Genomic DNA, 57,110 nt, shown 5'->3' with positions numbered 1-57,110 from the left:
GAGGACGACAACGCCCCCTGGCGGGAGACAGCCACGCGCTTCGCGGTCCTGAGTAGGCCACCGGCAACTGTCCGGGAGACGGTATGCGCTCGCCCACCGACCCCGGAGGAAGCGTCTGCCCTTCGGCTCCGCTCCTCGGCGCCAGCCCTCGCCATCACACGCGTCGCAACCGACACTTCCGGGCGGGTCATCGAGGCCGCACTTCTGGCGTTCCCCGGCGACCACGTCGACGCCGTCTTCACCACCCACCACCCGACCGATGAGAGGCAGACTCAAAAATGACGGCACCGAACGAACTACGACTCCTGCCGTGGTCGGGCTCGGACGGCAAGCCCTGCTACCTGAGCACCGACGACAAGACCGGCTACATGTCCCGCCTGGCGGACAACATCGAAGCGATTCAGCTGGGAACGGCAACCGAACTACTGGAACACGCCTCGGATACCCTCAACGACCCTGACGTGGGCCCGGAGGACCTGCGCCTCCTGGCAAAGGAACTGACCGGGGCCCTGCGGGACGTACTCCGCGTCGCGACCAGCCGCGGCCACCTCCTGACCGCGAGCAAACCACACCATCCCTGAAACGGCGGCCGCAAACAGCGCCCACCCGTGACATCCTTCCACCTCGCGTGGGGAGGGGAGCCCGAGCATCAACTGGCTCCCCTCCCCACTGCTTTATGTCGGACGCTGGAACGCAGGGCATCGAGGGAGGAAGACTCTGAGCCATCAACTTGGGAAGCTTGGGTTTCTTGGTGGCGGTTTGCTGGGCCGAACTGCGGCGAAGCAGTGTTGGAGCCTTGGCCCCATCCGGGGCAAGTCCCCGCTGTTCCCCGTGGTTCCCCGCAGGATCTGGCACGCATCTGGCACGTCCGACCAGTCCGGGCTGAGAGGCTGAGCCCGTGACTGATGATGAGGTTGTCGAGGCGTTGCGTATCGCAGCTCGGGCGGGGACTTTGCCTCCGCCCGCAACACCGGAGGCTGTCGCTGCGGCGGAAGAAGTCATCGGGTTCCCGTTGCCTCCTCTCCTGCGGCGCTTGTACGTCGAGGTCGCCAACGGCGGATTCGGCCCGAACGAAGGCATCCTGGGGGTGCGCGGCGGGGCCGCGCAGGGCAACTTTGCGGACATCGCCGAGCTGTACCAGGACGGTCCGGACCCGTCCGGCCGCATCCCGGCCGGCCTGGTGTTGATCTACGACTGGGGCTGCACTATCTGGTCGCTGGTCGACTTCCGCGATCCTGCGGGCGTCATGTGGTGCAACCACGAAGGCGAGTGCTGGTCCCAGGGCGTGAACCTCGCGGAATGGCTGATGGGCGCGCTGGCAAGAACCCTGACGGCGGAAGCACTGCTGGAGAGCCAGCCCACTTCGTAGACCAGCTTCCCCACCGCCCTGAGCCGGTACTTCTCCTTCGCGGTTAAGGGACTTGAACCCAGGACCTCTTCGTCCCGAAGCAACTTGGAAGGAGCCTTGACCTTCAGCTGATCTGCGGCTCACCTGCGCTGATGGTCCGCAACCGTCCGCGCTCATCCGCCGATGTTCGGCGGCGTTGTCACGCAGTTAGACACTCACTCCGCGGGTCCGTCCTACTTCTTGCGGCGCTTGCTCGCCTTCTTCTTCAGCTCGGCCTGGCCGCGCTTCGTCCAGTCACCTTGGTGGCGGTAGCAACGTGACGTGCCTTTCATCGTCTTGTTGCGGCAGCTGCCTCGGTCCGTCGGCCAACCGCACTTCCCCTGCTTCCACTCACCCACGGTCCCTCCCCCTCCTTGGTCCGCATGGGATCCGAGCATCCAGCCTGGGGCACCCTGCCTACACAGGGGCAGGGCGCATAGCCGGGTGCATCGAGTGAACCGGGCGTACGCCGGTGAGTACGTCGAGATCCGTCGTGGGCCTGGACCGATCAGGGCTCCCAGCTTGGGAAACTGCGATCACTTGCGGCCGGTTTGGGCATTGACCTGGGCAAACGGTCAAGTACCTGACTTGAGGGCTGAAGAGCGTCAGGATGCTTCCATGTCTAGTCATCAACTTGTGCGCTTCCAGATCTCTGGCCTCGTCGCCAACGGCCTCGAGGGCCGTCTTCCCGATGCCGACACTACGAGGATCTTGCTTCAGAACGCATCTCGTCGCCAGCACGGAGCAGGCGGGCAAGCGGCGCTTTTTCCAGAGATGACGTTTGAGGCAGCTAACCAACTCCGTGGTCACCTCCTCGACATGGCTGAGGACATCCGTGCAGGACGGTACAGGTGCAGCGGTGTCACAGCTCAGAGCGCGCAACGTTGCGCCAACCAAGTTCGCTCAGCCATGTTCGTCAGCAATGCGTGTCGCGGAGTACCCGGTGTGGAAGGCATCGACGACTACCTGGGTCTTCGCCGTGGTAAGGCGGAACGGCCGTGATTACCTGTCGGCTGTTTTGTGCCGCTGCCGTAGCGGTCGGTGATCCAACCATAGGAGCACCGCGTTAGGAGAGAGGCTGGGTGATCTGCGGGCTGAGCTGTGGCTTCACCGGCCGAGGAAGTGAGCGGCTACTCGACCGCAGGACACCGGTCTTGACCGTGGCTGCCCCCTGCATCTGGCACGGTTATGGCACGAACCTCAGCCGACGACAGTCAGCCACGACGGCGGGTGCGCCGACGAACCTGGCGCGCGTATGCCTCGCTGCACCCCCACCGGCCTCAGCCACGCTGCCCTGCCGTCGACCAGAGCGAGCCGCGCCGGCGGAAACGTGACCGTGAAACCTGGCCTCTTCACCCCGAGGCAACTCGGGTAGGCGTCTGACTCGGGGCAGTGTCTCTCACCTGCTGCGATGGTCTGTAGGTGTGCGCGGTTGGCCGTCGCTGTCCATCAGCTTTGTCACGCAGTTAGACGCTCACCGGTCATGGTCGCCCGGTGGGTTCGCTGCTGTCGGCGGCACAGGCGCTTAGAAGATGCGGGCAGGCATTGGTGGGCTGGGCTGGCGGCCCTACACTCGCACCGTGTTGGGCAGTCGAGTGTCACTGCCGTCCGCCGTTGTTGCCGTCATTACTGCCGTCACTGCCGTCGGCCGCAGCTTCCACGATGTGTGCGTTGCCGGGCGTGTTGACACCCAACATCGCAGACCGTAAGCCCCCAACTCGGGACTGCGGGGTCTGAAGAGAGTGGGCTAGCGCAGGTACCCGTGTCCGAGACAGTTTTCGGTCACGTGCGTGACCGAGACCCAGCGACTGAAGTTGCCATGCGTGCCGTTCACCTGGGACTACGCCGTCTGGCGGAAGTCTGCGCTTCAACACCCCACGTTGCGGCGGCCGGAATGATACACCAGGCGTATGACAGTCACAGGGGTCGCCGCTAGCCTGGTAGATCGCAGGCTTGGGTCGTGACACCTGGGGGAGTCCAATGCTGCATGGGCAGATGCTCTGCTATGGCGCTGCCGGTGGAGCCTTGGTGTCACTGGTGACACTCTATAAGCACCTGCAGATGCGGAATCAGTGGCCCTGGAAAGTCAAAAATGGGCCCACAAAGCCGATGTACTTCACTGGTGAAGTCATACGGATCTTATTAGGCGCTGGCGTTGCATGGGGCCTTGCTGCAACGGATCAACTAGGCGTCTTCGGGGCAATAGTGGTTGGTGCGGGGGCGCCAGCCATCCTTGACAAGTGGCAGCGAGCGGCGCCCGGGCTCGCGATGACTCAGCACGCGGCAATGACGGAACCATCTCAGCAATCAGGAGTGATTGAGCCTGGCGTAACGAGAATGGCCGTCGGTCGTTCACCTGCTGAGGAAGGTGGCGTGTAAGTATGGGAACTCGTTTCTTAGACGCCCTGACCCACAGCGGTCCAGGGTATGAATTAACACAGGATGACGCGTGGGTCGAACCGCGCTCCAGCGTCAGTCATTTCCTGGATGCGGTAACTCACAACGGTCCGGGCTACTCGTTGCCATCTGCGGCAGAGTTGTCTGAAATCGCCGAACTGAAGCGGCGGAAGAGGAAGGATCTGGACGGTGCACTGTTAGAGGGATTCGAGCAATTCTTCTACGCTAAAGGGCACCTGGAGGCTGCTGCGCGGGCAGAAAGTCCAGAGGAAAAGAAACAGCACATCGAAGCGGCCGTGGCATGCCTGCGTGCGTATCTGCAACATGCTGATGGGTCACTGGGCCTGGCGCTGGAGGCAGCGCGGGAGGCTCTCGGCCCGCTTGACCTACGATCGCGGCTGATGCTGCACCGGCTCGATCGCGTGCTGCGCAGGTTGAAGACCGCTGTTCAAGGCCTCCTCGTCGCCTTACAGAGGTCAGGAAAACCCAGAGAACAGATAGCGCATCAATCGCAAGTAGCCGTGAAGCGGGCTACCCGGTCCATGGAGGTTCTCTGTCACGCTGTAGCTCGATAGGTGAGGAACTGCGTATCCGCAGATTCCAGTTGTAGGGGTGACCCAATAAGCAATGGGTCACCCCTGCGAATTTTTACATGTATTTGAGAGGGGTGGGCTCTATGCCGAGGGCGGTGGAGCGGCTTTGGGCTGGAGCTGCTTTGGGGCGAGTGATCACGGCCCCGTAAGCTTCCGGTGAGTCGGGCAGTCTGTGGACCTGCCCGTTACCGCACGACGTTGGGGCCATGATCTTAGAGGCTCGCCCCAAAGTGGCTGTCTAAGAGGTCGTTCGCTTTCCGAATGCCGTGTGCGGATTCCGCTGGTCAGGCATGAGATTGCGGCTGTGGCGGGAGTCTCGACTCGTTGCTGATCGAGTCGGCGTGGGGGTGGCAGATGCCGTCGATGCGGGCGGTCCTGGAGACGCGGCGGAGGGCTGCTGCCGTGCGAGTGGAGGAGCTCGAAGCCGAACTGGGGCGTTTGCGGGCGGACTTGGTGGATGCCGAGGAGGTCCTCAGGCTTCGGACGATCGGCCTCCAACAGTATCTGGAAGCGCTCGCCGAGGAGGAACAGCCGGCCGAGACGGTCGTTGGCGCGTCGCCGAGGAAGCCGGTGGGCCCGCGCCGTGCCGTGCCGCATCGGGAGAATGCGGCCGGGGTCGAAGACCTGTCGGTGGACTACCGGGCGCTGATGGCTGCCGCGGCTGAGGCCGGGGGTGACGGGTTGGGTGCCCGGCGGGCGGCCGTGGTACTCGGCTGGGACAGCGCTTCGGCCTCACGCGTCGAGGGTGCGAGAGCACGGCTGAAGCGGCTGGTGGAACGAGGCTGGCTGGTGGAGGCAAAGCCCGGGAGGTTCACCCTGCCGGCAGAACAGCGCATTGATGACGCTGTGCGGCCAGGCGGCGGTTCATGAGGGCGATCATCGACCAGCGGATGACGGCTTCGCTCGTGTCGGTGCGTCGTTCGTAGTCCCGGACCAGGCGGCGGCTGCGCGGAAACCAGGCGAAGGACCGTTCCACGACCCAGCGGCGGGGCAGTGGCTGGAACCCGCGGGCGTCCTCGCTGCGGCGGACGATGTCGAGGACGAGCCCGAGATGCTGGCTGGTCCAGTCGGTGAGGTGGCCGGTGTAGCCGCCGTCGGCCCAGACCCGCGCCAGCCGCCGGAAGCGGTCGGCCGCCGCCGACAGAAGGGACCGGGCGCCGTCCCGGTCGGTCACGGATGCCGGTGTGACCAGCACGGCCAGGAGGAGTCCGAGCGTGTCGGTGAGCAGATGCCGCTTGCGACCGTTGATTTTCTTGCCCGCGTCGAAGCCCCGTGAGCCGAAGGTGACGGTGGCGTCCGCCTTCACCGACTGCGAGTCCACGACCCCCGCGCTCGGCTCGGTGCTGCGGCCTTCGCCGGCGCGGACGGCTTCCCGCAGCCGGTCGTGCAGCTCGGTGACCAGTCCCGTGTCCCGCCAGCGGGCGAAGAAGGCATAGACGCGCGGCCAGGGCGGGAAGTCCGCGGGCATCGCCCGCCACTTGATGCCGTTGTCGACGAGGTAGCGCACTGCGTCGATCATCTGCCGGTGGCAGTAGCCCTCCGGACGCCCGCCGCGGCCCGACAGCCAGCCCGGAACCGGCAGCAGATCCTTCACCACGGCCCACTCGGCATCGCTCATGTCCGAGCCGTATCGGGGTCGGCGCTGCGGCCGGTCGACCGCGTTCCCGAACCTGTGGGCGAGGCAGTCACACCCACGAGTGGACGAACTGGACTCGGCAACCAGGACCACGCGACACTTCGACAACAGGGCCTCTTGCTTCTCGCTGGACTCGACATCCGCGAGCTACCAAGAGGCCCTTCCTCCATGCACTCACCCCGGACGACTCACCCGAACCAGGCTCCCGTTCGAACCTGTCCGACCGCGCGAGCGGATAGAGAACAGGCAGTAAAAGCCGTGGAGCCGACCGCCCCAGCCATAGCGGGTTTTCCTGCCTCGCCCGCATGCACGCAGCGCGCCGCCGGGCGTGGCCGCCGCTGGCGAAGACAGGGCGGCGGCCCCGCCGACAAGGCGGCGCGCGCCCGAGCCGTGCGCGGGCCTTGATGAAGTAGAGAAAGTCTTATCCCGCTGGGATGAGGTGCTTGCCGTCGTGGCTGCGTACGTGCGGCCCGTTGCCGTCCAAGGCGTCCAGGAGCCTGACCGCGAAGACCTCGGACATGCGCTCGCTGACCTCGTGCGGAGTGAGCCATGAGACGGCCGTGGACTCGCTTGATGTACGCTCGGCGCCCCCGGAGGGCTTGCAGCGGAAGACCAGGGCCACAATGCCGCGGTTCAAGTTCTTGTAGACGCCAGTGAGTTCGTCTACCTCGACGTGGATGCCTGTCTCCTCCAGGACCTCGCGGGCTACGCCGGCCTCGGGGGTCTCGTTGAGTTCGAGGATGCCGCCGGGGAGTTCCCAGGTGCCGTTGTCGGCTCGGCGGATCGCCAGGAGGCGGCCGTCCTCGCGCACCACTACTCCGGCCACGGACACGGAGTGCAGGGGGGACGGTGTCGCTTCCTGTGGTTGACTCATGTAGAGGAGCATAGGAGGCGGGGAAGGACTATGGGAACTGCGGCTGGAGGGGTCGGTTCCGGGCCTCGGTACGTGCAGATCGCGGACGAGATCGTGCAGCAGATCCGGGCGGGGGTCCTGAAGCCTGGCGACATGGTGCCGAGCGAGTCTGAGCTGGTGGACCGCTACGGCGTGTCCGGCGGGACCATCCGTAAGGCCATGGTCGAGGTGCGGGCGAGCGGGCTGGTCGAGACCCGGCACGGCAAGGGCTCGATCGTGAAGGACCGGCCTCCGGTGCGGCACCGTTCCTCCGACCGCTTTCGGCGCTCGCTGCGGCAGGGTGGGCAGGCGGCCTATCTTGCGGAGTCCGCGCAGTCCGGTGCGGCGGCCAAGGTCAGTGTTCTCTACGTCGGCCCCATCGAGGCGCCTGAAGATGCCGCGCAACGACTGGGGGTCCCCGCGGGTGCACAGGTGCTGGCCCGCCGGCGCCTCTACTTCCGCAACGGCACCCCGGTCGAGACGGCGACGTCGTACCTGCCCTGGGACGTCGTGAAGGAGATCCCGGAGCTGTTCGCCGAGAATCCCGGCGGCGGTGGCATCTACGCCCGGCTCGAAGACCACGGGCACGAGTTCGCGGAGTTCGTAGAGACCTTGCAGGCGCGGCCGGCGTCGAAGGCAGAAGCCTCCGAGCTGGCGCTCAGCCCCGGTGCGCCGGTGGTCCACCTCATCCGGGAAGCCCGTACGACTGTGGGGCGAGTGGTCGAGGTGTGCGACACCCTGATGGCCGCTGATCAGTTCGTCTTCGAGTACCGGATCCCTGCCGCCGACTGACGCCCGATCAACTTCCCGCAGCCCGTCACGAGTTCTTCTTCGTGGCGGGTTGACTCATGTACAGGAGTCGGGCACTCTTCTTCATGTCACTCATGTACATGAGTGGTGGAGTTCGACATCTATAGAGGAGTGATCTCTGTGCGTCAGATCCCCGTCGACACCTCCGGAGCGGTCGTGATGGTCGCCAAGTCCCCGCAGGTCAAGGTCCGCGACCGGCGTACCGGCGAGATCGCGACCGATGCCGACAGCGGGGCGAAGCTGATGACGGTCGACGTGATGTTCGCGGCGAACGAGGAGGTAGAGATCCTCTCCATCACCGTTCCGGAGCCCGGCATCTCCGGCGAGCTGGCCATGGGCACGCCGGTCGCGCTCACCGGTCTGATCGCCCGGCCGTGGGAGAACGACTTCAACGGTCAGAAGCGGCACGGCATCGCGTTCCGCGCGGTCGCGGTCACGTCGCTGGCCGATGCCGCCGCAGGGCCCAAGGCGGCCTGATCATGACCGGCTTCGCGGTCGCCCTGGTGCTGGTCGTCGCTGCCGTGGGTCTCCTGCGGTGGCGGCGTCCCGCCTGGTACTGGTTGACCTTCGGGGTCACGCTGGCCGTGGTGCGGGTCCTGGTCCGATACGGCTCCGTCATGGACGCGTGTGGGTTAACCGTCCCGCCGCCGCGGTGGCGGCTCGCCCTCGCCCGTGTCACCAACCGGCCGATACCGGAGTCCCGTTCCCCGCGCATCCTGCGGCTGCGGCCGACACGTACCGGCCTGGTCCTCCGGTTGAAGCTCCGGCCCGGACAGGACGCCTTCGACGTCGCCGCCGCCTCGGACCGGCTCCGGCACTCGTTCTCGATGTACGGCGTGACCTCGCGGGAGCTGCGGTCCGGTGTCGTAGAGGTGCGGATGACCGGCTACGACGTGCTCAAGCGGGTGCAGATGCCGACCGAGAAAGAGACTCGGCCGATGCGGGTGCCGGTCGCGCTGCGGCAGGACGGCTCGGTGCACTACCGCGCCTATCGCGCGATACCTCACGCCCTCACCCTCGGCGCCACGGAGTCCGGCAAGTCCGTCTACCAGCGCAACCTGGTCGCCGGCCTCGCGCCGATGGACGTCGCCCTCGTCGGCATCGACTGCAAACAGGGCGTCGAACTGTTCCCGCTGGCCCGTCGCTTCTCCGCGCTGGCCGACGACCCCGACACCGCTGCCGAAGTACTCGATGCGCTCGTGGAACGGATGAAGCACATCTATCAGGTCATCCGGGCTCAGCAGCGGATCACCGCTGACGTGCCGGACGCGGAGATCGCTGCCGATATCTGGGACCTGCCCGATCACCTGCGCCCGGTCCCGGTCGTGGTCCTGGTCGATGAAGTCGCCGAACTCGCCCTGTACGCCAACAAGGAGGAGGAGAAGCGCCGGGACCGCATCATCACGGACCTGGTCCGCCTCGCCCAGCTCGGCCGCGCGGCCGGCATCTACCTCGAAATCTGTGGGCAACGCTTCGGCTCCGAACTCGGCAAGGGCATCACCATGCTTCGAGCCCAGCTCACCGGCCGCACCGCCCACCGCGTCAACGACGAGACCTCCGCCAACATGGCCTTCGGTGACATCGCCCCTGACGCCGTACTCGCCGCCATCCAGATCCCGGCCGAGACACGAGGGCTCGCCATCGCGGGCGACGCCTCCGGGGGCTGGCACCGCATTCGTGCCCCGCACACCTCGCTCCGACAGGCCGTGAACATCTGCAACCGGCATGCCGACCGGACCCCAGAACTGCCTGAGCTGGCGCCCTTCCGTCCGAGGCTCCCCGGCTCCGACGCCATGCCGGTGTCGCTGGCCAAGGCTTCCTCGGCCACCACCTGATCCCTGCCGAATCCCCACGGCCGGTGCGACCGCCATCGCACCAAGTCCCTACCCCGTCATGCCCAGAGAAGGAGAACCCTCCATGTGCCCGAACTGCGGGGACTTCTACCGGACCGTGTTCCTGCTCGGCCAGCTTGCCCTGTACGCCGACATGGCCGGTGCCGACCTCGACTTCGTGGACGCCGTCACCCCGTCGCTCGTGATCTCGCTGCCCGAGCCGCCGCCCGGCATGCTCGCGGAGGATCGCGACCCCGACGACCCGGGCGACGTCTGATGGGTGCCCGTCACGGCTTCCGCATCGACGCGGTCCTGATTCAGGCTGTCATCGCCGGTGCCCTGTCCTTCGCCCATCTGCACGACCTGGCTGCCGCTGCCGGACAGAACGGCTGGAAGGCGTGGGCCTACCCGGTCAGTGTCGACCTGCTCCTTGTCGCGGCCTGGCGGCGGCTGCGGAGTGAGGGGCCGTCTCGGCTGGCGTGGTGTTGGTTCGTCGTCGCGCTGTGTGCCTCGCTCGGGGCCAACGTCGCAACGGCCGGGTTTCTCGACCTGACCGATCCACCCGCCCCGCTCCGTCTCGGCATCGCCGGATGGCCCGCGCTCGCCTTCCTCGGCGGAACGCTCCTCGCTCATTCGCCGGCTACGGAGTCGAGGCCGGTCCCGTCAGCAGCTGCTGTGGATACGCCGGATGCGGAACCGCAGGACGAGGAGCCAGTACCGGCCGCCGAACTGGGGCCGCCCGCAGAAGCGTTGCCCGAGCCTGCTGCGACGACGGCCCCGGTCGCAGAGGACCCCGTTGCCCCGGCCCCGGCTCCCGCTCCTCCGGTCCCCGCCGTCCTGATCGACCACGCCCGCAAGGTCGCCGACGAGTACCGCACCCGTACCGGATCCCCGATCGACACCGACACCTTGCGCTCCCGCCTCGGCGTCCCGCCCCACCTCGCCGACGCCATCGCCGCCCACCTCACCTGACCAGCGAGGAGACCCGAAATGCCTGCCCGCGACCACTTCCACTCCGTGATGCGGATCGGCCCCGTGCAGATCGGCACGCACCGCGACCGCAACGGCCGGACCAAGCACGCCGCCGTGTGCACCTCCGACGACTGCGGCTGGTCCGCCGACTACTCCAGCCAGTCCGCCGCCCAGCTCGCCGCCCGCACCCACCGCTGCCTCGTCCGTTAGGAGCCCACCGCCATGCAGGTCCCGCTCTGGTGCGCGCTGCTCGCCGTCGGCTACCTCGGCGTCAAGCTGATCCGCCCGCCCGCCTGGCTCATCGCCGTACTCCTGCTCGGCGGATTCCTGCTCGCCGACAGCGTCCTCGGCCCGGCCATCAACGCCTTCGTCAAGTAGCCCGTCCACGAGAGGAGATCACTGATGTTCCGCCCGAAGATCCCCACCATGCCCACGCCGACGGGCTTCAGCGCCCCGCCCGCCGTCATCCAGCCGACCACAGTCATCCAGAACGCAGAGCCCTCGCCGGCTCCGCCGCCGTCCCGGCCCACGATCCAGCTCACCCCGGGCTCCGCGCTCGCCCTCGTCGGCGGCGGCACGGCCGTCGTACTGGTCCTCGGCGCCGTCCTGGTCTCGCTGCTCCTGGCGGTCGCCATCACCGGCGCCTCGGTCGCCGTCTGCGCGGTCGTCCTGCGCTCCCTGCTCGCCTCCGACGCCAAGCGTCGCTGAACCGGCCCCCGGGCGGCCCTGATACCGCCAAGCATCCGCCGCCCGGGAGCCGTCCCTGTCTGATCTCGCAACCGGAAGGAACCCCAAGCATGGCCCACCGCGCCTCATCCGCACCACCGAGGGCGCCCATGCCGGACACACTGCTCGACCCGATCACCCTCGGCGACGTGCTCCGAGTGGCCTCGGCCCCCGACTACGCCCGCTGGGAGGACCAGGTCCGCCGCACCGGCGGCTGCACCGACCCGATCCACCTCACCGGCTGGGTCCTCCACAAGGACAAGACCAGCGGCCAGACCCTGCACCACTACTCCACCGAGAAGGAGCCGGGCGGGCGCCTGCGCCTCGCCTGCGGCAACCGTCGTGCCTCCCGCTGCCCGTCCTGCGCCTGGACCTACGCGGGCGACACCTACCACCTCATCCGCGCCGGCCTTGCCGGAGACGACCGCCGAGACATCCCCGCCACCGTCCGCGACCACCCACGCGTCTTCGCCACCCTCACGGCGCCCTCGTTCGGGCCGGTCCACAACCGCCCCGACCACGGCGCATGCCGCTGCGGCACACAACACGCGCCCGATGCCCCGGAGCTGGGCGCCGCCCTCGACCCGGACACCTACGACTACGCGGGCGCCGTGCTGTTCAACAACCACGCCGGACAGCTCTGGCAGCGCTTCACCACGCGCCTCCGCAGGGAACTCGCCGCTCGTTCCGGGCTGTCTCGCCGTGAACTCGCCGAACACCTTCGCGTCTCGTACGGCAAGGTCGCCGAGTTCCAGAAGCGCGGTGCCCTGCACTTCCATGCCGTCGTACGCCTCGACGGGCCGGAGGGGCCCGGCACGCCACCGCCCGCCTGGGCCACGGTCGACCTCCTGACCGACGCTGTACGTGCCGCCGCAGCGCACACGTACACGTCCGTCTCGGTCCCGGCTGCCGGTGACGAGCCCGCCCGTACCTTCCGCTGGGGCCGACAGCTCGACGTCCGCCCGGTCAAGGCATTCGGCGACGGCTCCGACATCACCGAACAGGCCGTCGCCTCGTACGTGGCCAAGTACGCCACCAAGGCCGCCGAGAACACCGGCACCCTGGACCGCCGCATCGGCGAACTCGCCGAACTCGACCGCCACCAGGTCCCCGACCACACCCGCCGACTCATCACCGCATGCCGTGACCTCGACCCCCTGTACCCAGACCGACGCCTCTGGGCCTGGGCCCACATGCTCGGGTTCCGCGGACACTTCTCGTCCAAGTCGCGCACCTACTCCACCACCCTCGGCGCCCTCCGTCAGGAGCGCGCCGACTACCGGGCCGCGCAAGAGCGAGACGTCCTCGGCCTCGACGACCGTGAGCCGGACACGGTCCTCGTCCTGGCCGACTGGCAGTACGCCGGCCACGGCCACACCCCGGGCGAAGCCACCCTCGCCGCGACCATCGCCCGCAGTCTCCGGACCAACCGTGAGACCGCCCGCGACGCCCTCCTGAACGAAGGGAGCACGGAATGACCACGGCCCTCCGGTCACGACGCACCATGCTCACCCTCGCAGAGGTCTGCGAGGAACTGGCCATCTCCCGCTCGACCTTCTACGACTGGCGGGCCAAGCGCCGCGCGCCGCGCTGCATCAAGCTCCCGAACGGCGACCTCAGGATCCGGCGGAGCGACCTCGACCACTGGCTTGACGACCGTGAGGACGCCGCCTGATGGAGACGACGTACGACGTCAAGATCTACAAGATCCTCACCTACAAGGGCGCCAAAAAGACCACGTACACCGTGCGGTGGACGGTGGCGGACAAGCGCTGGCGTGAGCCTTTCAGCACCGTCGCGCTTGCCGAGGGCTTCCGCTCCGAACTCATCCGCGCCACGGGCAAGGGCGAGGCGTTCGTCATCGCCACCGGTCTCCCGGTGTCCCACCGCTCCAAGTCGGCTGCCATGAGCTGGTACAAGTTCGCGGTCGAGTACGTGGACGCCCGTTGGTCCCAACTCGGCGGGAACAGCCGCAAGAACATCGCCAAGACCCTGACCGCGACCACCATCGCGCTGTTGCGGACCAAGCCCGCCCAGTTCGCACCCGCGGCCGTGCGCACCGCTCTGCGTGAGTGGGCGTTCAACACCAACCGGCGGCCGGACGCGCCGCGAGACGTCGTGGACATCCTCAGATGGGTCGAGCGGAACTCGTTGCCCGTCTCGGCCTGGGAGGACCCGGAGAAGGTCGACCAGGTCCTCCGGTCCATCGACACCCGCCTCGACGGCAAGCAAGCAGCGGCCTGGTCGCGGAAGCGCAATCGCCGGATCCTCAACGTCGTCATGAAGTACGCGATCCGACGGCGCGTCCTGCGAGCCAACCCCCTGCCCAAGGGCAAGGAGTCGACGGCCGTCGTGAAGACCACGAACGCCGTGGACAAACGCTCCTTGCTGAATCCGGAGCAGGCCGCAGCGATCCTCGACTGGATCCGGCGCCGGCCACGCGGCGGCAAGCGGCTCCACGCCTTCTTCGCCACGCTGTACTACTGCGGTCCCCGACCCGAGGAAGCCGTGGCCATGCGGGTGGAGGACGTGATCCTGCCCGCGCCCGACGCCGACGACCAGTGGTGCGAGTTGCTGATCCACACGGCGACTCCGGAGGTCGGGAAACAATGGACCGATACGGGGGAGATCCACGAGCAGCGGGACCTGAAGGGCCGTGCTGAGGGCGAGACGCGCACGGTGCCGGGGCACCCGGCCCTGACGCGCATCCTGAGGCAGCACATCGAGGACGAACAACTCCAGCCGGGTGATCTGCTGTTCCAGGGCGAGTCGGGCGGCATCCTCGCCGGTTCCGTCATCCGCCGTGCGTGGCGAGGTGCGCGTAAGGCTGTACTGCCTCCCCACGTCTTCGAGTCGCCCACCGGGCGGCGCGTGTACGACAACCGGAACACGCGCCTGACCAAGTGGCTCAACGACGGCGTCCCGCCCGCACAGGTGGCGGAGTGGGCCGGGAACAGCGTCGCCGTGCTCCTGGCCACCTACGCCCGCTGTGTCGACGGGCAGCTACCCGATCTGAAGAGGCGGCTCGAAGCGGCTGGAGATCTTCCCTAGGAGTCCCCGGGAGCCGTCCCCTGGCTGATCCGTCGGCCCAGAAACTTCGACACGTATTCGACACGGCCACCCGCGAAAACCCGGTGACAGCCGGACAGCCCCGGAGTCAGTCCTTGATCGTCAGAGGCGCTTCCGGGGCTGACGCGCGCTCGGCCGCACCCACTCTGACCAGCAAAAAGCCCTCCCCGAGGGGAGGGCTTCGGAAGGCGCCCCCGGCAGGACTCGAACCTGCGGCCAAGCGCTTAGAAGGCGCCTGCTCTATCCGCTGAGCTACGGGGGCCTGGTGGCGGGACCAAGGATAAAGCTCCCTGCTTGCCGACCCTGTCGCTTCCCCTCCGTGGCTCAATGTGGAGGTTCGGTGAAGCGGTCCCGATAATCGCAGGCAGGTACGAATCGTGCAGCGCTTTTGGCGTCCGAGGCCGCAGGGTGTTGTGCACTCGTTATGCCTGACCCGCACCCGTGTCCCAGTCGTCCCTTCCGCCCTTTCTGTCCTGTCGGCGCGCAGACATGTCTATATGCTTCAGAATTCCCCTAAAATTGGGCATTCTTCGCATGTGGTGACCTTGGACGTACGGCCCCAGCTGCTCGACACCCTCTCCGCTCTGCGCGACCGTGTCGCCGCCGCACGCTTTCCGCTGCCGCTGGCCGGTGCCCCCCGCGCCCGCGCCAACCGGGACGAGCTCCTCGCCCAGCTGGACGACTACCTCGTGCCCAGACTACGGGCGCCCGAGGCGCCGCTGCTGGCCGTCGTCGGCGGGTCGACCGGCGCCGGGAAGTCGACGCTCGTCAACTCCCTCGTCGGGCGCCGGGTGAGCGAGGCGGGCGTGCTCAGGCCGACGACCCGCACCCCGGTCCTGGTCTGCCATCCAGCGGATCACCACTGGTTCAGCGGCGTGCGCGTGCTGCCCGACCTCGCCCGTATCTGGCTGCCCCACCACGATCCCCGTGACGACGACCTCCTGCCGTCCGCCGACCAGCCCGCGCGCGCCCTGCGCATCGAGACCGCCGAGACCCTTCCGCGCGGTCTCGCCCTCCTCGACGCCCCCGACGTCGACTCCCTGGTCGCCGAGAACCGCGTCCTCGCCGCCGAGCTGCTGTGCGCCGCCGACATCTGGGTGATGGTCACCAGCGCCGCCCGCTACGCCGACGCCGTCCCCTGGCACCTGCTGCGCACCGCCAAGGAGTACGACGCCACCCTCGTCACCGTCCTGGACCGGGTGCCCCACCAGGTCGTCTCCGAAGTCTCCCGGCAGTACGCCGCCCTGCTCACCAAGGCCGGCCTCGGCGACGTACCCCGCTTCACCGTGCCCGAGCTGCCCGAGTCCGTGTGGAGCGCGGGCCTGCTGCCCGCCACCGCCGTCGCGCCGCTGCGCGCCTGGCTCGCCCACCACGCCCAGGACCCCGGCGCCCGGCAGTACGTCATGGCCCGTACCGCCCACGGCCTGCTCGACTCGCTGCGCACCCGGATGCCCGAGCTGGCCGGCGCCGCCGCCGCCCAGTACGCGGCCGCGCTCCGGCTCACCTCCGCAGTGGAAGGCGCGTACGACGGCGAGCACGCCCGGCTCCGGGCCCGCCTCCAGTCGGGTGCCGTGCTCGCCGGGGACGCCCTCAAACGCTGGCGCGCCTTCCCCCTGGACTGCACCGCGGGCGAACTCCTCGACGCCCTGGTGGAGAGCCTGGCCGCGCTGCTGCTGTGCGCCGTCACCGCCGCCGACGAGCGGGTGGCCGAGGCCTGGCAGCGCGAGCCCGCCGCGCAGGCCCCGGGGCTCGCCGGGCGCGATCCCTCCCCGGAGAGCGCCGAGCACCGTATCGGCCTCGCGGTACGGCGCTGGCGGCGCGAGCTGGAGGAGTACGCCGAGGAGGAGGCGGGGGAACTGGAGCGCGCCGTCGCGCCCGACCCCGAGGCCGTGGCCGCCCTCGCCGCCACCGCCCTGCTGGGCGGGCGCCGGGCCCGCAACGCGGGCGAGCGGCTGGCCGACCGGGTCGGCGCCCATGGCGCGCTGCGCCTGCGCGACCGGGCCGAGCGGCTGCTCACCGAGCACGTGGACCGCGTCGTGCACCGCGAACGCGAACGCCGTCTCGCCCCGCTCGACGCCCTCGACATCCACCCCGAGCCCCAGGCCGAACTCATCGCCGCCCTGTCCGTACTGCAGAAGGAGAGGTGACCGGTGACCGCCGTCACTGACCAGGAGCACATCGAGCACATGGAGCACGTCGAGCACACCGGTTCCAGCAGTCACAGCGGAGCCGGGGATGGACTCGTGCGGCAGGACACCGGGCACGCGCGGGCGCGGGTCATCGACCTCGGGAAACAGGCCGAGGGGGACGGCTCGGCCGGCACTCGCCCGGCAACGGAGCAGGGAGCGGACGACGGGAGCGGTGGGGGAGGGGAGGAGGTCGAGAAGAGGGAGGACCCGGGGAGCGGGAAGAACGGCGAGCAGGGAGAGAAGGCGGAAAAACAGAAGGAGAAGGTGGAGGGGTCGCAGGCGGGCGTGGAGGGGGGTGGTGGAGGTTCCGGTGACGCCGCCGGTGGTTCCGTGGCATCCGGCGGCTCCGATGCCGGGGAGGCCGGGGGTGCCGGGGACAAGGGGCAGGCGGCGGATGCGCGGCGCGCGTCCGGATCCGGCTCACGCTCCGGCTCGCGCGCCGGTTCCGGCTCCCCCTCGGGGGCCGGTTCCAGTCCCCGTTCCCCCTCCGGGTCAGGGTCCGGAGCCGAGTCCGCGCCGGTCACTTCCGCGACGTCCGCCACCCCCGCCCCGTCCTCCGCCCCGTCCGGCTCGGAACCGTCCGCCCCCGCCGACTCCACCGGAGCGTGGGACGACGGTCTGATCGCCCGCCGCGTCACCGATGCCGCCGCCCTCGCCGCCGGACGCGCCACCGCCCTGGAACCGGCGCCGAGCCGTGGTCCGGGCGGTGCCGTACCCCCGGTCCCGCTGGCCTACGAGGGCCCCCTGCGCTCCCGGCTGGACGCGCTGCGCGAACTCGTCGGACTCTCCCGGGCCCGGCTGGACGGCCAGACCCTCGCCGAGGCGGGCCGGGTCCTGGACGAGGCGGCGGCGCGCCGCAAGCTGTCCGGCCGGCACACGGTCGTCGCCATCGCGGGGGCCACCGGCAGCGGCAAGTCACAGCTGTTCAACACCCTCGCCGGGGTCGCCATTTCGGAGACCGGGGTGCGACGCCCGACCACCGCCTCGCCGATCGCGTGCAGCTGGAGCGACGGCGCCGCGGGCCTCATCGACCGGCTCGGCATCCCGGGCCGGTTGCGCCGCCGTCCGCTGCACACCCCGGACGGCGAGAAGCAGCTGCGCGGACTGGTCCTGATCGACCTGCCCGACCACGACTCCGCCGCCGTACAGCACCGCGAGCAGGTCGAACGGATCCTGAAGCTGGTCGACGCGGTGATCTGGGTGGTGGACCCGGAGAAGTACGCCGACGCCGTGCTGCACGAGCGCTATCTGCGGCCGATGGCCGGGCACGCCGAGGTCATGTTCATCGTGCTCAACCAGGTGGACCGGCTGCCCGGGGAGGCGGCCGACATGGTCCTGGACGACCTACGGCGGCTGCTGGACGAGGACGGGGTGGCGCTCGGCGAGCACGGCGAACCCGGCGCCACGGTGCTCGCGCTGTCCGCGCTCACCGGCGAGGGCGTCGGGGACCTGCGCGAGGCGCTGGGCGAGTTCGTGACCGAGCGGGGCGCGGCGGCCCGCCGGGTCGCCGCCGATGTGGACGCCGCCGCGGCCGAGCTGCGGCCGGTCTACGCCGCCGGGCGCCGGATCGGCCTCAGCGAGGAGGCGCGCGAGGAGTTCGCCGCGCGGCTCGCGGACGCGGTGGGCGCCACCGCGGCGGGCGACGCCGCCGAGCGGGCCTGGCTGCGCAACGCCAACCGGGCCTGCGGCACACCCTGGCTGCGGCTGTGGCGCTGGTACCAGCGGCGCGGCACGGTCCCGACCGGCCGTCACCAGGTGCGCGTCCAGACGGAGGAGGAGGCGACGGCGCGGCAGCGGGTGGAGCAGGCGGTGCGCACGGTGGCCGACCGGGCGTCGGCGGGGCTGCCGGTGCCGTGGGCGCAGGCGGTGCGCGAGGCCGCCGTGCGCGGTGCACAGGGGTTGCCGGAGGCGCTGGACGAACTGGCGGAACGCGCCGGGGAGCCGTCCGGGCGGCCGCCGCGGCCGGGCTGGTGGCCGGCCGCGGTGCTGGTGCAGGCGGCGATGACGCTGGTGCAGATCGCCGGCGGGCTGTGGCTGGTCGGGCAGATCGCCGGGGTGATGGCGCCCAACCTCGGCGTTCCAGTGCTGTTGATGGCGTGCGGGATCATCGGCGGGCCGCTGGTGGAGTGGGGGTGCCGGATGGCGGCACGGGGGCCCGCGCGGCGCCATGGACACGAGGCCGAACGGCGCTTGCGGGAGGCGGCCGCGAGCTGCGGCCGGGCGCGGGTGCTGGATCCGGTGGCCGCGGAGTTGCTGCGGTACCGGGAGGTGCGGGAGCAGTACGGCAAGGTCGTGCGGGCGGACGCCGCGGTGAGCTGAACCCGGTTTCCCCAACGGGCCGGCACTCGTGTGGGTGACGGGGTTTTCCACAGGTGCGGGGCCGTCCACAGCGCTCGGCGGGCTCGGCCCGACGGAGGCAGTCTGAGGTCGTGGCAGACGCCGCCGTACGGGACGGGCCCGTACGTGTCGCCCCGCCCGGCCGGACCGCATCGGCGGACCGCACCGGGCGGGCGGAGGGGAGCGAGAAGTGAACGAGACCATGGTGTGCGTGGTGGGCAACGTGGCGACCGCGCCGGTGTACCGGGAGCTGGCGGCGGGCCCGTCGCTCCGGTTCCGGCTCGCGGCCACCGCGCGCTACTGGGACCGCGAGAAGAGCGCCTGGACGGACGGGCACACCAACTTCTTCACGGTGTGGGCCAACCGTCAGCTCGCCGCCAACGCGATGGCGTCGGTGGAGGTGGGCCAGCCGCTCGTGGTGCAGGGCCGGCTGAAGGTGCGCACGGACGGGCGCGAGGGGCAGCAGCAGTGGGCGTCGGCGGACATCGACGCCACGGCGATCGGACACGACCTCTCCCGGGGCACGGCGGTCTTCCGCCGCGCGGCGAAACCGGAGCAGCCGACCGCGCAGCCCCGTCCGGAACCCGACTGGGAGACACCAGGACCTGCGGCGACGGGTGACGGCACCCTCGCCCAACAGGGTTCAGAACCAGCCACGGTGACGTGATGTCAGCGATCGGATCAAGTGGATTTGTCGATAAGCCCTGCTCAAGGGCGGTCCGGCGATAACGATTCCGGATCGGATCCGCCGTCGGATCATCCGACCGGCGGGGGAGGCGTCGCCCGGTTCATAGGATGCCGGGCGTGCCCCTCGGGGCCGCCGATTCTGCTGGTGGGGCCTTCCCCGACGTCCGACGGGTCCTGCTCGAAGGGGAATTCTGTGCTTGCTGCGCTGTCTGGGTTCTGCCGGTCCACCGCCGTGGCCCGCCTGGCCGCCACCGCCACGGTGTCCGGGCTCGTGGCGGCCGGGATGCTGTCCGGCGCCGGTACCGCCGCGGCCGATGTGGCACCGCAGACGGAGGGCGGGGCGACGGCCACCATCGACGGCCTGAAGACCTTCGGCGAGGCCGTGGTCCACGACGCGGGCGGCGACCAGCGGGTGTCCGCGGGACTCTTCGAGATGTCCGTGGACGGCGGCGGCACCCTGCAGACGTACTGCGTCGACCTGCACAACCCGGTCCAGCGCGACGCCCACTACCAGGAGACCTCCTGGAGCGGTACGTCGCTCGGCGCCAACCGGGACGCCGGCAAGATCCGCTGGATCCTGCGGAACTCCTACCCGCAGGTCAACGACCTCGCCGCGCTCGCCAGGCGGGCCGGGACGCACGGCCTCACCGAGCAGGACGCGGCGGTCGGCACGCAGGTGGCGATCTGGCGGTACTCGGACCACGCCAAGGTCGACGCCGTGGACCCGCGGGCCGAGAAGCTCGCCGACTATCTGGAGCGCAGCGCGCGGGACAGCGCCGAGCCGCCCGCCTCGCTGTCGCTGGACCCGGCCGCGGTCTCCGGCCGGCCCGGCGCTCTGGTGGGCCCGGTGACCGTGCACACCAACGCGAGTGCCGTCACGGTGATACCGCCCGCGGGCGTGGCCGGCGGCGGCGCCCGGATCACCGACCAGGACGGCAAGCCGCTGACGGTCGCGAAGAACGGCAGCCGGATCTACTTCCACATCCCGCAGGACGCGGCGGACGGCTCCGCCCAGCTGACCGTGCAGGCGTCGACGACCGTCCCGGTGGGCCGCGCGTTCACCTCCGACAGCCGCAGCCAGACCCAGATCCTGGCCGGCTCCAGCGAGTCCGCGGTCTCCGCGACGGCGACGGCCGGCTGGGCGGCGCGGGGCGCGATACCGGCGATCTCCGCGCGCAAGAACTGCGCCAAGGGCACGGTGGACATCCTGGCCGTCAACAAGGGCGACCAGCCCTTCACCTTCCGCCTGATGGACACCGAGCACACCGTCCCGGCCGGCGCCACCCGCACCATCGGGGTCCCCCTCCAGGAGGACCAGGGCTACGACTTCACGATCACCGGCCCCGACGGCTTCGGCCGGCGCTTCACGGGCGTCCTGGACTGCGCGATCCAGGGCACGATCGTCTCGAAGACCACCACCCAGACCATGGGCGAGCCCACCCCGATCACCACCCCCGCCCCCGACGACACCGACCTCGCCGCGACCGGCGGCTCCGCCCTGACCCCCCTGATCGCCGGCGTCGCCATCGGCCTGGTCGTCATCGGCGGCGCCGTCCTGGTCATCCTCCGCAAACGCGAACAGCCGAACGAGTGAGCGGCTGACCCGGCCCCGGGTTCCCTCCGCGAGAACCGCGAACAGCAGGCGATCCCGAAGCCGCCGTTGCCCGCTCCGCGCAGCGCCCGGAGCAGGTCTGGTCGTGGTCCGGTGATCACATGCGCCGGAAACGGACTACAGGCCGACGTGTGGCGATCGAATAGCGATGGACCGCGCGCACAGCGAGCTTCCAGAATGCACGGTGGCGCGGGCCCACTGGGGGACCGCTTGTGCCCCGGGAAGGATCCCGACGTCCATGTCCGTCTTTCGCTTGCTCAGGCATGCATCCAGACGTCCCGGTTCAAAGCCGGTCGTCGCCCTCACCGTCGTGGCCGCGGCCCTGGCTGCCGGGTCGCTGACGACCACGGCGTCGGCCCACGCGGCGTCTGGCACCTCGGCTCAACCACCCCGTACTGCATCGCACAGCACTCGCTCCCCGGCCGCGGCCCAGCTGACCTGCGCGATCGACGACACCAGCGGCTGCCTGAACAACACCGCCACCAGTACCTTCACCACCACGACCAGCCCTGCCGACGCCGACGGCTCCGGTAACAGCTTCGACGCCGCCGACCTGACGAGGACAGCGGGCTGGCGGAGCGGCAAAACCGTGACCATCGACGGCGCCACCATCACGCTGCCGAAGTTCGGCACCGGCTCCTACGACAACATGCTGGCCTCCGGGCAGACCGTCACCCTGCCGGGCAGCGGCGTGGTCAACACCGGCGACGCCGTGGTCATCCTCGCGTTCGCCACCGGCGCCGCGGTCACGGACGCCACCGGCACCCTCACCTACGCCAGGAACAACTGCCTGGACCCCAACGGCGACCCCACCGACCAGGACTATCGCCTGGACACCGTGCCGGACTGGCTCTCCGGCCCGTCCTCCGCAGCCTCGATCACCCTTGTCCACGAGAACCACAGCGACGACACCCAGACCAGCCCGAGTTCCGGCCCGAAGGTCTACGCCATCAGCGTCCCGCTGGCCTGCCCCGGCTCGGTCATCAGCAGCATCTCCCTGCCCCAGCTCACCGACGGCGTCCAGGCGGGCCGACCCGCCCTGCACATCCTCGGGCTAGGCATACGGCCGACGACCGTCACCGGCAGCGGATCCAGCGCTCGGCACTGGGTCGGCACCTGGTCCTCGGTCCAGGACACCGACAAAGTGCAGTCGTCCGACGGCAGCACAGCGGCCGTCGACAGTCAGACCCTGCGCATCCCGGCCCACGTCAGCATCGGCACCGACAGCGGAAACGGAGTACGCGTACACCTGTCCAACGCGATGGGTGCCACCCCGGTGACCTTCGACGCGGCTTCCGTCGCCCTGCAGGACACCACCGCAGCCGACGCCACCGCAGCCGCGGCACCGGCAACGCTGACCTTCGACGGTTCCCCCTCCGTCACCATTCCGGCAGGCGGCGACGCCACCAGCGACCCAGTCACCCTGACCGTCGAACAGCAGGCAACCGTACTGGTCAGTTTGCAGGTGCGCGGCATGGCGCCCGCCATACCCGGCCACTCTGCGGCCCGGACCCCCGTCTGGGTCAGCGACCACGCGGACCGCACAAGGGACACGGCCGCCGCCCACTACACGCAGACCACGTACACCGGTCTGCCGTACCTCTCCGGCATCGACGTCACCACCTCCATCTCACACCCCACCGGCTCGCTGGTCCTCTACGGAGACCAGAGCGTCAACGGGGGGACCGCAAGCGACGACGGCCGGCATCACCTCAGCGATGCGATCACCAACGCACTGGCCGACGATCCCCGCGGGGACACCTCCGTGCACTACGGCGTGCTCAACGCGGGCACCGCAACCAACAGCCTGCTGCCGCAGAGCACCAGCAGCACCAATCCGGTCAACGCGCTCAACCCCCTGGACCGCGACGTGTTGGCCCAAGGCAACGTGCGAACCGTCCTCGTCTCCACCGGCGCCACCGACCTGCTGAACTGCACCGGCAACGCCGACACCTGCGCCACCGACGTGGAGAACGCACTGGCCTCCCTCGACACCCGGCTGAGTTCGTACTCCACCGACGACGGCCAGCTCTACATCGATCAGCAGCCGATCACCCAGAACTCCAACATCACCGTCTATCTCGCCACCATCCCGCCGTTCACCGCCGCCCGCCCCGGCACAGCGGCCCAGGAGGCCGCTCGCGAGCAGGTCAACACCTACCTGCTCGACAACTACCCCGGTCGGCTCATCGACTTCGCCGCAGCGGTCTCCACCGACGCCGACGCCACATCCTCGACCGTCAAGGCCGCCGACCTCTCGGACGGCAACCCGTCCGACGCGTACTACGCCGACCTCGCCGGCCGATACGTCAGCGACACCGACTCCGGCGCCCTCGTCTACCCGCCCGACTAACCACACCAGCGGGCCCAGGCCCCGCCGCTCCCACCAGATGCGGCGGCGCCTGGTCCGTCGGCCGGCCTGCCTGCCGGACCGACGCCAGGGTGCCGGCTCCGACGGGCATCGCGGACCACCAGGTGAAGATCCGGTTGCCTGCGTGATCGTTCCCGGGCCGTCTCTAGGCCGTCTCTGGGCCGTCCGGGGATGCCCAAGAGCACTCGACGGCGACCGACAGCGACGGACGCCTCACCGCCGCCACCAGTGAATGCCCAGGTCACAGCGCCTCCACCCAACGGGTTTCCGCGCAGGGGTGGCGATACGGCAAGATGGGGTGTATCTGCCCACTGCCAGATTTCAAGCTGCCGGACGGTTTCTCTTGGCTGAGTTCATTTACACCATGCGCAAGGCGCGCAAAGCGCACGGCGACAAGGTGATCCTCGACGACGTCACCCTGAACTTCCTGCCGGGTGCCAAGATCGGCGTCGTCGGTCCGAACGGTGCCGGTAAGTCGACCGTGCTGAAGATCATGGCTGGGCTGGAGCAGCCGTCCAACGGCGACGCGTTCCTGTCGCCCGGCTACACCGTCGGCATCCTGCTGCAGGAGCCCCCGCTGAACGAGGAGAAGACCGTCCTGGAGAACGTCCAGGAGGGTGTCTCGGAGATCAAGGGCAAGCTCGACCGGTTCAACGAGATCGCCGAGCTGATGGCGACCGACTACTCCGACGCGCTGCTGGAGGAGATGGGCAAGCTCCAGGAGGAGCTGGACCACGCCGAGGCGTGGGACCTGGACGCCCAGCTGGAGCAGGCCATGGACGCGCTCGGGTGCCCCCCGGGCGACTGGCCGGTCACCAACCTCTCCGGTGGTGAGAAGCGCCGCGTCGCGCTGTGCAAGCTGCTCCTCGAGCAGCCCGACCTGCTGCTCCTCGACGAGCCCACCAACCACCTCGACGCCGAGTCGGTGAACTGGCTGGAGCAGCACCTGGCCAAGTACCCGGGCACTGTCGTCGCCGTCACCCACGACCGGTACTTCCTGGACAACGTGGCCGGCTGGATCTGCGAGGTCGACCGCGGCCGGCTGCACGGCTACGAGGGCAACTATTCCAAGTACCTGGAGACCAAGGCCGCCCGCCTCAAGGTCGAGGGCCAGAAGGACGCCAAGCGCCAGAAGCGCCTCAAGGAGGAGCTGGACTGGGTGCGGTCGAACGCCAAGGGGCGCCAGGCCAAGTCCAAGGCCCGTCTCGCCCGCTACGAGGAGATGGCCGCCGAGGCCGACAAGATGCGGAAGCTGGACTTCGAGGAGATCCAGATCCCGCCGGGCCCGCGTCTGGGCAACGTCGTGGTCGAGGTCAGCGACCTGCACAAGTCCTTCGGCGAGAAGGTCCTCGTCGACGGGCTGTCGTTCACGCTGCCGCGCAACGGCATCGTCGGCGTCATCGGCCCGAACGGCGCCGGCAAGACCACGCTCTTCAAGATGATCCAGGGCCTGGAGACGCCGGACTCGGGTCAGATCAAGGTCGGCGAGACCGTCAAGGTCTCCTACGTCGACCAGGGTCGCGCCAACATCGACCCGAAGAAGACGCTGTGGGAGGTCGTGTCCGACGGGCTCGACTACATCAACGTCGGCCAGGTCGAGATGCCCAGCCGCGCCTACGTGTCCGCCTTCGGGTTCAAGGGTCCGGACCAGCAGAAGCCGGCCGGTGTGCTCTCCGGCGGTGAGCGCAACCGCCTCAACCTCGCGCTCACCCTCAAGCAGGGTGGCAACCTGCTGCTCCTCGACGAGCCCACCAACGACCTCGACGTCGAGACCCTCTCCAGCCTGGAGAACGCGCTGCTGGAGTTCCCCGGCTGCGCCGTGGTCGTCTCCCACGACCGCTGGTTCCTGGACCGCGTCGCCACCCACATCCTCGCCTACGAGGGCGACTCCAAGTGGTTCTGGTTCGAGGGCAACTTCGAGTCGTACGAGAAGAACAAGGTCGAGCGGCTCGGCCCGGACGCGGCCCGTCCGCACCGGGCGACGTACAAGAAGCTGACCCGGGGCTGATCGGTCTTGCGCCACGTCTACGCGTGCCCGATGCGCTGGTCCGACATGGACGCCTACGGCCATGTCAACAACGCGGTCTTCGTCCGCTACCTGGAAGAGGCCCGGATCAACTTCCTGTTCCGCCCGGACAAGGAGTTCCAGCAGGGCTCCGTGGTGGCGCGCCATGAGATCGACTACAAGCGCCAGCTCGTCCACCGGCACCACCCGGTGGACATCGAGCTGTGGGTCGCCGAGATCCGCGCCGCGTCCTTCACCATCGCCTACGAGGTGAAGGACGAGGACGTGGTGTACGTGCGGGCCTCGACCGTCGTCGTGCCGTTCGACTTCGAGGCCCAGCGGCCGCGCCGGATCACCCCCGCGGAGCGCGAGTTCCTCCAGCAGTACACGGAGCCGGCCGAGACCGAAGAGGGCGAGGCCGTCGCCGCATGACGGAGCTGCACCTCGTGGACGAGACGGAGGCGGCGGACCTCGCCGCCTTCCTCTCCCGGCTGCTGCACTACGACCGCGGTGCCGCGGTGCGCCTCCAGGCGGCGGGCACCGCGCTCGCCGTCTTCGGCCGGCCGCCGTCCTTCGAGGTGCTCGCGGTGCGCGCGGTGCGGCTGGCCAAGCCGTACGAGGACGGGCTCGACGCCACCCTCGACGTGACCGTCTCCGCCGGTGAGCTGCTGGAGTCGGTGGACGAGCGGGCGGCCACCGCCGTCGTGCCGGGCGCGGTCACCGGGCCGCCGTGGGCCGGAGTGCTGCCGCCGCGCGGTGGCTGGCGGGCCGAGCCCGGGCTGCCGGCGCCGGACGCGCTGCGGGCGACCGTGGCCGCGGCGGTCGGCGAGTTCCGGTCGCGCACCGAGGAGTTGGCGCCCGAGCGGCGTACCCGGACGGAGCTGGACCGGATCGGCCGGGACATCTGGTCCCGGGAGATAGGGCACACCCGGCTGCCCGTGCGGGCCGTGCACGCGGCCCAGTCGCTGGGCTTCCTGCGACCGGGCACGGAGGCGGCCGACACCGGGCTGCTGTCCTCGGGGGCGTGGCTGCGGCTGCGCACCCCGTACGGGTCGGTCGCGGTGCGGCGGGCGGGGGCGCTCGGCTCGCTCGCGGTCAGCGTCAACGCCACCGGCTGAGGCACCGGCACCGGGGCCGGCGAGCAGTCTCGCCCGAAGGTTCTTTCACGGCCGTCGTCCCGCGGTCCCTTCCACGGCTGCCCGCTGTCGTCCGGCCGTACGGCGATGTGGTCGGGCTCCGGTTCCAGGGCGACCCGGTCGCACATGTCCAGGGCGCGCACGTAGTCGGCGGGCAGATGACGGATCGGCGGCGGCTCCCGGTCGGCGGCGTTCGCCGAGGTGGCGGTCGGCCGGCCGGTCAGCGACGGGGTATGGCGATCCAGCCGGCCAGATGGCTGAGCTGCCCCGGACCGCAGGACGGTTCCCCAGCCAGGCGAGAGTCAGGTACGGCACCCGGGCAGGGTCGGGTACGTCACCTCGTGAGGTGCTCGAGGAACCAGTCGCGGGAGGCTTGCGAGCTGCGGGTGAAGCCGTCACCGGTGTATGCGGCGAAGTGTCCACCGGGGAGGAAGACGATCTTCTTTGGTTCGGCTGCCGTTCCGTACGCCGATGCCGCCAGGTTTCCTCCGGTCAGGCCGTCCTCCCGGCCGACGATCATCAGCAGGGGTGTCGGTGTGATGTCGGGGAGGTACCGTGCGGGCTCGTAGCCGTAGAAGTTGTCGATGCTGCGCAGGGTCACTTCGTTCGGCCAGGTCGGATCGAGTTCTTCGCGTGCGTGGGTGAAAAAAGCGTGGGAGTCGGGCGTGGGCAGGCCCACCAGCTGTCCCGGGTCGGTTCCCACGACGGGCACGGTGGCCGGTGGCTCCCCCTTCGCGCGCGCACGCCGGTCGGCGGCGAAAAGTTCGGGTCCGACCACCCTGTTGTGCACCCGGGCGAGGTTGGCGTACGTGGCGCGGCCGCTGACGAACGGCGCCTGTCCGCTGACGGCTTTCACCCGCCGGTCGATCGCCGCGACGACGAAGGCGTGTCCGGCGGAGAAACTGGTGCCCCATACCCCGATCCGGTCCGGGTCGACGTCCGGGTGGTTCTGCGCGTAGGTGATGGCGTGCTGGTAGTCCCGGATCTGCTCCCATGGGTCGATCTCGTGCCGGGGCTTGCCGGGGGCGGCCTCGGACTCGCCCCAGCCGCGGTTGTCGTGGACGAGCACGGCGAGGCCGGCCGCCGCGAACACCTCGGCGAACCGATCGAGGTGCATGCGCTTGGTGGACGACCAGCCGTGAGCCATCACGACGCACGGGGCAGGTGACGCAGCGGGCTGCGGCTCGTAGAACCAGCCCCGCAGGAGCGCACCCTCGGCGTCGAACTCGATGTTGTGCCGCACCATATCGACCTTTCAGCTTTGAGACTCGCCGACACAGTCCACGGTGATCGCGCGACCCGGAGACGTCCAATACCGAATCCGGGACCTGTGATGCCCGAAAGGCATGGTCACGGGCGACAGGGAGGTCTCCGTGTCCGAGCAGCCCGGTGGTGACCGCAGCCGCACGGCTGATGCCGAAACGGCATGACAGCGACGGGAACAGGTCTTGGACCCCGGTGCCCGGCCGGGCGCAAGCTGACCCACAACGCACAGGTTGTGGACGAAAGGATGAATGTCATGAAGGTCTTCGTCACCGGCGGCTCCGGTTATATCGGCAAGGCGGTCATCGGCGAGCTGCGGGAAAGCGGTCACACCGTTCGGGCTCTGGCCCGCAGCGAGCAGGCCGCACGAACGGTCCAGGCCCTCGGCGCGGAACCGGTGCGCGGCAGCCTGTCGGATGTGGACGTGCTCAACGAAGCCGCCGCGAACGCCGAGGCGGTCGTTCACCTCGCGCAGGCCGAGACGGGCGAGGAGGACCTCGCCGCGGCGGGCGCGATGCAGGACGGCATCGGTGCAGGCACGTATGTGCACACCGGTGGCACCTGGGTCTACGGGAACACGGACGGAGTCGTCGACGAGGACGCCCCCTGGAACCCGCCCGCCGTGGTCGCCTGGCGCCGTCCCGTCGAGGACGCCGTCCTTGCACGAGCCGCTCACGGCAGCCGTCCCGTCATCATCAGGGCCGGACTGCTGTACGGCGGCGACAACCGCCTCATCGATGCCTTCGTCACCCGGCCCGGCAAGGAAGCGGGCGCCATGCCGTACATCGGCGACGGCACACAGCACTGGGCTCTCGTCCACGTCGACGACCTCGCCAGGCTGTACGCCGCCGCCCTGCGCGCACCGGCCGGGTCCGTCTACGTCGGCGTCGGCGGCGTGAACCCAACGGCCAAGGAGGTCGCCGAGGCCCTCAGCCACGGCGCGGGATTCGACGGCAGGACCACCTCCCTCACCATCGACCAGGCGCGTCAGCAGATGGGCCCCCTCGCGGACGCCTTCGCGCTGGACCAGCAGCTCACGCCGGCGCGCGCCCGTGCCGACCTCGGGTGGGTCCCGACCCACACCGACCCGTTGTCCGACCTCGCACACGGCTAGAATGTCCGTTGTTTCCTGGTGGTGGGCGCGTGAGAGTGCAGGGACACATGGCGCCGGAACGCGGGATCGACGTGGACATCGATCTGCGAAAGCTGCGCTACTTCGTAGCGGTCGCCGAGGAGCTTCACTTCGGCCGCGCGGCCGAACGGTTGTTCGTCGCCCAGCCGGCCCTGTCCCGGCAGGTGCGCGCGCTGGAAGAGGACCTGGGTGTTCAGCTGTTCCGCCGCGACCGGCGGGGCACCGTTCTCACCCCCGCCGGTGCTCAGCTTCTCGACGATGCCGTGTCGCTGCTGGCCGCGTCGGCGGCGATGGTGCGCAGGGTCACCGCCGCCGCCGTGGAGAAGCCCGTGTTCACCATAGGCTTCATGCCGGGTATCACCGTCACTCCGGCCGTGCGCATGCTCAAGGCGCGGCATTCCGCGTTGAGCGTCCGGCTGCTGCGGACCGGTTGGAGCGACCAGGTCGAGGTGCTGCGGGACGGACGGGCGGACGTCAGCATCATCCGTCTGCCCGTCGACCAGAGCGGTCTGCACGTACAACCGCTGTTCACCGAGGCTCGCCTGGCCGTCCTCCCCATCGACCATCCGCTCGCCGGAAGGTCCACCGTCACGGTCCTCGACCTGGCGGACGACCACCTCTTGCAGGATCCGGACGCGGTGCCCGAGTGGCGTGACGTGGCACGTGAACTGCGCACCGGTGAACGCGACGACGTCCCTGCCCTGCACAGCGTGGAAGAGAAGCTCGAACTGGTCGCCGCCGGGGCGGGCATCTGCGTCCTCCCGCTCTCCACCGCCGCCTTCTACACGCGTCCCGATGTCGTCGCCGTACCCGTCGACGGCATCGGCCCCAGCCAGGTGTGCCTCGCCTGGGTCGCCACGCGCCGCTCCCGGCTTATCCAGGACTTCGCCGACGTGTCCCCTTCCCTGGCGCCGACCGTGTGACATGAGTGTGTCCCCCCGGAAGGGGGAGACAGGGGCCTGCCCGGACCGGGTGCGGACGGCGAAACGCGCAGCGGAGCGGCAGCCGGAGATCATAGGTCGCGCGGACGCGACGGGACAGTGCGCCGGCCTGTCCTCCGTGCCAGCCGACACGCCCCCTCCCGCACCCGCGGAACACGCCCTGCCCGGCATACTCCACAGCGGGGGCCCGCTGCCCGCCGCCGGGGCTGCGTCCGGGCCGGTTCCCATCTGCCGCCGACCCCGGAGCACCATGCTCGGTCTTGAACTCGTCGTACTGCTGGGCCTGGCGACGCTGCTCGGCGACGTGCTCTCGAAGCACGTGCGCATCACACCGCCCGTCGTGTTGCTCGTCGCCGGTGTGCTGCTCGGTTTCATCCCCGCGCTGCGCGAGGTGCATCTGCGCCCGGACGTCGTACTGCTGCTGTTTCTTCCCTGCTGCTCTACTGGGAGAGCCTGAACACCTCGCTGAATCAGGTGCGGATCCACCTGCGGGGCATCGTTCTGCTGAGCACCGTCCTGGTCATCGTCACGGCCGCGTCGGTCGCTGCCACCGCCCACGCGCTGGGCCTGCCATGGGGACCCGCCTGGGTGCTGGGCGCCGCCGTGGCCCCGACCGACGCGACGGCCCTCGGCATCGTCGGGCGGTTGCTTCCGCGGAGCCAGGTCACCGTGCTGCGCGCCGAAAGCCTGGTCAACGACGGCACCGCGCTGGTCGTGTACGGCGTGGCCGTCGGCATCGCGACCGGCCGGGAACACCTCGTCGCTTCACACGTGGGTTGGCTGTTCGTACGGGCTTACGCCGGCGGCGCGCTGGTCGGTGCGGCCATCGCCTGGATGGCCGTCTGGGCGCGGCGGCGGATCCGGGAGGACCCGCTGCAAGGCCAGTCCCTGATGCTGCTGGTCCCTTTCACCACCTACCTGATCGCCGAGGAGATCGGCGCCTCCGGGGTCGTCGCCGTGGTCGTCTGCGGACTGATCATGAGCCAGGTGGTGCCGCGCGTGGTGCGCGCGGACATGCGCCTGCAGGCGAACGCGTTCTGGACCGTGGCCACCCACCTGCTCAACGGTTCCCTGTTCGTACTGGTCGGACTCGAACTCCACTCCTCAGGCAAGAGGTTGTCTGCCGGCGACCTGTCGTGGACGGTGTTCACCGCCCTCGCCGTGACCGCCGTCGTGATCGGCGTGCGTCTGTGCCACCTGTACGCCAGCGCCTATCTCATCCGCTTGCTCGACCGCCGTCCGAAACAGCGGATGCTGCGCTTCAGCAACCGGTCCCGACTGGTCAGCGGCCTGTGCGGCTTCCGCGGCGCCGTCTCCCTCGCGGCGGTGCTCGCCGTGCCCCTCCACAACGCCTCTGGGGCGCCTTTCCCGGACCGGGACGTGATCGTGTTCGTGACCGGCGGAGTGATCGTGCTGACTCTGCTGCAGGGACTCGTGCTGCCGGCCGCGGTGCGCTGGGCCCGGCTGCCCCGCGACACCACGCCCGAACAGGAGCGTCACCTCGCGGAGACCATCGCCACGCAGGAGGCCCTCGAAGCCCTTCCCCGGCTCGCCGCCGCGCTCGGCGTCGGCGACGACGTGGCCGAGCGGCTGCGCGCGGAGTACGAGAACCACCTCACCTTCCTCCGCGCACGCGTCGACGGCGACGAGGCACATCCTGCCCTGCGCAAGGAGCGGGAGTACCGGGCCCTGCGACTGGCCCTCGTCGCGAGCAGGCGCGCGACGCTCGTACGGCTCCGGGACGAACGCCGGATCGACGACACCGTGCTGCGCGAGTTGGTGACCCGGCTGGACAACGAGGAAGTCGGACTCGCCCCCCATCGGCCGCCCGACTGAACGGACCGGGACGGCGGCCCCTGGTCGCCGCCGCCGAAGCAGGCACGGCACTTCATCGCGCGGCCTTGCGGTACGCAGCGGACCGCGTCAGGTGCGCCGGACACGTCGGACGGTCCCAGGTGCCGGGGGCATCCGCTCCGGCACACCGTCGGCTGCTCGTCAGCGCTGCGTCGCTCCGCTGGGTGACACACTCCGTTCCGATCGTGCCCAGCCGGCCAGGAGGGCGAGGCGTTCGGCAGTGGGCGAGTCCGGCTCGGCGGTGGATATCCCCAGGGTCTGTTCAGGGTCGTCGACGGGAGTGAACGCCTCATAGCCGAGAACGAGGTCGCCGACGACGGGGTGGCGCAGGTGCTTGGTTCCGTGGGTGCGCTGAAAGACGTCGTGCCTGGCCCACCAGCGTCGGAAGTCCTCGTCGTGCGACGAGAGTTCCGCGACCAGCTCGGCGAGGGCGGGGTCGTGCGGATGACGTCCGGCGTACAGGCGCAGGGAGGCGACGATGCCCCGGGCAGCGTTTTCCCAGTCGACGTAGAGTGAGCGGAAGCCCTCGTCGAGGAATGCCAGGCGTGCCATGTTGCGGCCGCGGGGCGGCAACGCCTCGAAATCCGTGTAGAGGGCGCGGGCGAGGTGGTTGCCGGCAAGGATGTCCATGCGTCGGCCCAGCACCAGGGCCGGGACATCGGTGATGCTGTCGAGGAGCAGACGCAGTCCCGGGCGGACGCGTTGCGGTGGCAGAGCGCCTGTGCGGGTACGGGTCGGCTTGGCGACGCGGAACAGATGGGCGCGCTCCAGGTCGTTCAGGCGCAGCGCGCGTGCGATCGACTCCAGCACGGTGGCCGAGACGTTCACATGCCGGCCTCGTTCGAGGCGTACGTAGTAGTCGACGCTGACGCCCGCGAGCTGGGCGACCTCCTCGCGGCGCAGACCCGGCACCCGCCGCGGGCCGGGAGGTGAAGGGAGCCCGGCCGCATCGGGTGTGATCTTGGCGCGGCGGGACCGCAGGAAGTCGCGCAGCTCCGTGTTCGGCTCCTGGACCATGTCCCCACGTTAGTCCGCCGCCCCGGCCGGCGGGGGCGCGAGAGGGGGTCTGCCGGACCCCCGGTGCGGGTGGGCCTGGCGGCGCGGTGCAGGGGGTGTTTGGCTGATCGGCGCATCGTCAGGCACAAGAGGGGCACATCATGAAACGGCGAATTCTCGGCGGCACCGGGCTGTCCGTCAGCGAGTACGCGCTCGGCGCGATGATGTTCGGCGCCATGGGCAACACCGATCACGACGAGTCGGTCCGAATGATCCACACCGCACTCGACGCCGGTGTCAACCTCATCGACACCGCCGACGTGTACTCCGGCGGTGAATCGGAGGTGATCGTCGGGAAGGCGATCAAGGGCCGTCGGGACGATGTCGTGCTGGCCACCAAGTTCGGGCTGCCGATGGGCGACCACCCGGACCGGCGCGGTGGCTCGGCACGCTGGATCCATCGCGCCGTGGAGGACAGCCTCCGCCGCCTGGACACCGATCACATCGATCTGTACCAGATGCACAGACCCGACCCGGACACCGACATCGACGAGACCCTCGCCGCCCTGTCCGACCTGATCCGGGCGGGGAAGGTCCGCGCCATCGGCGGCTCCTTCTTCTCCCCCGAAGAGATCGTGGAAGCACAGTGGGTGGCCGAGCGGCGCGGACACCGCAGGTTCCGCACCGAGCAGCCGCCGTACTCGATCCTCACCCGGGGCGTCGAGAACCGGGTGCTGCCCACCGCCCAGCGCTACGGGATGGGTGTGCTCACGTTCGGCCCGCTCAATTCCGGCTGGCTCTCCGGCCGCGCCGATCCCACGGCAGGCCACCGCAACGCCGGGCTCGGCGCGCAGATGTTCGACCTGTCCCGGTCCGGCGTACGCGCCAAGGCGGAGGCCGTCCGGAAGCTCACCGCACTGGCCGCCGAGGCCGGCCTGCCTCTGCCCCACCTGGCCACCGCCTTTGTCCGCGCGCACCCGGCCGTCACCGCCGTGCTGATCGGACCCCGCCGTCCCGAACACCTCGCCGATCTCCTCGCCGGCGCCGACGTCGTGCTCGGTGACGACATCCTCGACCGCATCGACGACATCGTGCCGCCCGGTGCCGACCTCCACCAGGGGGACTTCTACATCAGCCCCACCCCTGCCATCACGGACAAACGCCTGCGGCGTCGCTGAGAGTGCGGGCCGGTCAGCCCGGGGTGTTGACCATCGAGGCGGCCGCGTACGTCAGGTAGTTCCACAGGGTCCGCTCGTGCTCCTCGGAGAGGCCCAGTTCGTCCACCGCCACCCGCATGTGCCGCAGCCAGGCGTCGTGCGCCGCCCGGTCCACCGCGAACGGGGCGTGCCGCATCCGCAGCCGGGGGTGGCCCCGGCGCTCGCCGTAGGTGGTCGGGCCGCCCCAGTACTGCATGAGGAACAGGGCGAGCCGCTCCTCGGCGGGGCCCAGGTCCTCCTCCGGGTACATCGCCCGCAGCTCCGGGTCCTCGGCGACCCCCTGGTAGAAACGGTGGACGAGCCGGCGGAAGGTGTCCTCCCCGCCGACCTGCTCGTAGAAGGTCTGCTCCTGAAGCGTGCCGCGCCGAATCTCATTCACCCGTCCATGGTCTCAGACGCGGCGGACGAGGACCCGGGGCTCGGGAGCACCGGCCGGGGAGCACCGGACCTAGGGTGGTCGTATGGCAGGTGCCGACGAGATCGAGGGGCTCGCCGTCGCCGCGCGGGCCGCGCTGGTGCGGGAGATCGAGGCCGACGGGGCCTTCGCGCCGGACCCGCGGTGGCGGGAGGCGTTCGCCGCGGTGCCCCGGCATCTGTTCGTGCCGTACTACTACGTGGCCGGGCCGCGCGGCTACGAACGCCGCTGGGGCGAGAGTCCCGACCCGGAGGACCGGGAGCGCTGGGTGCGCGGCGCCTACGCGGACGTACCGCTGGCCACCCGGCTGCGCGACGGCGAGCTGCTGTCCTCCAGCAGCCAGCCCTCCCTGATGGCCCGGATGCTGGTGGCACTGGGGGTGGCGGACGGGGACCGGGTGCTCGAGGTGGGCGCGGGCACCGGGTACAACGCGGCCCTGCTCGCCCACCGGCTCGGCGACGACAACCTCGTCACCACCGTCGACCTGGAGCCGGAGATCACCGAGTCGGCGCGCCGGCACCTGGCCGCCGCCGGCTACCACCCGGCGGTCGTCACCGGGGACGGGGCGCGCGGGGTGCCCGAACGCGCCCCCTTCGACCGGATCATCGCCACCTGCGCGCTGCCCACGGTGCCGCGCGCCTGGCTCGCCCAGTGCCGCCCCGGCGCGCGGATCGTGGTCCCGCTGGCCACCGGGCTGCTCGCGCTGACCGCGCGGGACGCGCGGCACGCGGAGGGACGCTTCCTGCCCACGGCCGCCTACTTCGTGCCGTTGCGCGGGCAGGGCCGGCCCGAGCCGGAGGGCGTCTCGCTCGCGGGGCTGCCGGGCCGGGCCCGGGAACAGGACGCGTTCCACTTCCTGCTGGCGCTGACCCGCGGCGCCCTCGCCCCGCAGGACGCCTGGGCGCTGTGGGAGCGCGCGGGCGAACCGGGGCGCGAGCGGTACGGCGTCACGGTCGCCGGCGAGCAGGGCCGGGCCTGGCTGGACGACCCGGAGGGGCCGTACGCCTGGCCCCTCCCGTGACCGCCCGCCGTGGGCTCAGCCCCGGCGGACGGTGATCGTCGTCCAGGCGCCGACGTGCACCCGGTCGCCGTCCCGCAGCGGGACCGGCACGAACGGCTGGATCGGCTCCTCCGACATGTTGACCGTGGTGCCGTTGGTCGAGTTCTGGTCGACCACCGCCCAGCTGCCGTCCGGCTGCTGCACCAGCATCGCGTGCTGGTGCGAGACGCCCGGATCCTCCGGCGGCACCGCGAGGTCGATGTCCGGGGTGTCGCCGGTGGAGTGCCGGCGGCGGCCGATCGTCACCTGGTCACCGGTGAGGGTGCGCTGCTGCTCGGGGGAGTACGCGGGCAGGTTCAGGCCCGTGGCCTCGGGGCCCGAGCGCTGCATCATCGCCATGAAGTACTCGCGGTCCGGGCCGATGGTCGCCGTCCAGGTGCCCTGGCCCGGCGCGTCGGGGAACGCGGGAGGGGCGGGGGCCTTCTGGAAGCCGGGGCCGGCGGGCGTCTGGGCGCTGCCCGGCTGCGGGTAGCCGTAGCCGCCGCCCTGGCCCGGCGCGGAGGGGCCGGTGGAGGAGGGCGGGGAGATCACCCAGTCGTCCTCGCCGCCGCCGAACGAGGGGCCGGAGCCGGGCCCGCCGGCCGGGGGCCGGCCGGTCTCCTGCGGGAAGGCGGGCGGCGCGGGCGGTCCGGACGGCGAGAACGCCTGCGGGGCACCACCGGGACCGCCGGGACCCCCCTGGCCGCCGGGACCGGCGGGCGGGGTCGGGCCGGGCGGCGGCGGGACGGGACGGGCGGGGTCGGTGCCGAAGGGGGTGGGGACGGCCGGACCGCCCGGTCCCCGGCCGGGACCGTTGCCGAAGCCGCCGGGACCCTGACCCGGGCCGCGGTCGCCGCCGAAACTCGGCGGGTTCTGGGTGCCGCCGGGCTGGGGGTAGCCGTAGCCGCCGCCCTGGCCCTGGTTGCCGGGTCCCTGGCCGGGTACGGAGGGGCCACCGGCCGGGCCGCCCGCGCCCGGACGGTTGAAGGCGGGCGGGGCCTGGGTGTCGCCGGGCTGCGGGTAACCGTAACCACCGCCCTGGCCCTGGTTCTGGCCCTGGTTCTGGCCCGGGCGGTCGAAGGTAGGCGGGTTCTGGGTGCCGCCGGGCTGGGGGTAGCCGTAGCCGCCGCCCTGGTTGCCGGGACCCTGACCGGGGACCGAGGGACCACCGGCCGGGCCGCCGCGGTCGCCGCCGAAGGGGATGGGCCTGGACGGGCCGCCCTGGCCGCCCCCGAACGGGGACGGGCGGCCCTCGTTGCCGAAGGCGGGCGGGGTGGGCGGGCCGGGGTTGGCCGGCGGGGTGCCGCGGTCGAACGGGGTCGGCCCCGACGGCTCGCTGGTGAACGGCGGGATCGGCTCGGCCGGCCGGTTCACCTGCGAGGGCCGCGAGCCCTGGTAGTCGAACCCGTCACCGCTGCCGTACGTCGAACCCGGCGGCTGGAAGCGGGGCGTCGAGGGGGTGGTGGGGCGCGGCGCCGCCGGGGTGTACGAGGTGGCCGTGTTGGTCAGGAAGTTCCACCGGCACTCCTCGCAGAACGGCGCGCCGCCCTCGCGGGGGGTACGGCACTGCGGGCACAGCTCCGGCTCGCCACCGGACGCGGCGGGCGGCCGGGCACCGGCCGAACCGCCCTGCGGGGGCGGGAAGCCGTAGCCGCCGGGCGGCGGGGGCGGGGGCGGAGGTACGGCACCGGCCATGCGGTGACCGCAGACCTCGCACCAGTCGTCGGAACCCGACTGGTGTCCGTTCGGGCAGGTCGGCATGTCGGGGCTTCCCCTTCGTCTCAGGGCTGGGCTGGCTCGACTGGCGTCGCTTCCAGGGTCACTTCTTTACACGAACAGTTTTTGTGGACCGGGTCTCCAGAGTCATCTCGTCCGCCTCCGCGACCCTTGTCTTCAACCGCACAGTACCTGTCGCGGCGTCGACCACGTCCACCACCTTCGCAAGCAGTTTCGCAGTATCCGCGTTCCCGGAGGCGCTCGCCAGCTGAACGGCCCGTCCGAGTTTGGCCGTTGCTCCATCGAAATCTCCCACTTTGCGAAGATCGAGCCCCTGCTTGATGACTTGTGCCAGTTCGGCCTGCCCGGTGTAGTGGGCGACTTGGGGGCTGATCGCGGTGGAGGCCGTCATGTCGTCGGTCCACACGGCCCGTACGAGACCCTGCGCGCCGAGGTTCTGTGCCGTCCCGTCCTGGCCGGGCACCACCAGCGAGACGCGGGCGGCCAGCATCTCGCGGCCGAGGCCGGCCGGCGGGACCTCCACACACAGGTGGTAGTCGCGGGACTCGTCGCCCCAGGAACCGGTGGGGTAGTCCCCGGCGCGCGGCCCGGCCTCGGTGCGTCTGCCGGTCAAGTCCTCGACGGCGGGCGCGACTTGTTTGACGAAGCGGATGGCCGTGCCGACCGGCGTCCACACCCGCAGGGCGACGTCGGCGACCTCCTTGCCCATCGCCGTCTCCATCATCCGCGTGAAGTCCGCGGCCAGGCCCGCCGGATCGGCGACGATGTCGGCGGTGCCGAGGAGCGCCGAGGCGATGGCTGTGACTTCTTTCACTTCCCAGTCGGTGCCCACGCCCCGCGCGTCACAGGTGAACCGTCCTGCGCAGGCGTCCAGGGCGGCCCGCAGATCGTCCGGCGACTCGTGCTCGTTGCGGCCGTCGGTGAGCAGGACGCCGTGCCGCAGGGTGACGTCCGCCGAGGCCAGCAGCCGGTCGGCGAGCCGCAGCCAGGTGCCGATGGCCGTACCGCCGCCCGCGCTCAGCCGGCGCAGCGCCCGCTTGGCCTCCTCCCGGGCGGCCGGACCGGCGACGGCGAGCCGGCCACCGCCCGGGTAGACCTCGGTGGCCACATGGGTGCCGCCGATCACCGCGAAGCGCGTGCCGTCGCGCAGGGTGTCGACGGCGGCGGCCGTGGCGTCCCTGGCGTGGCGCATCTTGGTGGGCGGATAGTCCATGGAGCCCGAGCAGTCGACCATCACCGCCACCGCGGCGGACGGCCGCCGCCCGGCAGCGGCGGCGCCCGGGCCCTTGCCGATCGTGCCCCCTCCGGTCGCCGTCACCGTGACGATGGCGTTGACCTCGCGGCCGCCCTCGGGCAGGTACTCGTTCTGGTACACGTCCACCGAGAACCGCGGCACGTCAGGTTTCGCGAAGTTGGCCATACGGACTCGAATCCCCCTCGACCGCCCCGCTCACGCCGGGCGATGGCTGTGTACGGGCCGGTCCCCTCCGGCCCGTGGCCTCAGGCCGATCCTGCCCCCCGCGGTGGTGCCGGGAACGGCAGGACCGCCACTGTTACGTTGTCGTGGCCCCCGCCGTCCAGGGCGTGGCCGACCAGGACGCGGGCGCTGTGCAGCGGGCGGACGGCGGCGTCCGCCGGGAGCGTCTCGGCCATCTCCCCGGCCGTCTCGGCGTAGTTCCACAGCCCGTCGGTGCACACCACCACGACACCGGGCCGGTCCGGTTTGAACGAGGCGGTGTGCGGGTCCAGTTCGTAGGCGTCCGCGCCGAGCCAGCCGGTGATGGCGTGGGCCCGCTCGTCGGCGTACGCCTCGGCCTCGCTCATCAGCCCGGCGGCGACCATCTGCGCGGCCCAGGAGTCGTCCTCGGTCAGCCGGGCGGGCGGGGCGCCGCGGTCGTCCGGCACCCAGTAGGCGCGGCTGTCGCCGACCCAGCCGACCACCAGCAGCCCGGCGGCGACCACGGCGGAGACGATGGTGCAGGCCGGGGCGTTCTGGTGCGGGTCGTGCTCGCGGGCCGTGTCCGGTTCCCCGGCGAGCGCGTTGACGGCCTGCGCGGCGGCGACGATCGCCTCGTGCATGGCCGCCTGCGGGTGGGTGCCGCGCGGCAGCGCGGCGAGCAGGGTGTCACCGGCCGCCCGGGCGGCGGCGGCCGACGCCTCGTCGGGGCGGGTGGCCGAGGAGACGCCGTCGCAGACGACGGCGAGGGCCGCCGGGGTGCCGTCGGGCAGCGCGGTGTGGCCGACGGTGAAGGCGTCCTCGTTGCGGTGGTGGCGCAGCCCGCGGTCGCTGACGGCGGCCACCGGGCCCGACTCCCGCTCCACGTGGTCGCGTTCGCGGGGCTGGGCGTGCCCGCAGTGCTCGCAGTAGCCGTCGCTGTCCACGCGGCCGGCCCGGCAGGCGACACAGGTCGAGGCGGGCTGCGGGTGCTCCTGCGGCGGACCGGCCTGGGCCGGTCGCGCGTTCGGTGCCTGGGGGTCCGGTGCCTGCAAGGGGTACTCCTCCGGTTCCGCCGGCCGGTCCAGGCGGACGCCTGAGGTGGCCGGTCCGGCGGGCGCGGGTGGCGCGGCCGGTTCCATGGGGTGCAGCGGGTGGCCGCCCGAGTCGGTGCCGGGCAGATCGGTCGGCAGATGCGTCGCGGGCGGGGTGGCGCCGGCGCCGGGCGGCTCGGGGGCGGGCCACCGGACACCCTCCCCGGTGGCGGGGGGCGCGGGCTCCGGGAAGCCGGTCACGGCCGGCGTCGGATGGTCCTGCGGCGGGGCGGGCACCACCGAAAGGTCGTGTCCGCACGCACCACAGAAGAGGTCACCCGGCTCGACGGGCTCCGCGCAGCTCGGGCACGTGGCCGGTGCGGCCTGCTGGGGCTTCTGCGACATCAACTACACCCACGTCCGGGGGCGGTAACGGTTGGCCCGTTCCACCAGTTCGATCCTCTCCTCGCCGCCGGGCGCCAGCCGGGCCAGCGTGCGGTAGGCGCGCTCCAGGCCGAAGCGCAGCCCCCGCTCGTCCAGTCCGCTGCCCAGCAGCACCCGCCCGCCGGCGGCCGGCCGGGCGGTGTCCGTGCCCCCGGAGAGTATCCAGTCCAGGGCACTGCCGAGCACTTCCGCCGACAGCGACTCGCGCCGCGCCGGGTCCAGACCGTACGCCTGGAGGGCCTCGACCTGTCCGGCGGCGGCGGTCAGGTCGTCCAGGAACGGTACGTCACCCGCGCCCGCCGCGCGCTGTCTCAGTCGCGCCCGCACCGCGGCGACCCGGGCGGCCGTGTAGTGGATGGAGGACTCCGGCACCGACTCCAGGGTGCGCACCGCGCCCTGCCGGTCCCCGGTCGCCAGCCGTACCCGGGCGAGCCCGAACGCGGCGCTCACATAGCTGAGGTCGGTGGCCCACACCAGGTGGTAGTACTCGGCCGCGTTGTCCGACTGGCCCAGCACCTCGGCGCACAGGGCGAGCGCCAGCTTGGGCGCGGCCTCGCCGGGGAAGGCGTCGTAGACCGCGTCGAAGGCGAGGGCGGCGCCCTCGAAGTCGCCGGTGACCAGGGCGGCCACCCCCCGGTACCAGACCACCCGCCAGTCCTCGGGCCGCTCCTGGTCCAGCGCGGCCAGGACGGCCTGCGCGCCGCGGTGGTCGCCGGCCTCCAGCCGGGCCCGCACCTGCCGCAGCCGTGTCTCCACGGTCTGCGCGGGCGCCGCCGCCAGCGCCCCGATCAGCTCACCGGGCGCCGAGGTCACCAGACCCGCGAGGAAGCCCGCGTTGGGGTCGCCGGGATCGACCAGCGGCACCGGCAGCGCGAGCGCGGCGGCGGGGACGTCGACCGGCCGCACCAGGGAGGAGACGGGCGGCACGGGCGCCGCCGGCGGGCGCCGCCTGCCCCGCCCGCCGGTCGCCCGCGCCCCCAGCCGCGACACGTCCCCGGCGAGCCGGGGGAACAACTCCGTGTCGGTGACCCGTACTTCGGGGCCGAACAGGGTCGACAGGGCGGGCCGGGCGTGTCCCGACCGGAGGGCCACGACCTCGCGCAGCACCCCCGTCAGCTGCTCGGCCATCTCCTGGGCGGAGCCGAAGCGGCGGGCCGGGTCCGGGTCGGTGGCGCGCACCAGCAGCCGGTAGAAGGACTCGTAGCGGCGGAAGACCTCGATGGTGTCGGGGTCGGGCAGCGAGTCGGCGTAGACGGTGGTGTAGCCCTGGAAGTCGAAGGTGAGCACGGCCAGGGTGCGGCCCACGGTGTACAGGTCGCTGGCGACCGAGGGACCGGCCTCGGCGACCTCGGGCGCCTGGTAGCCGACCGTGCCGTAGATCGCGGACTCGTCGTCGTCCACGCGGCGCACCGCGCCCATGTCGATCAGCTTGAGCTGGTCCTCGGTCTGGATGGCGTTGTCGACCTTGAAGTCGCAGTACAGCAGGTTGCGGCTGTGCAGGTGGCCGAGGGCCTCCAGCGCCTCGATGCCGTACGCGCACGCCTGCTCCACCGGCAGCGGATCGCGCCTGCCCTCCGGTGTGCGGCGGGCGTTGGCGATCTCCTTGAGGGACTTGCCGCCCAGGTACTCCATGACGATGTAGCCGTCGAGGGAGCCGGTGCGCTGGTCCAGGTGCTCCACGAAGTTGTAGATCCGCACGATGTTGGCGTGCTCGATCTCCGCGAGGAAGCGCCGCTCGGAGATGGCGGCGGCCATCGCGTCCTGGTCCCCGGTGTCCAGCAGGCCCTTGAGCACCACCCACCGGTCGGAGACGGCCCGGTCCACCGCGAGGTAGATCCAGCCCAGACCGCCGTGCGCGAGACAGCCGGCGACCTCGTACTGGCCGTGCACGACGTCCCCGGCCTTCAGCTTGGGCACGAAGGAGTACGGGTGCCCGCACTTGGTGCAGAACCCCTCGGTGCGGCCCGGCCGTTCGCCCCGCGCCCGGCCGACCGGCGCCCCGCAGTCCGAGCGCGAGCAGAACCGTTTGCGTTCGGGGACCTCGGGGTTCTCCAGGACCATGGTGTGCGGGTCGGGCCGCGGCACCTGCGGCACGTCCACCAGGCCCGCGCCCAGCCGGCCCCGCCCCGAGGAGGAGCCGGCGGCGGAGCCGGAGCTGCGCACCGACACCGAGCGGCTGGTGGAGCGGCCCGACGGGGAGCGCGACAGCCGCCCGGAGACCGAACGGCGCGACCGGGCGGACTGCGAGGAGGTGCGCGCGCTGGGCGCGCTGCCGGAGCCGTGGCCGCCGGCCGCGCCCCGGGTCACTCCGGTGGGCGGCGAGCCGACCGGCCCCGCCCCCGAGTCCGGCCCCCCGCCGGACACCACGGGCGCCAGGCCGCACAGGCCGCAGTACAGCTCGCCGCCGCCGACGTCCTCGTACACCCCCGCGCAGCCCGGCCGCTGGCAGGCCCGACCGGCCCCGCTCACGGCCGGTCCTCCCCGCGGTCCTCCGGCGCCCCGTCCAGCAGTTCGGCCGCCGCCCGCTGGTAGCGCAGCACCGCCTGCCCGGCCACCCGCAGATCGCAGGGCGCGCTCCACAGCATCCGCCGGGCGGCGTCGTACCGCTCCACCAGGAAGGGGTCCTCGGCGAGGCCGTGCCGGGCCACCTTGGCCTTGTAGGCGTCGAGCCGGCCGCGCAGCTCGGCGCGGACCGCGAGCGGCGCGGTCACCGCGGTCAACTGCTCCCGGGCGCGCAGCAGTTCCTCCTCCGCCTTGCGTTCCAGGGACTCCAGCAGCGGGGACAGCCGGTGCCACTGGCCCTGCCTGCGGTACTCGGCCGCGGTCGCCAGCTGCTCCTGGAGCACGGTCGGCGGACCGCTGACCACCGGCACCTCGGTCGCGGCGATCTTCGCCAGCACCTCGCCGCGCGCGGTGCGGGCCTCGGCGAGGGTGCGGTCGGCGCGCGAGAGCACGTCCCGCAGCCGGATCAGCCGGGCCTCCGCGTCCTGGCGCACGGTCAGCACCGCGTCGATCTCCCGCCGCACGTCCTCCAGGGCACGGGCCTCGCGGTCGTAGACCGTGGTGTCGGGACGGCCGCCGCCGGGCGCCGAACTGCCCTCGGCGGGCACCCAGAAGGCCAGCGGGTCGGAGACCACGTCGGCGCGCAGCCGGGTCAGGGTGCGGGTGATCCGCTCCAGGTCGTCCCCGGCCGGGTGCTCGCCGGGGCGCACCCCGACGGAGTGCGCGAGCTGCCGGGTGCGCTGGAGTTCGGCGGCGAGCAGGTCGATCCGCGCGGGCAGCGCCGACCAGACCGCGTCGGCGGCGACGACCAGGTCCAGGCTGGTGGCGTACAGCTCGTTCATCCGGTCCACCAGCTCGGCCAGCGAGAAGTTCTCGCTGAGCCTGCCGTCGCCCGGCCCCGCGACCGCGACGCAGGTGCCGCGCAGCAGTTCGGTCAGCTCGGCCAGGTCCTCGCGGCTGGACCAGCGGCGCCGGGAACGGATCTCACGGGCGCCGCGCAGCGCGTCGGTGTAGGCGTCGAAGTACGTCCACAGCAGGGTGATCCGCGCCTCGGCGGCCTGCCAGCGCTCCTTGGTGACGCCGGTCAGTTCGGCGCCCTCCAGGAGTCTGCGGCCCGCGTGGTCCTGGAGGGCGAGCAGGGAGGTCTCGATGGCCTCGTGCTCCTGGCCGAGCCGGGCCAGCGCACGGTCCACCTCGTCCCGGTCCATCACCGGCCCGGCGGGGTCCGTGACGCCCATCGATCACCTCTCGCTTGCTGTGTGTTCCGGTCGGCTGCGGTTCAACTGGTGCGCAGGTACTGCGGCGCGGGCGGCCTGGAGGCCGAGGAGTCCCTTCCCAGTGTCGCCGACAGCCATGTGTCGTACGACGCCTGCCAGCCGCTCGCGCGGTAGGCGACCAGTACCCGGTTGACCCGGCGTACCAGATCGGTGGCGTCCTTCTTCATCGCCACTCCGTAGTACTCGGTCGTGAACGGCGCGCCCTTGAGTTCCACGGTCGGGTCCTGGGCGGCCTGGCTCGCGGCGAGGGCGCCGTCGGTGACCACCGCGTCCACCTCGCCGAGCTGGAGCCGCACCAGGCAGTCCAGCTGGTTGGGCACCGTGGTGGAGATGTCCGTGGAGGCGGGCAGCGTCCCGGACTTCTTGTCGGCGGCCAGCTTCGCGTACGCCGTCGAACCGGCCGCCGTGCACACCTTCTTGCCCGCGAGCGTGCCGTTGTAGCCGGTGACGGGCGACGACTTGGGGGCGAGGACCTGCTGCCCGGTCTTGAAGTACGGTGCCGAGAACGCGACCTGGCCGAGCCGGTCGCAGGTGATGGTCATGGTGCGCACCACCATGTCCACCCGGCCGTCCTGGATCGCCGGGATGCGCTGGTTGGTCGGTATCGCCTTGAACTGCACCGCGTCCGGGTCGCCGAGGATGTCCCGGGCGATGCGGTGCACCAGGTCGATGTCGAAGCCCTCCAGCCGGGCGCCCTCGGTGTTCGGGTTGCGGTAGCCCCAGCGGTAGCTGTTCTGGTCGACGCCGACGATCAGTTTGCGCTTGGCGCCCTGGCGGGCCTTGATGGCGTCGACGGCGGGGCCGTCCGCGCCGGACGGGGCGAGCGTCTGGTTCTGCGCCTCGGCGTCCTCGCAGGCGCCGGCGCGGACCTGGCTGCCCTCGGCGAGCTGCCGCCCGGCCCGGTCCGGCGCGTGGCGGTGGTGCGCGGCCAGGGCGCGCGGCAGCAGCAGGACGAATGCCAGCGCCAGCGCGCACAGGACCGCCATCGTGCCGACGCCGCCCCAGCCGCGCAGCCGGCTCGCGCCCATCGTCTCGCCCCTTCTCACCGGTACTCCGAAAGCCTGCGGCCGATCCCGCCGAGCGCGCCCGCCGCGCCCAGCAGGGTGAGCACGGCCGCGCCGGCGGGCAGCCCGGTCATGGCGTCCCGCCCGGCGGTGGCGGCCCGCCGGAACTCGCCCTGTGCGTGGCCGATCGCGCGGGCCAGGTCGCCGTCGACACCGTCGAAGCACTCCCCGGTGGTGCCCTTGGCGCCGATCACCTCGTCCAGCGCCTGCTGGTAGTCGCCGTTCTCGTCGTCGGTGCGGGCCGCGGTGTGCCGCCGGCTCCACAGCCGCGCGCTGTCCTGGGCCGCCTCGACGGGAGCGGTGCCCCCGGAGTCGTCGGCGAGCCGCGCCGCCCGGCTCAGTCCCGTGCCGAGCGCCGCCATGTCCTTGTCGAAGTCGTGGTAGTAGGCGTCGTACTGCTCGCCGTCGACCGTGACGGTCTCGGCGCCGCGCGCCACCAGGCTCAGGTTCTCGTTGCCCCGCGCCTTCAGGGAGGCGATGCGGGCGTCGTGCAGGACGGTCAGGGAGCGGATGCCGTGGTCGTAGGAGCCGTCGAGACCGGCCCGGGCGAAGGTGTGCCCGACGGTCAGCCACAGCAGCGCGGCCAGCGTGGCGGAACCGGCGGCCACCAGGCCGCGGTTGAGGACGCGGTGGGTGCGCAGGAAGTCGCGGCGCTGGGCCCAGCCGAGCGCGGCGAGCGCGGCCACGCCGAGCGCGATGGCCGCCCACGGGTACGGCGTCGCGTCCGCGTAGTCGGCGTCCAGGCGGGCGTTCTCCCGGGTGTACAGGTCCTCCGCGGCCGGCAGCATGTCCTGTTGCATCTTCTCGTTGGCGTAGCGCAGATAGGCGCCGCCGACCGGATAGCCCTGCCGGTTGTAGGTGCGGGCCCGCTCGATCAGGCCCTTGTACTCGGGCAGCAGCCGGTTCAGCCGGGCGATGGTGGCCTCGGAGGCGGAGCCGGGCTCGGCGTTGGCGGCTGCGGTCACCAGGCCGGCGGCGGCGGTGCTGATGTCCTTCTCGTACCGGTCGCGGGTGGCGGCCGGTTCCGCGCCGCCCGCCAGGAAGCCGCTGGAGGCGGCCGTGTTGGCGTCGGCCAGCGAGCGGTAGATGTCGGCGGCGCCGGAGCTGAGGGGCTGGCTGCGGTGCAGTACGTCGTCGGCGGCGGACGCGCGCTGGTCGCACTGCCAGGCGGTGACCGCGCCGAACGCCACGACCAGCAGGGCGAGGACGGCACCGATGATCCGCAGCCGGCCCGGCTCGGTGGTCGCGGCGGCCCGCAGCCGGTCGGTGCCCTCGGCGAACGCGGAACGCCGCGCGGGCGGGGCGGGCGGCGGGAGCGGGGGGCCGGGCTGGACGGGGATGCCGGGGGCGGCGGGACCCGCGACGGGCGCTGCCGCGCTCTGCGGCGGGTGTGTCACTCGACCTCCCCCAGGGGCATCCGTACGACAGCCAAGTATCGCCGTACGGAGGGACGTTCCGCACCGGCCTTCACTGGATCTCGCGGGGATCCCAGTGTGCGCTGTTCATATATACGTGCCAAGCAGGTGTGCGGTTCCTCGGACCGGCGGCCCGAGGAACCTCTTACCGAAGGGGGGTCCGGCGGGGGACGGTCAGGAAGCGCCGCCGCAGCCGGAGAAGGTGTCGCTGGTGCGGGCCAGGTAGATGCTGGCACCGCCCTGGTCGTCGCTGAGCAGCGGGACGGTCAGGGTGTCGTCGGCGGTCCAGGGGTAGCCGTTCACGTCGAAGGTCCAGGTGCCGGTGACCTTCGTCGCCAGCTCCGACAGCGCGACCCAGCCGTACTGCGCCGGCGGCACGCTGATGGTGAGGCTGTTGCCCAGTTCGTCGGTCAGGCTCTGGGTGACCTTGCCGCTGATCTGCGTGCTGATCTTCGCGGTGACCGGGGACGCGCCGCCGGTGCCGAGGTCGGAACCGAGGGTGAAGCCCAGCTCGGACCCCCAGCCGGTGGTGCGCTTCATGGAGAACGTCCACGGCACCGCCGCCGTGGTGCCGTTGTACCAGACGGGCGAGACGCACTGCTGCGGCAGCGGCGCGGCCGGGGCCTGGACGCGGGTGCGCCAGGAGCAGCTGGAGGTGTCCTTCACACAGCGGGCCGCCGCGCGGTCGACGGCCGCCGCGACGGCGGCCTGCTGGGCGCCCGCGGGCAGCCGCCACTGCTGGGCCTGGCTGCCGTTGCAGCCGTAGGTGTCGGTCCAGGCATCGTTGTACTGCGCGTTGTACCAGACGTCCAGGCACTTGTCGTCCTGGACACTGCGGACCATGAAGGCGCCGGAGCCGCCGGCCACGGGCTGGAAGTACCAGCGCTCGCCGCCGCGGCCGTCGCAGGGCTGCTGGGTGAGCGGCAGCCCGGCGGTGGCGCACTTGCCGGTGTCGTCGTTGACGAGGGTGAAGGAGCCGTCCGTGCCGAGGTTGGCGCTCCACTTCTGGTGGTAGCCGGGGGCGCTGTTGGTGACGAGGAAGACGCCGTCGCCGGTGTTGCCGTTCTGCACGTCCAGGCCGCGGCCGTTGCTCACCGAGGTCAGCGTCAGGCCCGTCAGCTGGGCCGGGTCGGGGGCGGCGGTGGCGGCGCTCGCGGGGGCCGCCGTCCCGGCGGTGACCCCCGCGAGCACCGCGAGCGCGCCGAGCCCGACGGCGGCCGCGCGCCGGGCCCGGCGCCATCGGGATATGGGCTGGTGTTCCACGGGCTGTCCTTTCGCCGGTTGCAAGACGCGGGGAACCCAGGGCCCCCCGTTCGGATCGTGCCGGGCTCGCGGGCCCTGGCACCGCGCCTCGCGGCGTTGTCGTCGGTTGCCATGGCTCCGCCATGGCGCCCTCCTCCGCCTTGCGACGCACGGCACCGGACCCCGCTCCCTGATCCGGCCCGATCCGAACGAAGGACCCTAGCCCGCGCCCTCCGGGACAGGGCGCAATCCCGGCAATCACCCGGATAAACCCGCTCTTTCCCGTCAACGGCCCTTTCCGGACACCTCCCAGTGCGTCCGCGCCCGCGCCAGCGCCTCAGGATTGGCGGAAAGCCGGTCCAGGCCCAGCAGGGCCGCGCCGAGCACCGGGCGCGCGGTGACGACCCGGAGCCGCGCCTTGGGCGCGCGGGCCGCCAGCAGGGCCCGGATGCCGTCGTCCAGCCGCCGGTGTCCGGCGGTGAGCACGCTGCCGCCGAGCAGCACCGGGACCGGCTCGTCCAGCAGGTCCAGGCGGGTCAGCGCGACCGTGGCCATGACCGTCACCTCCTCGGCGAGCCGGTCCACGAGCGCGCCGGCCACCGGATCCCCGTCGGCCGCCGTGGCGAACAGCACCGGCGCCAGCTCGCCCCGGCGCTCGTACGCGATGTGCTCCAGGTGCAGCGCCTCGATCAGCGCGTCCATGGAGGACAGGCCGAAGTGGGCGGGCAGCGTGCGGGCGAGCGCCGTGGCCTCGCCCCGCCCGTCCGCCGCGCGCGCCGCGTGCCACAGCGCCTCCTCGGCGAGGCCCCAGCCGCCGCCCCAGTCACCGGAGATCCGGCCGATGGCCGGGAACCGCGCGGTACGGCCGTCGGGCCGCATCCCCACGCAGTTGATGCCCGCCCCGCAGACCACCGCCACGCCCAGGGGCTCGGCGACGCCCGCCCGCAGGATCGCGAAGGTGTCGTTGCGGACCTCCACCGAGCCACCCCAGCCGCGCTCGGCCAGCGCGGTCGCCAACCGCTCCTCCTCCACGGGCAGATCGGCGTTGGCGAGACAGGCGGAGACATGCGCGACCCGGTCGAGCCCCGCCTCGGCGAGCACCCGGCGCACCGGTTCGGCGAGCGCGTCGAAGGCCGCCGGCACGCCCACCGCGGGCGGCCGGAAGCCGCCGCCGCGGGCCGTGGCCAGCACCCGGCCCGCGGTGTCCACCACGGCCACGTCGGTCTTGCTGTTGCCCGCGTCGATGGCGAGCACGCTCGCGGTGTCGGTCGAGGTCAGGCCCACGCGAGGTGCTCCCTGTTGTGTGCGATCAGTCTGTCGGTGAGCGTGTCGGCGTACCCGTACTGGCCGATCAGCGGATGGGCGAGCAGGGCGCGGAAGACCCGGTCCCGGCCGCCGCGCAGCGCCGCCTCCAGGGCCAGCTCCTCGTACGCCGTCACGTTCGCGATCAGGCCCGCGTAGAGCGGGTCGGTCTCGGGGACCGGCAGCGGCACGGGCCCGGTGGGGCCGACCGCCGCCTGCACCTCGATCACCGCGTCGTCGGCCAGGAAGGGCAGCGTGCCCTTGTTGAGCGTGTTCACCACCTGGTACGCGCTGCCCTTGCCGCCGAGCAGGGCCGCGGCCAGGTCGACGGCGGCCTCCGAGTAGTAGGCGCCGCCCCGCCGGGCGAGCAGCGCCGGCTTCTCGTCCAGGGCCGGGTCGCCGTACATCTGGAGCAACTCCCGCTCCATGCGGGCCACTTCCTCGGCACGGGAGGGCTTGCCGCGCAGGTCGCGGACGACCTCGTCGTGGGCGTAGTAGTAGCGCAGGTAGTACGAGGGGACCACGCCCAGGCGGTCCAGGAGGGCGCGGGGCAGGCGCAGGTCGTCGGCGATGGCGTCGCCGTGCTCGGCCAGCAGCTTCGGCAGCACGTTCGCGCCCTCGGGGCCGCCGAGCCGCACGCTGGTCTCCCAGGTGAGGTGGTTCAGCCCGACGTGGCCGAGATGGACGTCGGCCGGCTCCACCCCGAGGTGGGCGGCGAACTTCCGCTGGAGGCCGATCGCCACGTTGCACAGGCCGACCGCCCGGTGCCCGGCGTGCAGCAGGGCGCGGGTGACGATGCCGACCGGGTTGGTGAAGTCGATGATCCAGGCGCGCGGGTTGGCCCGGCGTACCCGCTCGGCGATGTCCAGCACCACCGGTACGGTGCGCAGCGCCTTGGCGAGGCCGCCCGCGCCGGTGGTCTCCTGGCCGACGCAGCCGCATTCCAGCGGCCAGGTCTCGTCCTGCTGCCGGGCCGCCTGCCCGCCGACGCGCAGCTGGAGCAGGACGGCGTCGGCGCCGTCGATGCCCGCCTCCAGGTCGGACGTGGTCGTGATCCGGCCCCCGTGCCCCTGTTTGGCGAAGATCCGGCGGGCCAGTGCGCCCACCGGTTCCAGGCGTTCGGCGGCCGGGTCCACCAGCACCAGTTCCTCGACCGGCAGGGTGTCCCTGAGCCGGGCGAAGCCGTCGACGAGTTCGGGGGTGTAGGTCGAGCCGCCGCCGACCACGGTGAGTTTCATGCAGAGATCAACCCTTCACTCCGGTGAGCGTGACGCCTTCGACGAATGCCTTCTGGGCGAAGAAGAACACGAGGATCACGGGGGCCATGACCAGCACGGTCGCGGCCATGGTGAGGTTCCAGTCGGTGTGGTGCGCGCCCTTGAAGGACTCCAGGCCGTAACTGAGCGTCCAGGCACCGGGGTTCTCGGAGGCGTAGATCTGGGGGCCGAAGTAGTCGTTCCAGGCGTAGAAGAACTGGAAGAGGGCCACGGCGGCGATGCCGGGCTTCGCCATCGGCAGGACGACCCGGATGAGGGTGCGCAGTTCGCCGCAGCCGTCCACCTTGGCGGCGTCGACGTACTCGTTCGGGATGGTCGTCAGGAACTGGCGCAGCAGGAAGATGGAGAACGCGTCGCCGAACGCCATCGGGACGATCAGCGGCCACAGCGTCCCGGACAGGTCCAGCTGTTTCGCCCAGAAGAGGTACATCGGGATCACGACGACCTGCGGGGGCAGCATCATCATCGAGATCACCAGCATCAGGGCCAGACCCCGGCCCCGGAAGCGGAACTTGGCGAGCGCGTAGGCGACCGGGATCGAGGACACCACGGTGAGCACGGTGCCGAGACCGGCGTAGACCAGGGTGTTCTTCCACCAGGTGAGAAAGCCCGGGGTGTCCAGGACCTTGCGGTAGTTGCCCCACTCCCAGGTGTGCGGGACCAGGTCCCGGCTCAGCGCCTGGCTGTCGCTCATCAGCGAGGTCAGCAGCAGGAAGACGAAGGGCAGCACGAAGAAGAGGGCGGCGGCGACGCCGAGGGAGTGCACGGCGATCCACCTGAGCAGGGCGCGGCGGCGCGCGGTGCGGTCGCCGGGTGCCGCGCCCGCCTTGGGCCGTACCGACTGGTCGAGTACGTGGGTCATCGTCAGTCACCTGCCTGGATCAGACCGCCCCGGCGCCGCATCAGGAGTGCGGTGAACGCCATCGACAGGGCGAAGAGGACAAGGGCGACGACACACGCGGAGCCGTAGTCGAAGCGCTGGAAACCGAGGTTGTAGACGAGCTGGGGCAGGGTGAGCGTGGACTTGTCCGGGTAGCCGGGCTCGAACTGGGTGCCGGCGCCCTGGATCACCCCGGAGGCGACCTTCCCCGCGATCAGCGGCTGCGTGTAGTACTGCATGGTCTGGATGACCCCGGTGACCACGGCGAACATCACGATGGGGGAGATGTTCGGCAGGGTGACGTACCGGAAGCGCTGCCACGCGGAGGCGCCGTCCAGCTCGGCCGCCTCGTACTGCTCGGCCGGCACGTCGAGCAGCGCGGCCATGAAGATCACCATGAGGTCGCCGATGCCCCACAGCGCCAGCAGGGTCAGCGCCGGCTTGGACCACGTGGGGTCGCCGAACCAGCCCGGGGCCGGTACCCCGATCTTCCCCAGGATCGAATTGACCGGTCCGGTACCGGGGTTGAGGAGGAAGGCGAAGGCCATGGTGGCCGCGACCGGCGGGGCGAGGTAGGGCAGGTAGAACAGGGTGCGGAAGATCCCGGCCCCCGTCTTGATCTTCGTGATCAGCAGCCCGATGCCCAGCCCGAACAGCACGCGCAGACTCACCATCACCACGACCAGCCACAGGGTGTTGCGCAGGGCGGGCCAGAACAGCGGGTAGTGGGTGAAGACGTAGACCCAGTTCTTCCCGCCGCTCCAGACCGGCGGCCGGAAGCCGTCGTAGTGCATGAAGGAGAAGTAGAGCGTCGAGACCAGCGGGTACGCGAAGAACAGCGCGAAACCGATCAGCCAGGGCGACAGGAAGCCGAGCGTGCGCAGCGCCGCGCGGCGGCGCTTGGCGGCGAGGGTGACCGCGGTCATCGGCTACTCCGCCTGCGCGATGTCGGTGTCGATCTGCGCGGCCGCCTTCTTCAGCCCGGCGCGCAGATCCCGGACCCTGCCGCTCTCGTAGTCGTACCCCAGCTGCTGGATGGTCACCAGGTACTGGCCGCCGTTGACGGACGGCGGGGTGGTGGTGGAGTGCGGGTTCGCGGCGATGTCCAGGAAGGTCTTGAAGCGCGGTTCGTACGTCAGCTTCGGCGACTTGAGGGCGGCGAGGGTGGAGGGCACGTTGTGGATGTCGTTGGCGAAGCCGACCACGGCGTCCGTGTCCGTGGTGATGTACTTGACGAACTCCCAGGCCGCGTTCTGCCGGTGGCTGGTGGCGGCGATGCCCGTGACGGTGCCGGTGATGTACCCCTTGCCGTACTGGTCCTCCTGGCCGTCCGGTACGGGCAGCGGGGCGACGCCGATCTCGAAGTCCGGCTTGGCCGCCTCGGCCATGCCGAGCCGCCACTCGCCGTCCAGCTGCATGGCCACCTGGCCGGTGTGGAAGGGGTGCTTGGGACCCCACTCGTCGCCGAGGGTGGACCGGAACCGCTCCAGCTTTCGGAATCCGCCGAGTTCGTCCACGAGCCGCTTCTGCAACGCGAACCCCTCCCGGAAGGCGGGGTCGGCGGCCACCCGCGACTTCCCCTTCGAGTCGAAGTACGTCGGGGAGAACTGCGCGAGATAGTGCTCGCTGGTGGTCTCCCAGCCGTGGTAGTCCGGCATGAAACCGAGCTGCTTGTACGAGTCCCCGGCCGGAATCGTCAGCTTCTCGGCGTCGGTCTCGAACTCGCTCCAGGTCCTGGGCGGCCGGGCTATGCCGGCCTTCCGGAACGCCGTCTTGTTGTAGTACAGCCCGTACGCGTCGCCGAGCAGCGGCACGGTGCACCGGTTCCCGTCGAATCGGGTGTACTCGTTCATCGCCTTGGGGAAGGTCGTGGCCGGGTCGATGCCGTCCTTCTTCAGGAAGGGGTCCAGATCGACGAGCGCGCCCGAGGAACAGAACTTGCCCACGTTGTTGGTGGTGAACGAGGAGACCACGTCGGGGGCCTGGTCGCCGCCGGCGCGCAGCGCCTGGTTGATCTTGTCGTCGGTCATGTTGCCGACGACGCGCACATGGATGTTGGGGTGCGCCTTCTCGAAGCCGGCGACCAGGGACCCGACGGCCCGCACCTCGTTCGGCGCGCTCCAGGCGTGCCAGAAGGTGATCGTCGTGTCCTTGGTGGGGTCGTCCGTGGCGCCCGCGCCGGACTGCCCGGTGCACGCGGCGCCGAGCAGCACGACGGAGACGGTCAGGGCGAGCGCGGCTGCTTTGCCGGCGCTGCGCGTCGCTGGGGGCATGGCGAGGTCTCCCGGGGGGCGGTAGGGAAGGGGGAGGACGCGGTGCTCTAGCGCGAGGTGTCGAACACCTCGTCGCGGGTGGCGGCGAGCGCGGCCTCCAACGCACCGCGCAGCACCGGGTGTTCACGGATGTCACCGAGGACGAGCCGGGGGCGGGCCGCGGCCAGCTCCGCCAGCTCGGCCTGGACGAGGGCGCGCAGCACCTCGCCGCCGGCGGTCAGGGCGGAGCCGCTGAGCACCACCAGCTCGGGGTCGAGGACGGAGACCAGTGAGGCGAGACCGGTGGCCAGCCGGGTCGCGTAGGCCTCCAGCAACGCCCGGTGCGGCCCGCCCGCGTGATCGGCGGCGCGCGCCAGCAGCTCCGCGGCGACCTCGGTGTACGGCCCCGACGGCACGTCCGGGACACCGAGCGCACGGGCCAGCTTCGGCACCTCCTGGGCGCCGGCCAGCTCCTGGTAACCGCCGCTGTTGGCCCGGGTCACCTGGCGCACCAGGGGCGCGCCCGGCACCGGCAGGAAACCGACCTCGCCGGCGCCGCCGGTCCAGCCGCGGTGCAGCCGGCCGCCGAGGACCAGGGCGGCGCCCAGGCCCTCCTCGTTCCACAGCAGCACGAAGTCCCCGTGGCCGCGGGCGGCGCCGAGCCGCTGTTCGGCGAGGGCGACGAGGTTGACGTCGTTCTCGTACTCGACCGGCATCGGCAGCGCGGCGGCCAGTTCGTCGAGCAGCGTGGGGGAGTGCCAGCCGGGCAGGTGCGAGGCGTACCGCAGCCGCCCGGTGTTCGGGTCGAACGCGCCAGGTGTCCCGATGACCAGCCGGTGCACCTCGGCGCGTGCGAGGCCGGCCGCCTTCACGGCGCCGTCGAGGGCGTCGGTGACCTGCCGTACGACGGGCTGCGCGGGGCGCCGGCCGGGGGTGGGCAGCTCGTACTCGCCGACCGTGCGGCCGGTGATGTCGGCGACGGCGGCGCGGATGCGGTCCGGGGCGACGTCGAGCCCGGCGGCGTGGGCGGCGCGCGGGTTCACCGCGTACAGCTGGGCGCTGGGCCCCGGCCGGCCGGCACTGGTGCCGGTCACCCGCACCAGCCCGGCCGCCTCCAGCCGGGCCAGCAGCTGGGAGGCGGTGGGCTTGGACAGTCCCGTGAGGTTCCCGATCCGGGTCCGGGACAGCGGCCCGTGCTCCAGCAGCAGATCGAGTGCGGCCCGGTCGTTCATGGCGCGCAGCACGCGCGGGGTGCCCGGCGTACCGGCGGTTCCTGCCATGGGGGTCGACACCTGCCTCACTGTTAGGAAAGTTTCCTATTTCGGCCGAACGTAAGCCCGGCGCGGAGGAGGCGTCAATACGCGGGAGCCGTGAGGCAACAGAGTCGTTACCTCGGGGGCGTGCCGGGTGTGTCAGCCGGCGACGAGGAAGGGGCTGGTGTCGAGGGCCGGGTACGGCGCGGGCAGCGGGAGGGGGTCGCCGAGGTCGACTTTGGTGTCTCTCGAACGAGCGTGCTGAACCGTTCCCCTACTTCCGCGGCGGAGCCGTCCGCTGGGTGGTGATCGGGGTGGCCGCCGCGGACTGCGGCGAGTCGGTGTTGGAGAAGGCGGAGGGGGCGGCCACCGCGGCGGTGGGGTCCGGGGCGTCCTCGACGTCCTCGACGGCCGTCGCGCCGCCGACGATCCGGATGCTCGCCGCGTCGAAGGCGCGCTTGACCCGCCAGCGCAGCTCGCGTTCGACCGTGACCGACTTGCCCGGCATGGTCTTGGCCGACAGCCGCACCACCATGGAGTCGATGAGGACCGAGTCCAGGCCGAGGACCTCGATCGGGCCCCACAGCAGCTCGTTCCAGGGCTCTTCCTTGCTCATCTTCTCGGCGACCTCGTCCAGCGTCGCCTTGACCCGGTCCAGGTCCTCGCCCGCCCGCACGGTCACGTCGACGCCGGCCGTCGCCCAGCCCTGGGAGAGGTTGCCGATCCGCTTGACCTCGCCGTTGCGGACGTACCAGATCTCGCCGTCGGAGCCGCGCAGCTTGGTGACGCGCAGCCCCACCTCGATCACCTCGCCGGTGGCCACGCCCGCGTCGATCACGTCACCGACGCCGTACTGGTCCTCCAGGATCATGAACACGCCGGAGAGGAAGTCCGTGACGAGGTTGCGCGCGCCGAAACCGATCGCCACACCGGCCACACCGGCCGACGCCAGCAGCGGCGCCAGGTTGATCTTGAAGGTGGACAGCACCATCAGCGCCGCCGTGCCCAGGATCAGGAAGCTCGCCACCGAGCGCAGCACGGACCCGATCGCCGCGGAACGCTGCCGCCGCCGCTCGGCGTTGACCAGCAGACCGCCCAGCGCGGTGCCGTCCACGGCCTGCGCGGTGCGCGCCATCCGCTCGATCAGCTTGGTGATCGCCCGCCGCACCAGCGCGCGCAGCGCCACCGCCACCACGATGATCAGCAGGATCTGCAGACCCATCGCGAGCCAGGTCGACCAGTTCTCCTCGACCCAGCTCGCCGCGTTCGTCGCGCTGTCCTGGGCGTCCTGGAGCGTCGGCACGGCCGGCGCCGTACCGGACGGCGACGGGGACGGTGACGCACCGGCGGCCGTCAGGACCACGGGCAAGGACGACACGGCAGGTACCTCCAGGTGCTGCGTGTCCGCACCGGCGGGGCGGTCAAGGGCTGCGAGATCACGAAAGGACCACCGGTCGGACAGGACCACCACACTAACGGGGCATTGTGTGTGCCCCTGGCGGATCCGCCAAGGAGGGGCGCAGGAGAGACACGGCTCACCCTGGCTTGAACAGGCGGTGAAACGGGGGATGAATCACCTGTGGTCGAAAACACTCCCAGCCCGTTACCGGGACATGGTGGCGCCGCCACCAGGCATGAGGGGAGACTGGCTGCAGATCGTCCCGGCGCGAGCCACGCGCCGCCGACGCCCAAGGAGGCACCCGTGCCGCATGTCCTGGTCCTCAACGCGTCGTACGAGCCGCTCGGCGTCGTACCGCTCCGCCGCGCGCTCGTCCTCGTCCTGGAGAACAAGGCCGTCTCCCTCGAGGAATCCGGCGCCTATATGCACAGCGCAACCGTCACAGTCCCCGCACCCAGCGTGGTCCGGCTCAAGCGATTCGTCCGGGTTCCCTATCGGGGGCCCGTACCTCTGACCCGTCGTGCGCTCTTCGCGCGGGACGGGGGCCGGTGCATGTACTGCGGTGGCGTCGCAACCAGCGTCGACCACGTCATCCCGCGCAGTCGCGGGGGCAAGCACGTCTGGGACAACGTGGTGGCCTCCTGCCGCCGCTGCAACCACGTGAAGGCCGACCGCCACCTCGTCGAACTCGGCTGGCGCCTGCGCCACAAACCGGCTCCGCCCACCGGTCTGGCCTGGCGCATCATCGGCACCGGCCACCGGGACCCCCGCTGGCTGCCCTATCTCCAGCCGTACGGCGCGGACGACGCCATGGCCCGGATCGACGGCATCTCAGCCTGACGATCCGGGCCTTCGCGCATTCCGACGGCCGTACGGCCCCGGGAGCCCCCCGCGCCCCCGGGACCGCACGGCCGTGCCCGCGCACCGGTCACGCGCGCGTCAGGCCTACCGCGGCGCCGCCGGCTCAGGGCGCACTCCGCCGGGAGCCCGGTCGCCGGATCGGCGCCCGGATCCGTCCTCACCGCCGTCAGCTCCGGCATCCGCGCCTCGGGCGCGGCCTGCCGGGCGCGCAGACGGGCGGCCGGACCG

Annotated in this window: 51 protein-coding genes and 1 tRNA gene (1 of these 52 only partly in view); 31 read left to right on the top strand and 21 right to left on the bottom strand. The window is 71.4% G+C overall.

All coding sequences use genetic code 11. The annotated features are described in order from the left end of the window. The 5 genes from ACSP97_RS13465 to ACSP97_RS13445 all read left to right on the top strand — a co-directional run. Positions 1–282: the 3' portion of a GntR family transcriptional regulator gene (locus ACSP97_RS13465; RefSeq protein WP_440557665.1), read on the top strand. Its footprint begins 462 nt before the window's first position; only the last 282 of its 744 coding nucleotides appear in the window; the start codon falls outside the window, past its left edge; the stop codon is at positions 280–282. Further along, complete coding sequence (locus ACSP97_RS13460) at positions 279–581, top strand: hypothetical protein (RefSeq protein ID WP_440557663.1); 303 nt, start codon at positions 279–281, stop codon at positions 579–581. The genes ACSP97_RS13465 and ACSP97_RS13460 overlap by 4 nt, the downstream gene beginning before the upstream one ends. A gap of 317 nt (positions 582–898) precedes the next feature. Further along, entirely contained in the window at positions 899–1,369 is a 471-nt protein-coding gene (locus ACSP97_RS13455; RefSeq protein ID WP_440557661.1) for an SMI1/KNR4 family protein, read from the top strand. A gap of 2,399 nt (positions 1,370–3,768) precedes the next feature. Further along, a complete protein-coding gene (locus ACSP97_RS13450) occupies positions 3,769–4,359 on the top strand; it encodes a hypothetical protein (RefSeq protein WP_440557659.1) in 591 nt (196 codons plus the stop codon). A 381-nt stretch (positions 4,360–4,740) separates the two neighbouring features. Continuing rightward, entirely contained in the window at positions 4,741–5,247 is a 507-nt protein-coding gene (locus ACSP97_RS13445; protein ID WP_440558420.1) for a hypothetical protein, read from the top strand. On the opposite strand, the gene ACSP97_RS13440 is transcribed toward ACSP97_RS13445, so the two are convergent. Both ACSP97_RS13440 and ACSP97_RS13435 read right to left on the bottom strand, forming a co-directional pair. After that, the gene (locus ACSP97_RS13440; RefSeq protein ID WP_440557657.1) at positions 5,189–5,995 is read right to left on the bottom strand and encodes an IS5 family transposase; all 807 of its coding nucleotides are present in this window, start codon (positions 5,993–5,995) and stop codon (positions 5,189–5,191) included. The two genes, ACSP97_RS13445 and ACSP97_RS13440, sit on opposite strands and share 59 nt — an antisense overlap. Positions 5,996–6,434: 439 nt before the next feature. Next, the gene (locus tag ACSP97_RS13435) at positions 6,435–6,899 is read right to left on the bottom strand and encodes an NUDIX hydrolase (RefSeq protein ID WP_440557655.1); all 465 of its coding nucleotides are present in this window, start codon (positions 6,897–6,899) and stop codon (positions 6,435–6,437) included. An 18-nt stretch (positions 6,900–6,917) separates the two neighbouring features. Here ACSP97_RS13435 and ACSP97_RS13430 point away from each other — a divergent pair, with 18 nt between their 5' ends. From ACSP97_RS13430 to ACSP97_RS13380, 11 genes are all read left to right on the top strand, one after another. Then, complete coding sequence (locus ACSP97_RS13430) at positions 6,918–7,697, top strand: GntR family transcriptional regulator (RefSeq protein WP_440557653.1); 780 nt, start codon at positions 6,918–6,920, stop codon at positions 7,695–7,697. Between the two features lie 138 nt (positions 7,698–7,835). Further along, the gene (locus ACSP97_RS13425; protein WP_440557652.1) at positions 7,836–8,192 is read left to right on the top strand and encodes an SCO3933 family regulatory protein; all 357 of its coding nucleotides are present in this window, start codon (positions 7,836–7,838) and stop codon (positions 8,190–8,192) included. Positions 8,193–8,194: 2 nt separating this feature from the next. Next, positions 8,195–9,550 (top strand): FtsK/SpoIIIE domain-containing protein, encoded by a 1,356-nt coding sequence (locus ACSP97_RS13420; RefSeq protein ID WP_440557651.1) that lies wholly within the window; start codon positions 8,195–8,197, stop codon positions 9,548–9,550. Between the two features lie 82 nt (positions 9,551–9,632). Beyond that, the gene (locus ACSP97_RS13415; RefSeq protein WP_440557647.1) at positions 9,633–9,824 is read left to right on the top strand and encodes a hypothetical protein; all 192 of its coding nucleotides are present in this window, start codon (positions 9,633–9,635) and stop codon (positions 9,822–9,824) included. Continuing rightward, a complete protein-coding gene (locus ACSP97_RS13410) occupies positions 9,824–10,519 on the top strand; it encodes a DUF2637 domain-containing protein (RefSeq protein WP_440557645.1) in 696 nt (231 codons plus the stop codon). The genes ACSP97_RS13415 and ACSP97_RS13410 overlap by 1 nt, the downstream gene beginning before the upstream one ends. Before the next feature lie 18 nt (positions 10,520–10,537). Then, a complete protein-coding gene (locus ACSP97_RS13405; protein ID WP_359379846.1) occupies positions 10,538–10,729 on the top strand; it encodes a mobile element transfer protein in 192 nt (63 codons plus the stop codon). Between the two features lie 12 nt (positions 10,730–10,741). Next, positions 10,742–10,897 (top strand): hypothetical protein, encoded by a 156-nt coding sequence (locus ACSP97_RS13400; protein WP_440557643.1) that lies wholly within the window; start codon positions 10,742–10,744, stop codon positions 10,895–10,897. A gap of 24 nt (positions 10,898–10,921) precedes the next feature. Beyond that, positions 10,922–11,227: a SpdD-like protein gene (locus ACSP97_RS13395; RefSeq protein WP_440557642.1), complete on the top strand. Its 306-nt coding sequence runs from the start codon at positions 10,922–10,924 to the stop codon at positions 11,225–11,227. A gap of 128 nt (positions 11,228–11,355) precedes the next feature. Next, positions 11,356–12,723 (top strand): replication initiator protein RepSA, encoded by a 1,368-nt coding sequence (gene repSA / locus ACSP97_RS13390; RefSeq protein ID WP_440557640.1) that lies wholly within the window; start codon positions 11,356–11,358, stop codon positions 12,721–12,723. Then, entirely contained in the window at positions 12,720–12,920 is a 201-nt protein-coding gene (locus ACSP97_RS13385) for a helix-turn-helix transcriptional regulator (protein WP_161251410.1), read from the top strand. Before repSA ends, ACSP97_RS13385 begins: the two co-directional genes overlap by 4 nt. After that, on the top strand, positions 12,920–14,296 hold the full coding sequence (locus tag ACSP97_RS13380; RefSeq protein ID WP_440557638.1) for a tyrosine-type recombinase/integrase: 1,377 nt from the start codon (positions 12,920–12,922) through the stop codon (positions 14,294–14,296). Before ACSP97_RS13385 ends, ACSP97_RS13380 begins: the two co-directional genes overlap by 1 nt. A 207-nt stretch (positions 14,297–14,503) precedes the next feature. Here the strand turns inward: ACSP97_RS13380 and ACSP97_RS13375 are convergent. Next, positions 14,504–14,576: transfer RNA gene (locus tag ACSP97_RS13375), tRNA-Arg, on the bottom strand. Positions 14,577–14,850: 274 nt separating this feature from the next. Between ACSP97_RS13375 and ACSP97_RS13370 the strand changes: the two genes are divergently transcribed. The 8 genes from ACSP97_RS13370 to ACSP97_RS13335 all read left to right on the top strand — a co-directional run bounded on the left by ACSP97_RS13370 (position 14,851) and on the right by ACSP97_RS13335 (position 26,633). Continuing rightward, positions 14,851–16,461, top strand: a complete 1,611-nt coding sequence (locus ACSP97_RS13370) for a dynamin family protein (RefSeq protein WP_355144858.1) — start codon at positions 14,851–14,853, stop codon at positions 16,459–16,461. A 39-nt stretch (positions 16,462–16,500) separates the two neighbouring features. Continuing rightward, positions 16,501–18,822, top strand: coding sequence for a GTPase (locus ACSP97_RS13365; RefSeq protein ID WP_440558419.1), 2,322 nt, complete (start codon positions 16,501–16,503; stop codon positions 18,820–18,822). Positions 18,823–19,030: 208 nt separating this feature from the next. Beyond that, positions 19,031–19,507 carry a single-stranded DNA-binding protein gene (locus tag ACSP97_RS13360; RefSeq protein WP_355529977.1) on the top strand — a complete coding sequence of 159 codons (477 nt, stop codon included), beginning with the start codon at positions 19,031–19,033 and terminating at the stop codon, positions 19,505–19,507. 261 nt (positions 19,508–19,768) lie between these two features. Further along, positions 19,769–21,121 carry a Cys-Gln thioester bond-forming surface protein gene (locus tag ACSP97_RS13355; protein WP_382074581.1) on the top strand — a complete coding sequence of 451 codons (1,353 nt, stop codon included), beginning with the start codon at positions 19,769–19,771 and terminating at the stop codon, positions 21,119–21,121. A gap of 328 nt (positions 21,122–21,449) precedes the next feature. Then, positions 21,450–23,492: a hypothetical protein gene (locus ACSP97_RS13350; RefSeq protein WP_391870076.1), complete on the top strand. Its 2,043-nt coding sequence runs from the start codon at positions 21,450–21,452 to the stop codon at positions 23,490–23,492. Positions 23,493–23,853: 361 nt separating this feature from the next. Next, positions 23,854–25,518, top strand: a complete 1,665-nt coding sequence (ettA, locus tag ACSP97_RS13345) for an energy-dependent translational throttle protein EttA (protein ID WP_070027213.1) — start codon at positions 23,854–23,856, stop codon at positions 25,516–25,518. A gap of 6 nt (positions 25,519–25,524) precedes the next feature. Beyond that, the gene (locus tag ACSP97_RS13340; RefSeq protein WP_355144849.1) at positions 25,525–25,947 is read left to right on the top strand and encodes an acyl-CoA thioesterase; all 423 of its coding nucleotides are present in this window, start codon (positions 25,525–25,527) and stop codon (positions 25,945–25,947) included. Beyond that, positions 25,944–26,633 carry a hypothetical protein gene (locus ACSP97_RS13335; protein WP_355144847.1) on the top strand — a complete coding sequence of 230 codons (690 nt, stop codon included), beginning with the start codon at positions 25,944–25,946 and terminating at the stop codon, positions 26,631–26,633. The genes ACSP97_RS13340 and ACSP97_RS13335 overlap by 4 nt, the downstream gene beginning before the upstream one ends. Before the next feature lie 352 nt (positions 26,634–26,985). On the opposite strand, the gene ACSP97_RS13330 is transcribed toward ACSP97_RS13335, so the two are convergent. After that, positions 26,986–27,897, bottom strand: coding sequence for an alpha/beta hydrolase (locus ACSP97_RS13330; protein WP_440557634.1), 912 nt, complete (start codon positions 27,895–27,897; stop codon positions 26,986–26,988). Positions 27,898–28,170: 273 nt separating this feature from the next. On the opposite strand from ACSP97_RS13330, the gene ACSP97_RS13325 reads away from it, so the two are divergent. The 4 genes from ACSP97_RS13325 (at position 28,171) to ACSP97_RS13310 (ending at position 31,823) form a co-directional block, all read left to right on the top strand. After that, positions 28,171–29,028: an NAD-dependent epimerase/dehydratase family protein gene (locus ACSP97_RS13325; protein ID WP_355144843.1), complete on the top strand. Its 858-nt coding sequence runs from the start codon at positions 28,171–28,173 to the stop codon at positions 29,026–29,028. Positions 29,029–29,075: 47 nt separating this feature from the next. Further along, positions 29,076–29,969, top strand: coding sequence for a LysR family transcriptional regulator (locus tag ACSP97_RS13320; RefSeq protein WP_355144841.1), 894 nt, complete (start codon positions 29,076–29,078; stop codon positions 29,967–29,969). A 268-nt stretch (positions 29,970–30,237) separates the two neighbouring features. Beyond that, positions 30,238–30,444 carry a hypothetical protein gene (locus tag ACSP97_RS13315; protein ID WP_440557633.1) on the top strand — a complete coding sequence of 69 codons (207 nt, stop codon included), beginning with the start codon at positions 30,238–30,240 and terminating at the stop codon, positions 30,442–30,444. 17 nt (positions 30,445–30,461) lie between these two features. Continuing rightward, complete coding sequence (locus ACSP97_RS13310) at positions 30,462–31,823, top strand: Na+/H+ antiporter (protein WP_440557632.1); 1,362 nt, start codon at positions 30,462–30,464, stop codon at positions 31,821–31,823. Between the two features lie 159 nt (positions 31,824–31,982). On the opposite strand, the gene ACSP97_RS13305 is transcribed toward ACSP97_RS13310, so the two are convergent. Next, the gene (locus tag ACSP97_RS13305; RefSeq protein ID WP_440557631.1) at positions 31,983–32,858 is read right to left on the bottom strand and encodes a helix-turn-helix transcriptional regulator; all 876 of its coding nucleotides are present in this window, start codon (positions 32,856–32,858) and stop codon (positions 31,983–31,985) included. 140 nt (positions 32,859–32,998) lie between these two features. Here ACSP97_RS13305 and ACSP97_RS13300 point away from each other — a divergent pair, with 140 nt between their 5' ends. Beyond that, on the top strand, positions 32,999–34,015 hold the full coding sequence (locus tag ACSP97_RS13300) for an aldo/keto reductase (RefSeq protein WP_358271169.1): 1,017 nt from the start codon (positions 32,999–33,001) through the stop codon (positions 34,013–34,015). Between the two features lie 13 nt (positions 34,016–34,028). On the opposite strand, the gene ACSP97_RS13295 is transcribed toward ACSP97_RS13300, so the two are convergent. Continuing rightward, a complete protein-coding gene (locus ACSP97_RS13295) occupies positions 34,029–34,433 on the bottom strand; it encodes a globin (RefSeq protein WP_355144833.1) in 405 nt (134 codons plus the stop codon). 82 nt (positions 34,434–34,515) lie between these two features. On the opposite strand from ACSP97_RS13295, the gene ACSP97_RS13290 reads away from it, so the two are divergent. Beyond that, the gene (locus ACSP97_RS13290; protein ID WP_440557628.1) at positions 34,516–35,490 is read left to right on the top strand and encodes a methyltransferase domain-containing protein; all 975 of its coding nucleotides are present in this window, start codon (positions 34,516–34,518) and stop codon (positions 35,488–35,490) included. Between the two features lie 15 nt (positions 35,491–35,505). Here the strand turns inward: ACSP97_RS13290 and ACSP97_RS13285 are convergent, their stop codons facing one another. The 15 genes from ACSP97_RS13285 to ACSP97_RS13215 form a co-directional block, all read right to left on the bottom strand. Beyond that, complete coding sequence (locus ACSP97_RS13285; protein WP_440557620.1) at positions 35,506–37,269, bottom strand: FHA domain-containing protein; 1,764 nt, start codon at positions 37,267–37,269, stop codon at positions 35,506–35,508. Positions 37,270–37,327: 58 nt separating this feature from the next. After that, the gene (locus ACSP97_RS13280) at positions 37,328–38,665 is read right to left on the bottom strand and encodes a vWA domain-containing protein (RefSeq protein ID WP_440557613.1); all 1,338 of its coding nucleotides are present in this window, start codon (positions 38,663–38,665) and stop codon (positions 37,328–37,330) included. Between the two features lie 80 nt (positions 38,666–38,745). Further along, on the bottom strand, positions 38,746–40,119 hold the full coding sequence (locus ACSP97_RS13275) for a PP2C family protein-serine/threonine phosphatase (RefSeq protein WP_355327453.1): 1,374 nt from the start codon (positions 40,117–40,119) through the stop codon (positions 38,746–38,748). Between the two features lie 3 nt (positions 40,120–40,122). Continuing rightward, positions 40,123–42,627 (bottom strand): tetratricopeptide repeat protein, encoded by a 2,505-nt coding sequence (locus tag ACSP97_RS13270; RefSeq protein ID WP_440557611.1) that lies wholly within the window; start codon positions 42,625–42,627, stop codon positions 40,123–40,125. Continuing rightward, the gene (locus ACSP97_RS13265) at positions 42,624–43,898 is read right to left on the bottom strand and encodes a hypothetical protein (RefSeq protein ID WP_364724307.1); all 1,275 of its coding nucleotides are present in this window, start codon (positions 43,896–43,898) and stop codon (positions 42,624–42,626) included. The genes ACSP97_RS13270 and ACSP97_RS13265 overlap by 4 nt, the downstream gene beginning before the upstream one ends. 41 nt (positions 43,899–43,939) lie before the next feature. Continuing rightward, positions 43,940–44,965, bottom strand: coding sequence for a glutamate ABC transporter substrate-binding protein (locus ACSP97_RS13260; protein WP_358678655.1), 1,026 nt, complete (start codon positions 44,963–44,965; stop codon positions 43,940–43,942). 14 nt (positions 44,966–44,979) lie between these two features. Then, entirely contained in the window at positions 44,980–46,398 is a 1,419-nt protein-coding gene (locus tag ACSP97_RS13255) for a hypothetical protein (protein WP_388310662.1), read from the bottom strand. A 192-nt stretch (positions 46,399–46,590) separates the two neighbouring features. Further along, positions 46,591–47,679 carry an RICIN domain-containing protein gene (locus tag ACSP97_RS13250; RefSeq protein ID WP_358678403.1) on the bottom strand — a complete coding sequence of 363 codons (1,089 nt, stop codon included), beginning with the start codon at positions 47,677–47,679 and terminating at the stop codon, positions 46,591–46,593. A gap of 264 nt (positions 47,680–47,943) precedes the next feature. Further along, positions 47,944–48,942, bottom strand: a complete 999-nt coding sequence (locus tag ACSP97_RS13245) for an N-acetylglucosamine kinase (RefSeq protein ID WP_355144815.1) — start codon at positions 48,940–48,942, stop codon at positions 47,944–47,946. Next, complete coding sequence (locus ACSP97_RS13240) at positions 48,933–50,198, bottom strand: 6-phospho-beta-glucosidase (RefSeq protein WP_358271185.1); 1,266 nt, start codon at positions 50,196–50,198, stop codon at positions 48,933–48,935. The genes ACSP97_RS13245 and ACSP97_RS13240 overlap by 10 nt, the downstream gene beginning before the upstream one ends. 7 nt (positions 50,199–50,205) lie before the next feature. Then, positions 50,206–51,099: a carbohydrate ABC transporter permease gene (locus ACSP97_RS13235; protein WP_440557607.1), complete on the bottom strand. Its 894-nt coding sequence runs from the start codon at positions 51,097–51,099 to the stop codon at positions 50,206–50,208. A gap of 2 nt (positions 51,100–51,101) precedes the next feature. Beyond that, a complete protein-coding gene (locus tag ACSP97_RS13230; protein ID WP_355144809.1) occupies positions 51,102–52,043 on the bottom strand; it encodes a carbohydrate ABC transporter permease in 942 nt (313 codons plus the stop codon). Between the two features lie 3 nt (positions 52,044–52,046). Next, positions 52,047–53,390, bottom strand: coding sequence for an ABC transporter substrate-binding protein (locus ACSP97_RS13225; RefSeq protein WP_440557605.1), 1,344 nt, complete (start codon positions 53,388–53,390; stop codon positions 52,047–52,049). A 47-nt stretch (positions 53,391–53,437) separates the two neighbouring features. Further along, positions 53,438–54,649, bottom strand: a complete 1,212-nt coding sequence (locus ACSP97_RS13220; RefSeq protein ID WP_355144805.1) for an ROK family transcriptional regulator — start codon at positions 54,647–54,649, stop codon at positions 53,438–53,440. A gap of 247 nt (positions 54,650–54,896) precedes the next feature. Then, positions 54,897–56,000 carry a mechanosensitive ion channel family protein gene (locus ACSP97_RS13215; protein ID WP_358271191.1) on the bottom strand — a complete coding sequence of 368 codons (1,104 nt, stop codon included), beginning with the start codon at positions 55,998–56,000 and terminating at the stop codon, positions 54,897–54,899. Positions 56,001–56,324: 324 nt separating this feature from the next. On the opposite strand from ACSP97_RS13215, the gene ACSP97_RS13210 reads away from it, so the two are divergent. Continuing rightward, the gene (locus ACSP97_RS13210) at positions 56,325–56,861 is read left to right on the top strand and encodes an HNH endonuclease (protein ID WP_070027169.1); all 537 of its coding nucleotides are present in this window, start codon (positions 56,325–56,327) and stop codon (positions 56,859–56,861) included. Positions 56,862–57,110: the final 249 nt, after the last annotated feature.

The organism is Streptomyces sp. SCPE 10 (assembly GCF_051980735.1).
Lineage (GTDB): Bacteria > Actinomycetota > Actinomycetes > Streptomycetales > Streptomycetaceae > Streptomyces > Streptomyces misionensis.
This window is presented reverse-complemented; position numbering and strand designations above follow the sequence as displayed.

What these genes read in the sequence shown, in the direction of transcription:
- ACSP97_RS13460 (WP_440557663.1), top strand. Translation starts at nt 279, where the DNA reads ATGACGGCACCGAACGAACTACGACTCCTGCCGTGGTCGGGCTCGGAC.
- ACSP97_RS13450 (WP_440557659.1), top strand. Translation starts at nt 3,769, where the DNA reads ATGGGAACTCGTTTCTTAGACGCCCTGACCCACAGCGGTCCAGGGTAT.
- ACSP97_RS13445 (WP_440558420.1), top strand. Translation starts at nt 4,741, where the DNA reads ATGCGGGCGGTCCTGGAGACGCGGCGGAGGGCTGCTGCCGTGCGAGTG.
- ACSP97_RS13440 (WP_440557657.1), bottom strand. Translation starts at nt 5,995, where the DNA reads ATGAGCGATGCCGAGTGGGCCGTGGTGAAGGATCTGCTGCCGGTTCCG.
- ACSP97_RS13435 (WP_440557655.1), bottom strand. Translation starts at nt 6,899, where the DNA reads ATGCTCCTCTACATGAGTCAACCACAGGAAGCGACACCGTCCCCCCTG.
- ACSP97_RS13430 (WP_440557653.1), top strand. Translation starts at nt 6,918, where the DNA reads ATGGGAACTGCGGCTGGAGGGGTCGGTTCCGGGCCTCGGTACGTGCAG.
- ACSP97_RS13420 (WP_440557651.1), top strand. Translation starts at nt 8,195, where the DNA reads ATGACCGGCTTCGCGGTCGCCCTGGTGCTGGTCGTCGCTGCCGTGGGT.
- ACSP97_RS13415 (WP_440557647.1), top strand. Translation starts at nt 9,633, where the DNA reads ATGTGCCCGAACTGCGGGGACTTCTACCGGACCGTGTTCCTGCTCGGC.
- ACSP97_RS13410 (WP_440557645.1), top strand. Translation starts at nt 9,824, where the DNA reads ATGGGTGCCCGTCACGGCTTCCGCATCGACGCGGTCCTGATTCAGGCT.
- ACSP97_RS13405 (WP_359379846.1), top strand. Translation starts at nt 10,538, where the DNA reads ATGCCTGCCCGCGACCACTTCCACTCCGTGATGCGGATCGGCCCCGTG.
- ACSP97_RS13400 (WP_440557643.1), top strand. Translation starts at nt 10,742, where the DNA reads ATGCAGGTCCCGCTCTGGTGCGCGCTGCTCGCCGTCGGCTACCTCGGC.
- ACSP97_RS13395 (WP_440557642.1), top strand. Translation starts at nt 10,922, where the DNA reads ATGTTCCGCCCGAAGATCCCCACCATGCCCACGCCGACGGGCTTCAGC.
- repSA (WP_440557640.1), top strand. Translation starts at nt 11,356, where the DNA reads ATGCCGGACACACTGCTCGACCCGATCACCCTCGGCGACGTGCTCCGA.
- ACSP97_RS13385 (WP_161251410.1), top strand. Translation starts at nt 12,720, where the DNA reads ATGACCACGGCCCTCCGGTCACGACGCACCATGCTCACCCTCGCAGAG.
- ACSP97_RS13380 (WP_440557638.1), top strand. Translation starts at nt 12,920, where the DNA reads ATGGAGACGACGTACGACGTCAAGATCTACAAGATCCTCACCTACAAG.
- ACSP97_RS13365 (WP_440558419.1), top strand. Translation starts at nt 16,501, where the DNA reads ATGGAGCACGTCGAGCACACCGGTTCCAGCAGTCACAGCGGAGCCGGG.
- ACSP97_RS13335 (WP_355144847.1), top strand. Translation starts at nt 25,944, where the DNA reads ATGACGGAGCTGCACCTCGTGGACGAGACGGAGGCGGCGGACCTCGCC.
- ACSP97_RS13330 (WP_440557634.1), bottom strand. Translation starts at nt 27,897, where the DNA reads ATGGTGCGGCACAACATCGAGTTCGACGCCGAGGGTGCGCTCCTGCGG.
- ACSP97_RS13325 (WP_355144843.1), top strand. Translation starts at nt 28,171, where the DNA reads ATGAAGGTCTTCGTCACCGGCGGCTCCGGTTATATCGGCAAGGCGGTC.
- ACSP97_RS13320 (WP_355144841.1), top strand. Translation starts at nt 29,076, where the DNA reads ATGGCGCCGGAACGCGGGATCGACGTGGACATCGATCTGCGAAAGCTG.
- ACSP97_RS13315 (WP_440557633.1), top strand. Translation starts at nt 30,238, where the DNA reads ATGCTCGGTCTTGAACTCGTCGTACTGCTGGGCCTGGCGACGCTGCTC.
- ACSP97_RS13305 (WP_440557631.1), bottom strand. Translation starts at nt 32,858, where the DNA reads ATGGTCCAGGAGCCGAACACGGAGCTGCGCGACTTCCTGCGGTCCCGC.
- ACSP97_RS13300 (WP_358271169.1), top strand. Translation starts at nt 32,999, where the DNA reads ATGAAACGGCGAATTCTCGGCGGCACCGGGCTGTCCGTCAGCGAGTAC.
- ACSP97_RS13290 (WP_440557628.1), top strand. Translation starts at nt 34,516, where the DNA reads ATGGCAGGTGCCGACGAGATCGAGGGGCTCGCCGTCGCCGCGCGGGCC.
- ACSP97_RS13285 (WP_440557620.1), bottom strand. Translation starts at nt 37,269, where the DNA reads ATGCCGACCTGCCCGAACGGACACCAGTCGGGTTCCGACGACTGGTGC.
- ACSP97_RS13280 (WP_440557613.1), bottom strand. Translation starts at nt 38,665, where the DNA reads ATGGCCAACTTCGCGAAACCTGACGTGCCGCGGTTCTCGGTGGACGTG.
- ACSP97_RS13275 (WP_355327453.1), bottom strand. Translation starts at nt 40,119, where the DNA reads ATGTCGCAGAAGCCCCAGCAGGCCGCACCGGCCACGTGCCCGAGCTGC.
- ACSP97_RS13265 (WP_364724307.1), bottom strand. Translation starts at nt 43,898, where the DNA reads ATGGGCGTCACGGACCCCGCCGGGCCGGTGATGGACCGGGACGAGGTG.
- ACSP97_RS13260 (WP_358678655.1), bottom strand. Translation starts at nt 44,965, where the DNA reads ATGGGCGCGAGCCGGCTGCGCGGCTGGGGCGGCGTCGGCACGATGGCG.
- ACSP97_RS13240 (WP_358271185.1), bottom strand. Translation starts at nt 50,198, where the DNA reads ATGAAACTCACCGTGGTCGGCGGCGGCTCGACCTACACCCCCGAACTC.
- ACSP97_RS13235 (WP_440557607.1), bottom strand. Translation starts at nt 51,099, where the DNA reads ATGACCCACGTACTCGACCAGTCGGTACGGCCCAAGGCGGGCGCGGCA.
- ACSP97_RS13230 (WP_355144809.1), bottom strand. Translation starts at nt 52,043, where the DNA reads ATGACCGCGGTCACCCTCGCCGCCAAGCGCCGCCGCGCGGCGCTGCGC.
- ACSP97_RS13225 (WP_440557605.1), bottom strand. Translation starts at nt 53,390, where the DNA reads ATGCCCCCAGCGACGCGCAGCGCCGGCAAAGCAGCCGCGCTCGCCCTG.
- ACSP97_RS13220 (WP_355144805.1), bottom strand. Translation starts at nt 54,649, where the DNA reads ATGGCAGGAACCGCCGGTACGCCGGGCACCCCGCGCGTGCTGCGCGCC.